The sequence below is a fragment of the Ligilactobacillus salivarius DSM 20555 = ATCC 11741 genome, from assembly GCF_001435955.1.
In the GTDB taxonomy this organism is placed as follows: Bacteria; Bacillota; Bacilli; order Lactobacillales; family Lactobacillaceae; genus Ligilactobacillus; species Ligilactobacillus salivarius.
The window spans coordinates 1-57671 of the sequence record NZ_AYYT01000012.1; the positions used below are offsets into that span (position 1 = coordinate 1).

The 57671-nt window shown below is 32.8% G+C and carries 51 protein-coding genes and 1 pseudogene; 30 read left to right on the forward strand and 22 right to left on the reverse strand.

All coding sequences use genetic code 11. The annotated features are described in order from the left end of the window. The 22 genes from FC55_RS06215 to FC55_RS06325 all read left to right on the forward strand — a co-directional run. On the forward strand, positions 1 to 4875 hold a 4875-nt coding region (locus FC55_RS06215), incomplete at its 5' end, for an SspB-related isopeptide-forming adhesin (RefSeq protein ID WP_235803286.1). Positions 4876 to 5371: 496 nt separating this feature from the next. Beyond that, complete coding sequence (locus FC55_RS06220; RefSeq protein WP_003699135.1) at positions 5372 to 5563, forward strand: hypothetical protein; 192 nt, start codon at positions 5372 to 5374, stop codon at positions 5561 to 5563. 333 nt (positions 5564 to 5896) lie between these two features. Then, a complete protein-coding gene (locus FC55_RS10030) occupies positions 5897 to 6073 on the forward strand; it encodes a hypothetical protein (RefSeq protein WP_003699134.1) in 177 nt (58 codons plus the stop codon). After that, complete coding sequence (locus FC55_RS06230) at positions 6073 to 10083, forward strand: ArdC-like ssDNA-binding domain-containing protein (protein WP_003699133.1); 4011 nt, start codon at positions 6073 to 6075, stop codon at positions 10081 to 10083. The genes FC55_RS10030 and FC55_RS06230 overlap by 1 nt, the downstream gene beginning before the upstream one ends. A gap of 204 nt (positions 10084 to 10287) precedes the next feature. Then, positions 10288 to 11460, forward strand: coding sequence for a toprim domain-containing protein (locus FC55_RS06235; protein ID WP_003699126.1), 1173 nt, complete (start codon positions 10288 to 10290; stop codon positions 11458 to 11460). Positions 11461 to 11473: 13 nt separating this feature from the next. Next, positions 11474 to 13714, forward strand: coding sequence for a DNA topoisomerase (locus FC55_RS06240; protein WP_003699124.1), 2241 nt, complete (start codon positions 11474 to 11476; stop codon positions 13712 to 13714). 17 nt (positions 13715 to 13731) lie between these two features. Continuing rightward, positions 13732 to 14442, forward strand: coding sequence for a hypothetical protein (locus tag FC55_RS06245; RefSeq protein WP_034982207.1), 711 nt, complete (start codon positions 13732 to 13734; stop codon positions 14440 to 14442). An 18-nt stretch (positions 14443 to 14460) separates the two neighbouring features. Continuing rightward, positions 14461 to 14880 (forward strand): hypothetical protein, encoded by a 420-nt coding sequence (locus FC55_RS06250; RefSeq protein WP_003699121.1) that lies wholly within the window; start codon positions 14461 to 14463, stop codon positions 14878 to 14880. Between the two features lie 10 nt (positions 14881 to 14890). Further along, on the forward strand, positions 14891 to 16711 hold the full coding sequence (locus tag FC55_RS06255; protein ID WP_081036614.1) for an AAA family ATPase: 1821 nt from the start codon (positions 14891 to 14893) through the stop codon (positions 16709 to 16711). An 11-nt stretch (positions 16712 to 16722) separates the two neighbouring features. Then, positions 16723 to 17010 (forward strand): hypothetical protein, encoded by a 288-nt coding sequence (locus FC55_RS06260; RefSeq protein ID WP_035149248.1) that lies wholly within the window; start codon positions 16723 to 16725, stop codon positions 17008 to 17010. Positions 17011 to 17084: 74 nt separating this feature from the next. After that, complete coding sequence (locus FC55_RS06265) at positions 17085 to 17423, forward strand: hypothetical protein (RefSeq protein WP_003699116.1); 339 nt, start codon at positions 17085 to 17087, stop codon at positions 17421 to 17423. A 135-nt stretch (positions 17424 to 17558) separates the two neighbouring features. After that, on the forward strand, positions 17559 to 19964 hold the full coding sequence (locus tag FC55_RS06270) for a hypothetical protein (RefSeq protein ID WP_003699114.1): 2406 nt from the start codon (positions 17559 to 17561) through the stop codon (positions 19962 to 19964). Positions 19965 to 20038: 74 nt separating this feature from the next. Next, entirely contained in the window at positions 20039 to 22903 is a 2865-nt protein-coding gene (locus FC55_RS06275) for a VirD4-like conjugal transfer protein, CD1115 family (protein ID WP_003699113.1), read from the forward strand. A 1-nt stretch (position 22904) separates the two neighbouring features. Then, positions 22905 to 25217, forward strand: coding sequence for a pLS20_p028 family conjugation system transmembrane protein (locus FC55_RS06280; protein ID WP_003699112.1), 2313 nt, complete (start codon positions 22905 to 22907; stop codon positions 25215 to 25217). Between the two features lie 114 nt (positions 25218 to 25331). Next, positions 25332 to 25643, forward strand: a complete 312-nt coding sequence (locus FC55_RS06285; protein WP_003699111.1) for a DUF5592 family protein — start codon at positions 25332 to 25334, stop codon at positions 25641 to 25643. A gap of 5 nt (positions 25644 to 25648) precedes the next feature. Next, the gene (locus tag FC55_RS06290) at positions 25649 to 26314 is read left to right on the forward strand and encodes a hypothetical protein (RefSeq protein ID WP_034982213.1); all 666 of its coding nucleotides are present in this window, start codon (positions 25649 to 25651) and stop codon (positions 26312 to 26314) included. A gap of 18 nt (positions 26315 to 26332) precedes the next feature. Next, positions 26333 to 28261 carry a hypothetical protein gene (locus FC55_RS06295; RefSeq protein ID WP_003699109.1) on the forward strand — a complete coding sequence of 643 codons (1929 nt, stop codon included), beginning with the start codon at positions 26333 to 26335 and terminating at the stop codon, positions 28259 to 28261. A 209-nt stretch (positions 28262 to 28470) separates the two neighbouring features. Then, complete coding sequence (locus FC55_RS06305) at positions 28471 to 29751, forward strand: phage tail tip lysozyme (protein WP_003699107.1); 1281 nt, start codon at positions 28471 to 28473, stop codon at positions 29749 to 29751. A gap of 11 nt (positions 29752 to 29762) precedes the next feature. After that, positions 29763 to 30317 (forward strand): hypothetical protein, encoded by a 555-nt coding sequence (locus tag FC55_RS06310; RefSeq protein WP_003699105.1) that lies wholly within the window; start codon positions 29763 to 29765, stop codon positions 30315 to 30317. A gap of 11 nt (positions 30318 to 30328) precedes the next feature. After that, positions 30329 to 30982, forward strand: coding sequence for a hypothetical protein (locus tag FC55_RS06315; RefSeq protein WP_003699104.1), 654 nt, complete (start codon positions 30329 to 30331; stop codon positions 30980 to 30982). A gap of 108 nt (positions 30983 to 31090) precedes the next feature. Further along, positions 31091 to 31372, forward strand: a complete 282-nt coding sequence (locus FC55_RS06320; RefSeq protein WP_035149242.1) for a hypothetical protein — start codon at positions 31091 to 31093, stop codon at positions 31370 to 31372. A gap of 66 nt (positions 31373 to 31438) precedes the next feature. Continuing rightward, positions 31439 to 32551, forward strand: a complete 1113-nt coding sequence (locus tag FC55_RS06325) for a site-specific integrase (protein WP_003699101.1) — start codon at positions 31439 to 31441, stop codon at positions 32549 to 32551. Between the two features lie 341 nt (positions 32552 to 32892). On the opposite strand, the gene FC55_RS06330 is transcribed toward FC55_RS06325, so the two are convergent. The 3 genes from FC55_RS06330 to rpiA form a co-directional block, all read right to left on the reverse strand. Beyond that, positions 32893 to 33417, reverse strand: coding sequence for a hypothetical protein (locus FC55_RS06330; RefSeq protein ID WP_034982250.1), 525 nt, complete (start codon positions 33415 to 33417; stop codon positions 32893 to 32895). Positions 33418 to 33486: 69 nt separating this feature from the next. Beyond that, positions 33487 to 34134 carry a ribulose-phosphate 3-epimerase gene (gene rpe, locus FC55_RS06335; RefSeq protein WP_003699099.1) on the reverse strand — a complete coding sequence of 216 codons (648 nt, stop codon included), beginning with the start codon at positions 34132 to 34134 and terminating at the stop codon, positions 33487 to 33489. A 16-nt stretch (positions 34135 to 34150) separates the two neighbouring features. Next, positions 34151 to 34834, reverse strand: a complete 684-nt coding sequence (gene rpiA, locus FC55_RS06340; RefSeq protein ID WP_003699098.1) for a ribose-5-phosphate isomerase RpiA — start codon at positions 34832 to 34834, stop codon at positions 34151 to 34153. Positions 34835 to 35070: 236 nt separating this feature from the next. Between rpiA and FC55_RS06345 the strand changes: the two genes are divergently transcribed. The 5 genes from FC55_RS06345 to FC55_RS06365 all read left to right on the forward strand — a co-directional run bounded on the left by FC55_RS06345 (position 35071) and on the right by FC55_RS06365 (position 39285). Beyond that, positions 35071 to 35946 (forward strand): ABC transporter ATP-binding protein, encoded by an 876-nt coding sequence (locus FC55_RS06345; protein ID WP_003699097.1) that lies wholly within the window; start codon positions 35071 to 35073, stop codon positions 35944 to 35946. A 2-nt stretch (positions 35947 to 35948) separates the two neighbouring features. Then, positions 35949 to 36689, forward strand: a complete 741-nt coding sequence (locus tag FC55_RS06350) for an ABC transporter permease (protein ID WP_003699096.1) — start codon at positions 35949 to 35951, stop codon at positions 36687 to 36689. Between the two features lie 8 nt (positions 36690 to 36697). After that, positions 36698 to 37807: a sensor histidine kinase gene (locus tag FC55_RS06355; RefSeq protein WP_003699095.1), complete on the forward strand. Its 1110-nt coding sequence runs from the start codon at positions 36698 to 36700 to the stop codon at positions 37805 to 37807. A 2-nt stretch (positions 37808 to 37809) separates the two neighbouring features. After that, positions 37810 to 38415: a response regulator transcription factor gene (locus FC55_RS06360; protein ID WP_003699094.1), complete on the forward strand. Its 606-nt coding sequence runs from the start codon at positions 37810 to 37812 to the stop codon at positions 38413 to 38415. A gap of 72 nt (positions 38416 to 38487) precedes the next feature. Further along, positions 38488 to 39285 (forward strand): tyrosine-protein phosphatase, encoded by a 798-nt coding sequence (locus FC55_RS06365; RefSeq protein WP_003699093.1) that lies wholly within the window; start codon positions 38488 to 38490, stop codon positions 39283 to 39285. 121 nt (positions 39286 to 39406) lie between these two features. Here the strand turns inward: FC55_RS06365 and bsh are convergent, their stop codons facing one another. The 8 genes from bsh to FC55_RS06400 form a co-directional block, all read right to left on the reverse strand. Continuing rightward, positions 39407 to 40381 carry a choloylglycine hydrolase gene (gene bsh / locus FC55_RS06370; RefSeq protein WP_003699092.1) on the reverse strand — a complete coding sequence of 325 codons (975 nt, stop codon included), beginning with the start codon at positions 40379 to 40381 and terminating at the stop codon, positions 39407 to 39409. Positions 40382 to 40472: 91 nt separating this feature from the next. Then, a complete protein-coding gene (locus FC55_RS06375) occupies positions 40473 to 40697 on the reverse strand; it encodes a hypothetical protein (RefSeq protein ID WP_003699091.1) in 225 nt (74 codons plus the stop codon). A 45-nt stretch (positions 40698 to 40742) separates the two neighbouring features. Beyond that, on the reverse strand, positions 40743 to 40982 hold the full coding sequence (locus FC55_RS06380) for a hypothetical protein (RefSeq protein ID WP_003699090.1): 240 nt from the start codon (positions 40980 to 40982) through the stop codon (positions 40743 to 40745). 216 nt (positions 40983 to 41198) lie between these two features. Beyond that, on the reverse strand, positions 41199 to 41384 hold the full coding sequence (locus tag FC55_RS10090) for a YjcQ family protein (RefSeq protein ID WP_308738492.1): 186 nt from the start codon (positions 41382 to 41384) through the stop codon (positions 41199 to 41201). After that, positions 41368 to 41511: a YjcQ family protein gene (locus tag FC55_RS10095; RefSeq protein ID WP_003699087.1), complete on the reverse strand. Its 144-nt coding sequence runs from the start codon at positions 41509 to 41511 to the stop codon at positions 41368 to 41370. Before FC55_RS10095 ends, FC55_RS10090 begins: the two co-directional genes overlap by 17 nt. 45 nt (positions 41512 to 41556) lie before the next feature. Further along, positions 41557 to 41775 (reverse strand): hypothetical protein, encoded by a 219-nt coding sequence (locus tag FC55_RS06390; RefSeq protein ID WP_003699086.1) that lies wholly within the window; start codon positions 41773 to 41775, stop codon positions 41557 to 41559. Further along, positions 41768 to 42424, reverse strand: a complete 657-nt coding sequence (locus FC55_RS06395; RefSeq protein WP_003699084.1) for a hypothetical protein — start codon at positions 42422 to 42424, stop codon at positions 41768 to 41770. The genes FC55_RS06390 and FC55_RS06395 overlap by 8 nt, the downstream gene beginning before the upstream one ends. A gap of 44 nt (positions 42425 to 42468) precedes the next feature. After that, positions 42469 to 42735 carry a hypothetical protein gene (locus FC55_RS06400; protein WP_003699083.1) on the reverse strand — a complete coding sequence of 89 codons (267 nt, stop codon included), beginning with the start codon at positions 42733 to 42735 and terminating at the stop codon, positions 42469 to 42471. Between the two features lie 492 nt (positions 42736 to 43227). On the opposite strand from FC55_RS06400, the gene xerS reads away from it, so the two are divergent. Continuing rightward, positions 43228 to 44325, forward strand: coding sequence for a tyrosine recombinase XerS (gene xerS, locus FC55_RS06405; RefSeq protein ID WP_003699082.1), 1098 nt, complete (start codon positions 43228 to 43230; stop codon positions 44323 to 44325). A gap of 47 nt (positions 44326 to 44372) precedes the next feature. Here xerS and aroD read toward each other — a convergent pair whose 3' ends face one another. Genes aroD through FC55_RS06430 form a run of 5 tightly spaced genes read right to left on the reverse strand, consistent with a single transcriptional unit; the run spans position 44373 to position 49466 of the window. Then, the gene (aroD, locus tag FC55_RS06410; protein WP_003699081.1) at positions 44373 to 45131 is read right to left on the reverse strand and encodes a type I 3-dehydroquinate dehydratase; all 759 of its coding nucleotides are present in this window, start codon (positions 45129 to 45131) and stop codon (positions 44373 to 44375) included. Positions 45132 to 45143: 12 nt separating this feature from the next. Then, positions 45144 to 46019 (reverse strand): shikimate dehydrogenase, encoded by an 876-nt coding sequence (locus FC55_RS06415; RefSeq protein WP_003699080.1) that lies wholly within the window; start codon positions 46017 to 46019, stop codon positions 45144 to 45146. A gap of 20 nt (positions 46020 to 46039) precedes the next feature. Continuing rightward, complete coding sequence (locus tag FC55_RS06420; protein ID WP_003699079.1) at positions 46040 to 47755, reverse strand: FAD-binding protein; 1716 nt, start codon at positions 47753 to 47755, stop codon at positions 46040 to 46042. A gap of 18 nt (positions 47756 to 47773) precedes the next feature. Then, positions 47774 to 48601, reverse strand: a complete 828-nt coding sequence (locus FC55_RS06425) for an SDR family NAD(P)-dependent oxidoreductase (RefSeq protein ID WP_003699078.1) — start codon at positions 48599 to 48601, stop codon at positions 47774 to 47776. A 28-nt stretch (positions 48602 to 48629) separates the two neighbouring features. Beyond that, positions 48630 to 49466, reverse strand: a complete 837-nt coding sequence (locus tag FC55_RS06430; RefSeq protein WP_003699077.1) for a sugar phosphate isomerase/epimerase family protein — start codon at positions 49464 to 49466, stop codon at positions 48630 to 48632. 158 nt (positions 49467 to 49624) lie between these two features. On the opposite strand from FC55_RS06430, the gene FC55_RS06435 reads away from it, so the two are divergent. Further along, positions 49625 to 50521, forward strand: a complete 897-nt coding sequence (locus FC55_RS06435) for a LysR family transcriptional regulator (protein WP_003699076.1) — start codon at positions 49625 to 49627, stop codon at positions 50519 to 50521. Between the two features lie 51 nt (positions 50522 to 50572). On the opposite strand, the gene FC55_RS06440 is transcribed toward FC55_RS06435, so the two are convergent. Then, positions 50573 to 51793, reverse strand: a complete 1221-nt coding sequence (locus tag FC55_RS06440) for an MFS transporter (protein ID WP_003699075.1) — start codon at positions 51791 to 51793, stop codon at positions 50573 to 50575. A gap of 312 nt (positions 51794 to 52105) precedes the next feature. On the opposite strand from FC55_RS06440, the gene FC55_RS06445 reads away from it, so the two are divergent. Continuing rightward, on the forward strand, positions 52106 to 53305 hold the full coding sequence (locus tag FC55_RS06445; protein WP_003703280.1) for an MFS transporter: 1200 nt from the start codon (positions 52106 to 52108) through the stop codon (positions 53303 to 53305). Between the two features lie 438 nt (positions 53306 to 53743). On the opposite strand, the pseudogene FC55_RS06450 reads toward FC55_RS06445, so the two are convergent. The 5 genes and pseudogenes from FC55_RS06450 to FC55_RS06470 all read right to left on the reverse strand — a co-directional run. After that, positions 53744 to 54430: pseudogene (locus FC55_RS06450) on the reverse strand (IS3 family transposase); the annotation flags it as partial. Between the two features lie 215 nt (positions 54431 to 54645). After that, the gene (locus tag FC55_RS10215) at positions 54646 to 54774 is read right to left on the reverse strand and encodes a hypothetical protein (RefSeq protein ID WP_003699069.1); all 129 of its coding nucleotides are present in this window, start codon (positions 54772 to 54774) and stop codon (positions 54646 to 54648) included. A 36-nt stretch (positions 54775 to 54810) separates the two neighbouring features. Beyond that, positions 54811 to 54927 (reverse strand): transposase, encoded by a 117-nt coding sequence (locus FC55_RS10075; protein ID WP_003699068.1) that lies wholly within the window; start codon positions 54925 to 54927, stop codon positions 54811 to 54813. Positions 54928 to 55166: 239 nt separating this feature from the next. Next, on the reverse strand, positions 55167 to 57071 hold the full coding sequence (locus FC55_RS06460) for a heavy metal translocating P-type ATPase (RefSeq protein ID WP_003699067.1): 1905 nt from the start codon (positions 57069 to 57071) through the stop codon (positions 55167 to 55169). A 319-nt stretch (positions 57072 to 57390) separates the two neighbouring features. Continuing rightward, positions 57391 to 57624: a heavy-metal-associated domain-containing protein gene (locus FC55_RS06470; protein ID WP_035149228.1), complete on the reverse strand. Its 234-nt coding sequence runs from the start codon at positions 57622 to 57624 to the stop codon at positions 57391 to 57393. Positions 57625 to 57671: the final 47 nt, after the last annotated feature.

Below are 57671 nucleotides of genomic sequence, written 5' to 3' on the forward strand. Positions count from 1 at the left end.
AACGTTGCTTTGGAGAAACCAACTCCAATAGACGTAACTTATCACTATGATAGAATGAATCCAGCTTCTATAGAAGATAGGACAGATATTTCATACCATTACAACAAAATATCAGTTCCAATTCCTAATCCAACCAAGAAGGCAGATAAGGAAGGTAAGACATTAATTGCTGGTGACGAAAGTACTCAACACATCAGTCAGTATACTGGTGTAAATCAAAAACTAGACAAATTTGCTGTAGGTGACGCTATCCAATATACAAATGATGGCAGACTACCAGTTAGTTTTGACCTAAGTAAGTGGACTGTAACAACAAGCAATGGTACTAACGTTACTGCTCAAGGTAAATTTACTCAGTACGATAAGACTTTTGAAGGTAAGAAGTATCATGTTGTATCATGGTCACCAACAAATGTATCTAGCTTAAAAGATAATGAAACTTATACTTTAAATACAATTCTTAAAACCCTTAATGATGGTATTACAGATGGAGAAATTGACCGTGCTGTTGGCGGTGGAGACGGTGTAACATTTGGTGAAGCACATGGTTACGATGAATTTAATCCAACTACTGATAAAGCTTGGAAAGAGGGTAGTCAAACTGTTAATGGCAAGATTGAAATTAATGAAGATATTGCACATGCAAAGGTAACGATGACAATGCCCGATCCTGCTAAATTAGCGAATAAATTAAGTAATGTAGCAATTACAGATAATTATAGTAAATTTGCTAATTTAGTTACTGTAACAGGAGCTAATGTTTACGAGAATGAACGTAATGCTACTAGTGATTACACAATCGTAAATAATAATAAGGTAGTAACAGCTACACGTAAGAATCCTGCAACAGCTAATGGCGGTACTGTATCATTGGTAGTTGATTTTAAGGTTAACCCTGATGTACCTTCAGGAACTAAGTTGGTTAACTCAGGTTCAGGTACAATTAATACTCAAACTGTACCAACTCCTGATGCACAAATTGTTACTTTCACACAAACTCCAACTAAGCACTGGGTAGAAGGATCACAAGTTGTTGATGGCAAGACTTATATCAATGATGATATTGTCACAACTCAAGTAGATATGAATTTGCCTGATCCAAAAGCTTTAGCTAAGACTTTGTCCTATGTATCCGTTGGTGATAACTATCGTGATTTTGCCGATAAGACTGTACTTCAATCTTATAAGGTGTTAGAAAATGGTACTGACGTAACTAGTCAGTACACGATCACAAACCAAGGTGGTATCTTACAAGCCGTACGTAAAAACGCTGCAACAGCACCTGGTGGCAAGGTTTCTTTGATTGCTACTTTTGCAATTAATCATGATGTTAAATCTGGTACTAAATTAACTAACCGTGGATTTGGTCGCATCAACAACCATACAGTTGATACAAATACTCCACAAATTGTTACATTTAAGCAAGATACAAGTAAGCATTGGGTAGAAGGTTCACAAGTAGTTGATGACAAGACTTACATCAACGAAGACATGGTACACGGTCAAGTGACTATGACTTTGCCTAATAAGGACAGTTTGGCTAAATCTTTAACAGACGTTGCTTTAGTTGATGATTACAGTGATTATGCAAACAAAGTATCTTATGTGAATGCACAAGTCTTTGAAAATAATACAGATGTAACGAGTCAATACAATATCACTAATGCTGGTAACAAGATTACAGCTACAAGAAAGAACCCAGGTGCTACTCCTTCTGGTAGTGTTCGCTTAGTTGCTAACTTTAAGCTAAATAGTAACTTGCCTTCTGGTACTAAGTTAATCAACCGTGGTTCTGGTCGTATCAACAACAACACTGTTAATACAAATGAAGCTAAAATCCTAACTTATGTTCAATCTACAGACAAGCATTGGGTAGAAGGTTCACAAAAAGTTGATGGTAAGACTTACATTGACGGTGATACAATTCACGGTCAAGTAACCATGACATTGCCTGATAAGAACACTTTAGCTAAAGCATTGTCTACTGTTCAAGTTATTGATGATTACTCTAAGTTTGCTAAGATGGTTGACTACAAGTCAGCTCAGGTATTAGAGAATGGAAAGGATGTAACGTCTGAATACAATATTTCTAATGTATATGGACAAGTTGTTGCCACACGTAAAAATGCAACTGCTACACCTTCGGGTAATGTAACTTTGAATGTAACTTGGACAATTCATAAGGACGTTCCTTCTGGTACTCAACTTGTGAACTCAGGCTCTGGTCGTATCAATAGTCATACAGTACCAACTCCTGACCGTAACATTGTTACTTATAAACAAGACGGATTAAAGGATTGGATTAACGCTCAAGGTCAAATCGTTAACGGGAAGACTGTTATTGATAATGACACAGTTCATGCTAAGTTAGTTATGACTTTACCTGATCCAAAAACTTTAGCTACACCATTAACTAAAGTTCAATTGGACGACAATTATTCTAAGTTCGCAGGCTTAGTTGATTATGTAAGTTCACAAGTGCTTGAAAATGGAACTGACGTAACTAGCCAATATAACATTACTAACGCTAACGATCATGTAATTGCTACTCGTAAAGATGCAAGCAAGACCCCTGGTGGTAAAGTTGAGTTTAGAGTAAACTTCAAGATTCATACTGATGTGCCTTCTGGAACAACACTTATGAACTCTGGTGAAGTAACGTTGAACTCTGAAACAGTTCCAACACCAACTCCAAACATTGTTACTTACAAGCCTGATACAGATAAGCACTGGGTATTAGATAACAATGTAACAGATAACAAGATTTACTTCTCTGGTGATAAAGCAGTTGCTCAAGTTTCTGTCGATTTACCTGATGCAAGCAAGCTCGCAACTCCATTATCTAAGTTAGTCCTAGTTGATAACTACTCTGATTTTGCTGATAAAGTTAAGTTAGATAGTGCTAAGGTGCTTGAAAATGGAAAAGACGTAACGTCTGAATACGACTTGACTAATAAAGATGGCAAGGTTTTTGCTACTCGTAAAGATGCAGCAAAAACACCTTCTGGTAAGGCTGTTTTAGTAACAACATTTACTATTAATAACGGTATTGAAAATGCAACAGCACTACACAACAAGGGTTCTGTAACAGTTGATTCAATCACTGATGAAGTTCCTGATACACCAATCGTTGTCTTTACACCAAAAGCTCACAAGGACGTTGAGTTAGGCGGAGATGTTAAAGGCGATACTGAAAACAGTGTTGACGGTTCATTAATCCTAAATGGTTCGGTTGTAACATATCCAATCACAACTAGTGATTTACCAGCTGAACGTGCTGAGGATATTACTAAGCGTGTAGTTAAAGATACTTTAGACAAGAACGCTGAGTTTGTTGGATTCAAGGCTTGGATTGAAAACGATAAAGGTGAACTTGAAGACGTAACTAGCCACTACAAGCTAGATAAGAACGGTCAAGACTTAACCTTTACTGAAGATTCATACTTGCTAGGTCTTTACAACAAAGATAAGTCCAAACAAACTCATACACCTATCATTGACTTAGTTGTTAAGGTTAAAGGTGACGCTCAAAAGATTAATAATAAAGCTACGGTATTAACTAACGATAACGTAACTGAAACAAATGAAGTATCTGTTGACACACCTGCTAAACCAACACCAACTAAAGTTGATAAGAACGAAAAAGGTGTAAACATTGATGGTAAGAACGTCCTACCAGGTTCTGTAAACAATTACGAACTAACAATGGACTTAGCTAAGTTCAAAGGCATCAAGGTTACAGACCAAGATTTAGCTAAAGGTTTCTACTTCGTTGATGACTACCCAGAAGAAGCCCTAGACGTTGACCCTCAAACATTTACTTACAAGACAGTAGATGGAAAGACGGTCAAGGGCTTATCAGCTAAGGTATATCAATCCTTGTCTGAAGTTTCAGAAAACGTTGCTACAGCTTTAAAAGCTAATGGTATCACACCAAATGGTGCATTTGTCTTAATCTCAGCTGATGACCCAGCACAATTCTTCAAGGATTATGTTGAAACAGGAACAAACATTGTAGTTAATGCTCCAATGAAAGTTAAGGAAGGCTTTGCTGGCAAGTACCAAAACAAAGCATGGCAATTAACATTCGGTCAAGGCGAAGCAACAGACATTGTTTCTAACAACGTTCCTAAGATTGATCCTAAGAAGGATATTGTTATCTCAGCAGATAATCGTACAAGCCTAAACAACCATACAATTGAATTAGGTCAAAACTTCGATTACTTGCTTAAAGGTGGTATCTTAGATAAAGATCAAGGTCATGACATCTACGAATACAAGTGGGTTGATGATTATGATGAAAATCACGATCAATACAATGGTCAATTTATCGCTCCACTTACAGTTGATGTAACTCTTAAAGATGGCACAGTCTTAAAGGCTGGTACAGACATCTCTAACCACGTAAGTCAAAACATTGACACTAAGACTGGTTCAGTTGAGTTCTCTGTTGATAAAGATTTCTTGGATAAGGTTGACTTTGACAAGAGTGGTTTTGCAGCTGACATCTTGATGAGTGTTAAGAGAATTAAGGCTGGCGAAGTTGATAATACTTACACAAATATTATCAACGGTCAAAAATTTGGTTCAAATACAGTTCATTCAACAACTCCTGAACCAAAAGAACCTGAAACTCCTGCTACTCCTAAGACACATGAAACACCAAGTGTCCCAGTAGCTCAAACACAAACCCCAGCTACTCCACAACCAGTGAAGATGGTAACATCAACACCTGCTCCTAAAGCTCCTGAATCACCAGCATTACCACAAACTGGTGAAGCTAATGATACTTTAGCTGAAGAAGTAGTAGGATTTGCTGCAATTGTAGCTGCTTTGGGTATGGCAGGAACTAGTTTGAAGAAACGTGAAGATTAATATATTTTAAGGTATAAATCAAAAAACATCTCGTGTAAATTCATGAGATGTTTTTTAATTATAGAGGGGCAAAACTATTATGTACTGACTTAACATACATTCGTTTTATAGTATAATGTATTCAGGTCATGAAATAAGATTAGCTACCTTATGGATTGACTTAGTGAATTGTTGTAAGGCTGAACACCCCTCAAACATTAAACATTCAGCGAGGTGATGAGTCATGACAACACGTGAGAGGCTAGAGGTGTAAAGGCTTTGGCTTGGGTTATCCTTGCGCTAGGTGAGTTCGTAGTAGATCTTGCTGTTGCATATTGGATAATAAAAAAAGCTAATCACGATTTTAAATAATCGTAACTAGCTTATACACCACAATAGTCTTAAACATTCACGCTCGAGGGCAAGCAGGTCGCAACTGTTTGTCCTCTTTTCATATACAATAATACATGGCATAAACTTAAAAGTAAAGAAAAACTATTGAAAGAAGTACTGTAAAATGGCAAAAGAAACTACTAATAAAATGAAAAAGCAAGTAGCTTATAACAGAAAATGGAACGAGCAAAACCGAGAACATAAACGATATCTAAGCAAAAGAAGTACGGCAAAGAGTTTTTTTAGAGTTGCTACTAAAGAAGATATACAAGCTATTATAGAGTTTGCTAACGAGCAATTGAAAGAGAGATATTAACAATAAGATACCAACTAATAGCTATTTGTAGAGTAACTCAGTGATTTTTTGTGTAGAAGACACAAAAATAGCCCTAGACTGTGGAGGTCTGGGGCTTTTTTCATGCTTCACATGAAAATCTTTTCTCTATAGGAAATTATAGCATAGAAAAACGGAATTTTCCTTTACTATGCCTCCCATTTTCGACATAAATTTACTGTACATACATTATTTAGTTAAAAATATGTCAAAACTTTTATTTTTAACGAGAATTCAGAAATTTTGGCGAAAATTAAATAATTCAAACAGAAAGCATATCTTTTCTATATAAAGAGGAAAGGATGTGCTTTTATTATGGATACAAAAGAATTTAATGTAGAGAGATTCTCTGCTGAATTAAGTCGTATGAACAAAGAATACCAAAAGTTGGATAATACTCCCTATAATCAAGGAGCAAAAGACATTCTAGCTAAAGTTATCTATGAACTCCACTCAAATTTTGTACAGCCTGAAGAGGAGGTGCAAGATTAATGGAAAAAATTACAGATTTAATGAAGGAACGTTATGGAATTAAACAGACAGGGAAAAGTTTAAACGTTACCCCTAGCGATACTTTATATACAATTTTTAGAAAAACTGCAGATTATATCTATCGCAATGGCGAATGGACTGAAGAAGATGAGAAAACTGCAATTAAAGGAATGCTAAATCAAGATGACTATTTTGGTGGGGATATAAGTGATGTTAGTATCGAGAAAATTCAGTTTGATGATAATAATGTAGATAGGATCCGTGATAGACATAATACATTTAAAGCATATAATGAAGCAGGTGATTTATTTAAAACTGATGGATGGAAAGATCACGTCTATAAGATTTCGTATACCGATAGTAGAAGTAGAAATCCAGATTTGTGGAAGAAAAATAAAACTATTATTCTAGATCCAGATAATAAAGTAGGGACTTTACATAAGCATGAATATGCCATTTATGATAATAATGATAATCGTTCTGAAATGCAGATTGGTAATTTAAATAGGGCAATTGGTTATGATAAGTTATGTACAGATATCTTACGTGAGCTAAAAGATACAGATAATCGAGATCAAATAAATACTTTATTAGCACGTATCACTAATCCAGAAAATAGTGGCAAGAAGAAAGCGTATCTCTTTACCCACGATGCGTACTATGACAATGAAATAACGGCAGAAATGAGAAAAGAAGCTACTAATAATCCTGATTACATGATACAAGTTAATGATTGGCAACGAATGAACTTTAGGTACTATGAGCAGCGGCAATTAAGGAATCAAGCGGTTGATAGTATATCCGATTATCTAGAAGATACCTATAATTTAACTCTACAAATGCAATATGAAGTAGATATTGAAGCACAAACACATGCTAAAAGTTGGCAAACAAAGAAAAATATTAATAAAGCCACTTTAGACGCTATGGAAAAGTCATCTTTAAAACAGGATTTTAAAGACTTAGAGTTAGATAACGATGTTGATATAGATAAATTTAAAAAGTTAGAGCCTGAAATTAGAGAAACAGTTAAGTTCTTACCTCAATCAACAAATAGTGAAAAGCCAATTCTTCGATTTAGAAAATTAGGTAATCACCATGCTACAGGTCTATTTGTGCCTTTCAATAATACACTAGCCGTTGATTTTAGAAGTTACGAGTCTAAAAGTGAGTACCGTCCTTCAGGTGTAGGGATAGAATCTTTTATTCATGAATATGGACATTTTTTAGACTATAATGCTAATAATTCTGAACTCTCTAAAGATGGACGAACAAGACAATATGCTAATAGATTCAGACATATTTTATCAATGCAAGATGACTTTAAGGAAATACTGCATCAAACACAACATGAGATTCAAAATAGAGTGGCCAATGGACTTAAGATGTCTAGTCATTTCGTGAATTATTACACGACACCAACGGAAGTGTACGCTAGAGCTTTTGAAGTCTATAGTTCAGAGATAGGTTTACAAAATTCATTATTGAAAGACAAAAGCGAATACAAGAACAGTCTTATTTATTCGTTTTTCACTGATGATACTAGAAAAAAGATTGTAAACTATTTCGATAATAAATTTCCTAACTACCGTCAACGTGTACAGGAATATAATCAGACTTTAGAAGGACGTATCCAACATAAGCAAAAAGTAAAATCAGATAATAAATCTGTTGAAAATGCTGAACAACAGGATTTAAATTTAAGTTTAAATGAACCTGATAGTGATAAAAAGTTAGAAGCTCAAAAACAAGAACTTGATAATTCAGCTAAAAAGTTAGTTGATGAGCTAAAAAAAGATACAAATAAAAAACAAGATAACAATGAAAAAGAAGTGATTACCAAAAAAGGCAAAAAGTATCTAAAATTAGTGCTTAATTCGATAAATAGAGAGAATTTAGAATTATTGTCTCAAAAAATTAAAGATTATACTAAATCTACAGGACTTAGGCCAACAGAGTATTTCAGCTCAGAGGCATTAGCAGAATTTGCAACCAAAGTAGATTTACAGAATAAGTTAGAGAATAGTGATATTGGAGACAAATTAAATATTCTAGATACTAACTTTACTGTTGAAAAACAAGGAATGCAATCAATTATGAGTAGTTCAGGTCGTGCAGTTGGAGTTGAATTAAGCTACATTGATGCAAAAGGTAATAAACAAAATGTTGTTTTACCTAGTGATGATGGTAACTTAGCAGCACAATATTTAGTATCTGCAGTTTCTATTAATATCATTGAACCTAAAGTGAACAAGGAAATATCAGAAGATAATAAAAGTATTCAAAATAAGAAAGATAATAATTCAAAAAATAATGAGAAACAAGAATCGTCAAGTAAAGAAGACGCACCTGAAAAAAAGTATGAATCATATAAAACCAAACGTGCCAAGCAAAAATTAGCTCGCTTGGAAAAAGAATTTTCAGAAGCTACGAAAAACATATATGACCATTATAAACAGGCTAATGGTCAGCCTATGAATGATAAACGTGGTGGAAATGCATTTTTTAATAAAGCTAATAAATTAGATGAAAAGGCTACACAATTATCTACTGAAATAGAAAAACAAAAAGAACTTATTGAGAAGCTTGAGTGGCAAGATGAAAATAAAGCTCTTGGTCTTAATAAGCAAGGTGGACTAATAATGAGTGTAGATAATATTCCGCGAATTAAGGCTGAAATTGAAAAAGCAAAGCAAGGTGAGTCTCACTATAATCAAGCAACTATTAGGAAATATAAAAAAGAACTTGCCAAATTAGAGGAGATTGCTAGATTGGCTGAAACACCTTTATCCCCAGGTGCTAAAAAATTAGTTGATGATAATATCATAAAACAATGGAAAAAGAAGCCTAGTATTTATTTCGTAAATAATCTAAGAGGAGTTGCTTTGGAGCTAACTGAGAATGGTAATTTTCAAGTGAGTCAAAAGTATACACCAAAAGATGATGAATCAAAAGCAGCTGTAGAAGAAATACTGGAAAAACAAAATAAGATAGACAAAGCAAGTAATATTCAAAATAGTAAAGTTGAAAAAGAACATAAAAATCAAAAAGAAACACCTAAGCAAGGTAAACAATTACAGGTTATTAATAAACTAAAAACATTTATTGAAGAAAAAATAAATAATACACTATCAACTTCTCAAGAAACCTTACAATTGTTCTCAGATATGCAGAAATTTAATAATTACTCAGCAAGAAACCAACTTTTGATTCTAGCACAAAAACCAAATGCCACAGGGGTTAGAACTTTTGATCAATTTAAAAAAGATGGGTACCATGTTAAAAAAGGCGAGAAAGGAATAAAAATTCTTAAACCTGTAGAGCATGAAGTTTTTCAACGCGCGGACAAATCTGTTGTAGATGTTTTTAAAGCGACTGCTTCGGAAAAAGAGGCTATCAAGAACGGTAATATAAAAACTCAGAAGAAATTGTATTACAAGCTACAAACAGTTTTTGATGTTAGTCAAACTAACGTTCCTAAAGAAGAATATGGCAGATATACTAATCAAAAAGACAACGTACTAGAAAATACCGACTTGAAAACAATCAACCAAGGATTAAGAGAAGTTGCGACCGACTTGGGTATAAAAATTTATACTCATGGTAAAGATGACGCTGCAACCATTAGACGTGAACCTGATAGAGTAGGATATTATATTGAAGATGAATCAATAATTATTCAACCACAATCTATGACTGATAAAGAAGAGAATGAAACGCTACTAAGAGGTATTACTAGTAAGTTAGGAACAAAAATTTCAGATGACTTTAGTAAAGAATTGTGGGGAAAAGTTGTCTTAAAAGATTATGATCAAGTACAAGATAATTATCTGAACAACTTAAAACAGCTAGGTACTAAGGAACAAGTTTCTATTTTTGAAAAGGTTGCAAAATTAAATACAAGATTTAGTACAATGCTAGCCGATAAAGTTAGAGGAGTTTCTACAGGAACTATACCATTTAATCAAGGTAGAGGATTTATAACCCCTAGTGTAGCTAAGGAAAGATAGTGCTGTCAGACGCATTTTAAGCAAGCGTTCAGCGTTTAGATGTATAGTTGTCTTATTATTTTGCTTAGAATTAACCTAATATTAATTAATATTAATTAAAAAACTAAACCTAGTACAAATTTGTACTAGGTTTAAATTTTTATATTTTATTTTGGCGAAAGTTTTATTATCATCTCCATTTCTCTATGCTTAAGGAAATTGGAGGTGGAGAGCTTGGATAGAGATTTATTTGAAAAACTTAGCAACCAGTCTATTCAGAAATACTTAGACTTAAAAGGTATAGGTTATACTAGAAATGGAAACTACCTTAAATTAATGGATCACGATTCTTTGGTTATTGATACTAGAATCACAGATCAAAAGAAATGTGAAACATTTTTTTGGAACTCTAAAGGCGTTGGTGGCAATCTATATCAATTTATGAGAGAGTATTTAGGTATGGAGTCAACAGACATTCTAAAAGAATTAAAGGAATTATCTCCAGAATTATCAAAAGCTGTTGCAAATAGATATGAGGATAAAAAGTATGTCCCAGAAAAATGGAAAAATAAAGGTAATCATGAGCAGGTAAAAGACTATTTAATTAATAAGCGAAAGTTAAGTACACGTTTAGTAAACGGTCTCATAGATAGAGACTTACTTCGAGAACTAAAATATGGTGATGCACTGTTTGTTTGGAAAGAAAAAGGACAAGAAGTAGGATCAGATATTCAAGGTACTAGGATTGATCATGAAAAATATGGGGATAGAGGAACTAAAAAAATGGTTGTTCCTGGATCCAAGAAAAATTATGGTTTCAATTTTAGTGTTAGAACTAAGGCAGATAAACAAAAATTTTTTATTTTTGAAAGTCCAATTGATGCGTTAAGTTTTTATCAAACATACATGCCCAAAAATTATCAGAAGAAAGATGAAGGTTATAGGTTCATATCATTAAACGGGGCAGGGACTAAGTTAGAAACAATTGGTGAATTTTTTAAAACAGTCGGAGTTCCTGATGAGTTACATTTAAATTTTGACACTGATAAAGCAGGAGTCAAAGCCTTCATGAAGTTTGTTATTGATGCAGATATAGGATTTGAATCTAAATTTGCAACAGATGAAAAACAAGTTAAGGTATATGCGGATATTCCTAAAAGTGTAGATGTTAAAGATTGGAATGAAGCCTTACAGAAAGGAGAAACAGAATTTACAACGCTAGATATGCCTCAGTATATCGAGTATGTTAAAGGAAAATTAGGAGATAATGTAGCTTTAGATATTGCAACTGAAGCTGCACATGAAAAGAAAAAATTTGATTTTGTTAAATATCCTAAAGAAAAAAATAATGTACAGTCTCCTAACGTGATTAATAAGCGTAAATCTAAAGAAAGATAGGGGTGTGATATATATGGTTGATTATTTAATTTTAACAGAAAAACCTAGTGCTGCTGAAAATTTCAGTACAGCACTTGGAGGAAAAAATGGTACTTTCGATGGTAAAACTTACAAAATTGTTCATGCTAGAGGTCACTTATTGACCTTAGCTGAACCTGAAAAACAAGTAGATGCTTCTCTAAAAGAAAAGTACAAGTCATGGGATCCAGAGACTATTCCTTGGAATCTATCTAACCTTTCATGGAGAAGAAGTCCTATTCGGAATGCTGGAAGTATTTTAAATTCAATTAAAGATGCAGCTCAAAATGCTAAAGCTATTGTGATTGCTACAGATAACGATCCAAGTGGTGAAGGTGAACTACTAGCATGGGAAATAATTGAGTACATAAGATGGAACGGAATTGTATTACGTGAATACCATGATGATGAAACTCCTAAATCTATACGTAAGGCTATGTCAAATTTAAAAGATGTTTCAGATAAAAATCAAGATGGTGAATATCTAAAAGGACTGGTCAGAAATAAATGGGATTTTTCTTCAATGCAATTAACTAGATTAGCGACTAGTTATGCTAGAGAAGCAGGTTTTAATGTTAAAGTAGCAAATCAAGGTAGATTAAAATCAGTAATAATTTCTTTAGTAAAAGAACGACTTGACGAAATTAAAAACTATATTAAAAAGCCATATTATGAAGCTAAGTTTAAGGACGAAAATGGTCATATATATGCTAGAAAAATTAAAAAAGATGATGAAGAACAGTTAAATTTAGTTCGTCATAAGTCAAAAGAAGATGCTCAAACTGAATTGTCTATGTACTCTAGTAGTCCAATTGGTGATGTAGTTAGAAAGCCCACTACACAAGCACCACCAGCATTATTAGATTTAGCAAGTTTGGATGCAATTTTATCAAAAAGAAATTATCCGTCTAATCAAGTTAAAACTGTTTATCAAAAACTATATGAGAAAGGTTATGTCTCATATCCTAGGACTGAGGATAAATTTATAACTCAAGAACAGTTTAGAGAATTTTCAGAAAATGCCGATAAAATCGCTGCATTAGTAGGTGTGAATACAAACTTATTGACACATAGAGAAGCACGTTCTAGCCATGTGAAATCTAGTGCAACACATGGGGCTAATCGTCCTGGTAGTAATATTCCTGAAAATTTAGATGAATTTAACCAAATTTTTGATAAAAAGCGAGATCGTGAATGCGCAAAAGATATCTATACAGTGCTGGCTAGATGTACTTTGGCTATACTAGCAGAAGATTATGTTTATGAAGAGGTCAAAGCATCTTTATTAGAATATCCTGCATTTGAGACTAAATTTAATATCCCTAAAAAATTGAATTACCGTAAAATATATAATCCTACAGCGATTAAGAAAGAGAAAGATGTTGGTACAAATGCTGTTCCGTTTGTGTTTGAGGGAGCTAATTCTAAGCCAAAAGCACCTACAAAGAAATGGCTTTATGCCAAATTAAGAAATTATGGTAAATATGGTGTTGGTACAGGTGCAACACAGCAAAATACCATGTCAGAGATTACTAATTCTAAGGCTAATGCTTATCTTTTAACTGATAAGCAGGGGAAATTAGATCTAACTGATCAAGGTATGATCGCAGCTGTTTTGTGTGAAAAAACATACATTGCTTCACCAAATATCACAATTAGATTGTTTGAGATGATGGATGAGGTAGGTAATTTTAAACGAGAACCACAAGATACTATTGATACTGTAACCAAAGTTATTATACACGATAAGCCAATCTTTAAAGAGAATGCTACAAAGTTAGTAGATGTATTAGGCAAACCTAAAAAGAGTAATAGTTATGTTACAGCTAAATTTAATGATGAAGATATTAAGTTTAAAAATAGTTGGGGCAAATATATTTTTACCAAAGAAGAGATAGATTTATTGAGTAAGGGTGAACCAATTTCTTTTACTTACAAAGGAGCTACTATAACAGGTAGGTTAAAAAAGCAAACATATGAAGGACATGAGTATTGGGGTTTCTCACCTGATGAGAGAAAATCTATTAACGAGAACAATTATACATTTGCTGAAATTAATGGAGAAAAAATTAAGTTTAAAAATAAATGGGGAAGTCATATTTTCTCAGAACCAGAAATTCAAGCCTTAATTCGTGGTGAAACAATTACCTTTGATTATAATGGTACTGAGAAAAGTGGTAAATTGGAGAAACAAAACTATCAAGGACATGAATATTGGGGCTTCAAATCAAAATAGTAAAGGAGAGTACTTTTATGAAAATTCGAGGTAGATTAGTTGAAAAAATAAATTTGAGAGATTCAGATAATCATTATCTTTTTGTCGTTCAAGGAGAATACGGCCTTTTTAAAGCCGTAACTAATGAGCGTAAGTTCATTGATAAGTTACTAGACGAGGATAATGCCGATAAATCTTGGGAACTTAGTGTTTCACAAGTAGTAATTAGAGAAAATGGAGAAACTAAGGTTAAAGAATACCTAGACAATGTAACAATTGTAGAAAATTTCAAAGTAAAAAAGGTGGAACAACATAAGGTAGAAGACGAAATCAAAAAAGTTGACCAAGTAGATGCTGAAGACAATGAAATTATAGATAAAACGTTGGTTGTTGATAAAGTTCAACCTACCGAAACTAAGAAAATATCAGATGATGAGATACTAACTGAATTTCAGAATAAAAAGAATAATTTAAAAGATATAACAATAGATGATACTGAAGAAGATGATGATCTAGATGAGGTAACTGATAACTATGTTAGTTTTTCCGAGTCACATCAAAATAAAGATGACGATAAGGAAGAAAAAAATACTGAAGTAGATTTATCTGAAATTGATAAAAAAGAAGTTCCAATAGATCAAAACAAGGATAATGATAAAGAAGAAAAAACAGATACCACTAATTCTGCTGATGAAGACGATTTTGATGATGACGATGACGGAACTGAAATTCCTGCTGATTGGTGGTAATAAGATGAGGTGTTTAGAATGGAAGAAGTGTTAAAGAGGGATAATTACTATTATGGAATAAAGTTATCAGAGTTGTCCTTACAAAATGCTGCTAAATGGCGGAAACAGGAATTACTAAATTTAACTAAATTATCAATGATTCAGATTGATAACTTTTCTATGTATGATCCAAACTCTGATTTAATTAAAATTCGACTTTTTTCATTGAAAAAAATTTTAGAGAATGAAGGACTTGATACCAAGTTTTGGTTTGTATCAAAAGAATTGAAAAGAACTATCAATTATTCTGATGTTTGGGAAATATCAAATCCTTTTATTTCAAGGACGTTTTTAGTGAACTTTAAAAATAATAAAATAACTAATTTTAGCTACCGTTTAGAAGGGAAACAAATTAAAACAGAAAGTCTATTTGAAGCAATTAAACTAGATCAAGGGTGAGGTGAGTTATTTGGCAAGGAAAATACAAACTCCGTCATTATCTAAATATACAATAAATTTAACTGCAAATGCTCGCAATAGTCCTGATGACTATAAAGTGATTGGTCGTGATAAAGAGATCGCTCAAGTTATTTTCAATTTATCTAGAAAAACAAAAAACAACCCTATTTTGCTAGGTGAAGCTGGTGTAGGTAAAACAGCTATCGTTGATGGATTAGCTAGATTGATTGCCTTAAATCAAGTCGGAGAAAAACTAAAGAATAAACAAATCAGAGTTCTACAAATTGCAGCATTGGGTCAACAAGATGTTGTTAGAAAAATGCTAAATATCATTAAAGAATGTAAACAAACTAAGGGTAGAAACATTTTATTTATTGATGAAATTCATACTATTATGGGTGCAGACACTAGTAATGGTGCTATGGATTTAGGTGATGTTTTAAAACCAGCAATGGCAAGAGGTGAAATTCAATTAATTGGTGCAACTACCTTTGATGAATATGACAAATTTATTGAGAAAGATCCAGCCTTAGAGCGACGCTTTCAACAAATTGTAGTGAATGAACCTTCTAGAGACGATGCAGTTAAAGTTCTATTTGGAATAAGAGACAATTATGAGAAGTTTCATCGTTTAGTATATACAGATGAAGCAGTTGAAGCTTGTGTTGATCTATCACTTAGATATATAGGTGATAGGCAATTACCAGATAAAGCAATTGATTTATTGGATCAAGCTGGATCTATAGCTGCTACTAAAGGCCAAGAAATCATAGATATAAAAGATATAGCTTTAGTTCTTCAGGACATGAAAGGTATCCCAGTGACTAATATTTTAAAGAATGATAATAGTCGACTTAAAAATTTGGATAAAAAACTTGCGAAAGTCGTTAAAGGCCAAGCCGAAGCAATAAAAACTGTAACTGATGCTGTAACGATTGCTAAAGCTGGGTTACAGGATCCCACTAAACCAATTAGTTCATTTTTATTTTTAGGCACAACTGGTGTTGGTAAAACAGCCTTAACCTTAGTTATGACAGAAGTTATGTTTGATTCTACTGATAATTTGATAAGAATAGATATGTCAGAATTCTCTGAGAGAGAGTCTTTAGATAGATTTCAAGATCTATTAACAATGCAGGTTAAACGAAAACCATATTGTATAATTTTGCTTGATGAAATTGAAAAAGCCTGTACAGCTGTTCATGACAGATTGTTGCAAGTATTAGATGCTGGTATCTTACGTGATAAAAGAGGTCGTTCTACTAGTTTTAAGAATACAATTATCATTATGACTACTAACTTAGGTGCAGAACTAATAGTAGATAACCAAATTTACGAAGCAAACACTGCCGAAAAATTTCTGAATTTAACACCTAACGAAATTGCTAGAAAGCAAGACGCTTTTAAAAAAGAAGTTAATATGGAACTAACCAATATTTTTAGGCCAGAATTTGTTAACAGAATTGAACATAAAGTTATCTTCAATATGCTAACTAGAGATATTATTAAGCAAATTGCATATAATAATTTAGCAACTTTATCGCAAAGAATGGCAGTACATGGATTTAAGTTGGTTTATGAAGATGACCTAATTGATTACTTGGCGGATATAGGTACTGATGTTCTAAATGGTGCTAGACCTTTAGCTCGATGTATTGAAGAAGAAGTTTCAGCACCTGTTGCTATGTATATTATGAAATTGTCTGACGACCCTGCCAATAATATCCATACCTTAAAAGCTACTGTTGTGGGTGAGAAATTGGGTGGTCAGTTACAGTCTCACTTAAAAGGATCTAGAAAAGTAAAATTTACAGGAATTATTGATGATTAGAGGTGAAAATAGTGGTTAATAGTATAAAAACTAAAAAAATTCTAACAGCAGAAGAGAAAGTTGCTGCACTTAAAGCTAAATTGGCTGTCGAAGAAAAGAAATTACAAAAAATTCGGAGACAAGAAAAAGAGAATTTTATCAAAAAAGTAGGTCAGAAGATAGTTGATGAATTTAATATAACTGATGAAGAGGAACTAGAGACGTTCATTGAACTTGCCCAATCTTTAAATGTAGAAAAAACTATCATACCTTTTGATAAAGATAACGAAGCAGAATCTGCAAATTATGGCGAAAGTTAATTTTATTTGAAATCTCCTTGATAATTCAAACAGTGTTAAAGCACTAATTGAATTTTCTAAGGAGGTTTTTTACTATGCTAAGTATGGTAAGTGCAGCTGCTAGTAATGCAAAATTTCTAGCATTGAAGGGAATTGCAGGTGCTAATTTGTATATGCTAGATGCTAATGTAGGTCAAAATACCGCAAACACAATCAAAAGTGTTGCTAACAACTTACAAATTGCAGCACTAGTAGGTTTCGGTGCCTCAATTATGTGGGGAGCAGGTCTATTTGGTCTCGGTGGTGAAGAAGGAGCTAGATCCGCTAAAAAAAGATGGACACGTGCAGCCGTTGGTATTGTTGTCTGTATAGCCGCTTGGTTCTTATTATCATGGCTTAAAGGTTATGCTACAACAAACTTCCCTGATCAATAGAAATACAAAAATATCTCACTATAATGTGGGATATTTTTTTGTCTTTCTATTTTTAATATTATTGGCGAAAGTTGTGTAAAAAACGATTAAGTTTAATCTTCTAGGTGTAGAAATTAATTAAAGGAGTGCAGTAATATGAAAATTTTTGATCGCTTCAAAAAGAATAAAACAGAAAGACTAGAAGATAATTTTCAAGTTAGATATATTTTTTCATCTGATTTTGATTTAGAAAATAATAAGGAAATAGAAAAATTATATGGCAAAGTAGTAGATGCGCAAGATCAAAGAGGAGAGCTAACTTTAGCGGATACTGCTCCATTTGCAACATTTGCTATGATTGAAGAACTTTTCAGTGAACTTCGTACATATATTACTGAAACAGGAACATCTATTCAATTTGAAGATTTTGCAATATGGGCATATGACAAAAATAAGAAATATAAGTTAGGTAAATCAGGTGATGATGGTAATCCATTTGAATTCCTAACTTTATCAGATTTTGAATTGGATTATGAATATCAAAATCTATCTAAAGTTATTTTTGAATCAATCTTCAACGATCCTGAAAATGAAGATTTTGATTATGACGAAAAACTTAAGATTTGTAATGAAATTAAAGAGACATATATGCTGTCTACCAAGAAAACAGAGCGGGAGATTGCTAGGCTTCCTAGCATGGATGAGGCTGAGAAAGGAACTGTTATCTTAAATGTTCCAATGTTCAGTATGCAACAATCTGTTAAAGAGCAAGTTCCACAATATGATCCACTAACACATACATTTTCGCAAACTCAAACTCCACAAGTTGAAAAGGCAGTAGAAACAGTATCAAAAAAAGATAATTTAGAACAACTAGACAAAAATGTAACGAAAAAAGAAACTACTAATGTAAACAAAAAGGAAAATATCACTCCACCTAGAAATATAAATAATACTAGAAAAAGTAACAATAAACTAGGAAAAAGAACACAGCATCAACAGGTTCAACAAAGAGCAGATTCTGAAGAACTTTATGCTAGGAAACAAGGCAGTATCGCTATCCCACAATTTGAGATTCAAAATGTTGATACTGTAGAAGTTGGTCAGAAAGGCTATGTTGAGTACAAAGAGAATGAATTTAAGAAAAATTTGAATCAGAGACTCAAAACTATTGGTAGCAGAATTAATAATGAGAACGCTAAAACTATTTTGGAGAGAAGAAATTCCTATCAAAATTTAACAAAAAAAGCTGCTAATAAATATATATCGGAACATAAATCAATTCTTGATACTTTGGAACAAAAAGTTCGAGAAGAAATGTTGGCCAAGAGTAATTCTGAAATTGAAACTATGAAAGCTAGACTTCTTGAGAAACAAGAGACAGATTTAGCTATTGCTGAACAAAATTATAATCAAAAAGTTGCAGCAATTAAAGCAGATTATCAAGACAAAATTAAAGCACAAAGTGCAGAGATAAGATCAACCTATGAAGATAAGGCATATCAAAAATACAATATAGAATACAAGCAAAAGAAAAATGAATTAAATAGAGCTTCACAAAAAATTTGGCAAGAAAATTCCAAAAAATTTGATATTAAATTAAGAGAAGACATTGCTCAATTGAAGATGGATTCAGCAGATACTCTAAGCAAACTTTTTAAATCTTATCAAGATGAGTTAGAGGAATATCACAATCGAATTTTAACAGAAAATCTGAACGCAAAGAAAATCATGATTGCTGAACAACAAGCAGATAATGAGAGTAAAAAAGTTGCGGCTCCTTATGATGAAATTCAACAAAAAAATAAAGCTCTAGCTACTTTAAATGCTGATTATCAAGCTGTTTTGGCCGAAAGAGATTCTTTGTTAAAGAGCAATCAAGATTTAAAGACTGATAATGAAACTCTCAGACGCAGAAATGATCAACTCGCAGATGCCCAAAGCAAGCAAGTAGATCTAGTATCTAAAAAAGTAGATAGCATGGATACAAAACAACCTGACTATTTCCAACAATGGATGCAGATACAGATGGCTCAACAAGTACAAGCTCAATCTTCTAAAAAAGATGAAAAGAAAGAAGTTGTTGAAAATAAAGACGAAAATATTAATTTAAAGAATAGTGTGAAATCGGCTCGTAGATTAGCTGCAAGTGCTTTTGTTTTATTAATTTTACTTGGAAGTGGTGCAGGTTATTTTACCTACCATACTGTTCAAACGAATAATGCTAAGTTAGCCTCTCTTGACAGTCAATTAAGTGCAGCAAAAAAAGTATCTAATAAGAAGAGTAATGTTTTAACTCAAGATCAGGTTAATAAAAAGGCAATTCAAGCTTTGCACGATAATAATTTAACAGAATTAAATAAATATTCGTCCGAAACATTCTATAGCTTGGATAAAGCAATTATTGAAGGAAAGAAAGATGAAGTTGTAAAAGCTATTAAATCAATGGATGAAAATAATTTAAACCTTCAGGATAGATATCGTGCATCTTTAACAGAGAGTCTTCTAAGACAAGCTGATCAAACAAGCTTAGCAGATAAAGTACAAGAGCAGAATAGATAGTTAAAAAGTTAAACCTAGTACAAATTTGTACTACGTTTAACTTTTTACATAATTAATTAGAAGGAGTTGATTAGATGAGATTTGGAAAAAATTATGATAAAGAGCGAGCAAATAAAGTAGATAATCGGACTCATATCATTGGTAATCCTGTTACTTTATTCTTACTTTGGTTAATCTGGTCGTACTTTGTCTCTTGGATTTCGGCCTACTTCACAATAGGTTTCTCCACATTATTAGCGTGGCTGAATTCACCAAATAGTCAACAAGCACTACATGACGGACAATTGATAAATTTTGATCCAGTAATGGGAGTTTGGAAAAATACGACTAACTTTGGAAACTATCAACTAGCTATAACTACCAATAAACTATTATTTTTTGGACTAACGATAATATTCTCACTAGTGATGATACCTATTTTTGGAAAACTTTACTATAAACATCGTAGCACCAACTTTAATCAGTATGGTAATGATAGATTTGCCACAGTTGCTGAAGTTTTACGACAATATCCTCAAATTCCTGATAAAGGTTATGAATTCTCAGGAACAGGTGGAATTCCAGTCATGCACATAAAACCAACTAATCCTACTTTTATCAGAATACATCCAATTTTATTTCTCAAATATTGGTTACTACCAATAATCCCATGGACTATTGCTAAAATTCCTCTATTTTCAATCAACCAAAAAGATTGGCTACAAACATTTGAACCAGCGAAGGGATTTTACAGTATTGATTCGACTAAAACTTCATCTATGATTGTTGGTATTTCTCGTTCTGGTAAAGGTGAAACATTAGTTATGCCACTAATAGACATCTTAAGTCGTGCTAAGAATAAAGTTTCAATGGTAGTTAATGATTTAAAGGGTGAACTTAACCGTATGTCTTACTACACGTTAAAAGAACGGGGATATGATGTAAAGGTTATAAATCTTGATGAGTTAAACTTCTCTGATTCGTATAATCCATTAGAGATAATTATTAAATACGCTAAAGAGGGGTACTACGACAAGGCACAAAAGGCTGCTAATGTGTTTTCAAGTTCGATTTATACAGATCCTAATGCCAAGGACAAATTTTGGCAAAATAGTTCGATTAACCTTTTAAATGCTTTGATTTTAGCGGTCTTAGATTACGCCGATAGAAATAATAGATGGGATCAAGTAACAATGGATAATGTGCTGCATATGATGACCGATTTAGGTGGAAAGGAAGTTATGGTTGATCAAGATAATAATATCGTTTCTAATCCTCAGCGTGGGCAGCAAGTATCCATGAAAAGTAAATTGACAGTTTATTTCTCAAAATTACGAGATTTAAATGACGTTGAGTATAGTGAGTTTAGGCAAATGGCACTGGATTCCTTTGCTCAATCTAAATTTGCTGGTGAAGAAACCTCTGGTAACATTTACTCCTCTGCTATGGAAGGAATCAAATTGTATCAGCAATCAGATATTGCAAAAATGACATCGTTAAATTCATTAAATTTAGAGAGCATAGGCTTTCCTAGAGTTTTTAAAGCCAAATTCTCTGATAAATTTAAATTTTCAACAGCGATTATCAGTTTTAGTAATGATAAATCCGTTATAGAAGAGAAGACCGTTATCGTTGACGAATTAGGCAATATTAGTTGTCCGATAAAAAGCAAATTACCTGATAGTTTTGAGATTAAAATAAGTTTTGCTTTTCGTAAAAATAAAGAAGAACTAAAAGATAAATATGTAGTGATGAAGGCCAAGAAAATCTATAGGAAGAAAGCAATTGGTAAAGGATCATATGTCTTAGATCCTTATACTAAGAAACCTATCTTAAAAACTGTAAGATTAAAAGTCACTAAACTAGCCTTGGGTAAAGAAGGCAAGGAAAAGTCTAAAGTATTAGGAAGCAGCCTAGCGTATTCAGAGAAACCTGTAGCATTGTTTTTTGTCACACCTCCAAATAATCCTGCGTATAATCAATTAGCCACATTTGCAATTGATCAAGTCTTCAACGTAAATTACGAACTAGCTTCAGCTAATGAAGGGGAAACAGTTATTCCTATTCACTATATTCTAGATGAATTTGGTAATTTAAATACTATTCCTAATTTAGATACAAAAGTAACAATGGGTTTAGGCTCCAGGATTCATTTCCATTTTGTTGTTCAGAACCTAGAGCAGTTAGAACTTCATTATAGCAAACAACAAGCGGCTACTATTCAAAGTAACTGTGCTAATCTACTTTATATCTTAACTAATTCGGAAACAACAGCTAAATTCATTTCAGGTCAAATTGGTAAAAGAACTGTTGAGGTCAACACTAAAAATGGCAAAGCCTTGAATCCACATGCGGTTAATTATTCTGGTAGTTTAGTTGGTCAAGATTTGTTATCTCCTACTGAACTAACACGTCTCATGGGTGGTGAGATGGTTGTATTGAGATCTGTTTACAGACAAGACACCAAAGGTAGATCAGTATCTGCATATCCTATTTTTGATCACGCTGCAACTAAGATGCCTTATCGTTATACATTCTTGAATCAAGAATTCAATAGTTCAACTAAGCTCTCTGATGTAGCTATCAAATCAAGACATAGGAGTCTAGATTTAAAAGCACAAAGGATAAACTATGATACTGCTTATACAGAAATTATCAAAATGATAGGTAAAAATCTAAGATCTAAATCAGCAACTGGTCAGACAGCTATTCAAGAAATTTTAAATAATCAGATATTTAGTGATACTGAATTAGAAAATCGAGTTCTAATATCAAAAATCACAAACTATCTGTATTCATTAGCTAGTAGAATCGCACCTCAAAAAATAGAATCTTTTAAAGATGCTGATTTTTGGAGAAAAAATAATAACTGGAATGCTATTCAGGGTATTTTAAAAGATACTATTGCTTTTGAAAACTTTAAAAATTTTGTAATTAATACTAAAAAGGAGGTTAGATAAAATGTTGTTATCAAATTTGTTTCTTCTAGCAGTTGATGTACCAACCCTAGATCATTCTTTATCAGATGTTGCTGGGAAAGATAATTTTGCCCCTGGAGATTATACAGATGTCGTCCATTTTTATCATCAGTGGGCTACTCATTTACACGGCAACTTAGGCATATGGCATTCAGTTTATGGGACTTTTGCTAACCCTATGATTAAGCTATTCTATGCAATAGTTTCTGGCTTGGATAAAGTCTTTAATTCAGTTTTTTCTATCCTAGGATGGGATGGAACTTTGAGTGCTAAAGGTTCTCCTTTACACGCATTATATATGGTTATTTCAACAATTGGATGGGCATTGTTAGGTGCTTCAATTATTATTCTAGCCTTACAATCGTTAACTCATACGGTGAGATGGGGGAAGGTTCTACCTAATATCTTTATGGTTTCTCTAACTCTAACTGTATTGCCGTTACTTATGAGAACAGTTAATGGTCAATCTAGAACAGTTGGTAATATTGTTGTGACAGCTAAAAATGATATTAATAAAGCAGCTGGTAACGATAATGGAGCAAGTGCTGCAGATTTAGCAATTCAACCAATTAAAAATAATGTGATTGATATGGCCAGAATTGCGAATAAAGGTTGGAAGTACGATCCTAACAATATTAATCCATCTTCTACAAATTCGATTAGAACGAAGACAGATGTAAATAATTTAGATCTAGGTGCTAGTATGGATCCTAAATCTTTGAAACAATTCAAAGGTTTTGATAAGAAGATTGCTGGCAAAGGCGATAATAAGGTATCTGAACCATTTAAATATCATTTAATTACTAACAAAGGTGCAGATGCCAGTCAAGAAACATCTTATTCTCTTGTAAAAAATGAAAATGGGACAGGTATGGGAAATCTGAATGACTATTCATATACACGATATGATGTTGAATGGTTACCTTTAACTGCACAGTCTATAATTTTAGGTATCATTTATGTCGTAGCAGCTTTTAGAGTTGTTAAAGATATCTTTGAGTTAACATTGATGAATTTAATAGCACCACTGTTAGCATATAAATCGACTCGGTCGACAAAAACACTAAGAGACTTAATTAGCAGCATTATTGGACTATATTTATCTATAGACATAATGTTTCTAGTAATTAAAGTCTTCATGATCTTTTTAGGTAGTTTTCCTGATAAGTTAAGTAGTCTTGGTCTTAACTTCTTCCAAAAAGGCATGGTTATAGCTATCATCTATGCAGCTGCAGGTTACGCTATGTTTGCTGGTGTTTCTTATTTTGAGAGAGTTACTGGTGTTTCACAAGGATTCTCTGCCTCTACAGGACAAATCATGGCTGCTGGAGCAGCAGGTGTTGCAGCAGGTACTGCTGGTGTTAAATTAGCTAAAGCAGCAGGATCAATGTTAAATAATGGGGTTACTAGATTAGGAAATTCTAGCGTTTTTTCTGGAATTAGTAATAGTAACAAAGATTCTAAGGCACATGCACCAAGTAGTAGCAATTTAAGTAATGATAATAAGAATGAGAGTAATCCAGTAAATAGTTCAGACGTTGATTTAAACAGTGATCATCACAACAATTCTGACAATAAAAATGATTTAAATCATCAAGATGGCTCTAAAGATACCACTCAAAATTCTGAAAATAACAGTGATAATCATAATAATTCTGATAGTCAAAACGTAGAGGAAAATAGTGGCAATTCTAATCTTGATGAAAATAATGCTGCAACGTCTGAACAAGATAGTTCTACTCATTTAGGAGATGAAAATACAGATGCTACTAATGATGAAGATCAAGATATTGCTAATGGATATAATGATCCAATAATACAAAATCCTGATGATGGTTATACTGATATCTATAATGGATACACTGACTATCCTTATGATAATCAAGGAGGATATGATCCAAACCAGATTAGTGATACAGTTGATAGTTATGAAAATCCAATGAATCAAGATTTAAGTAATGGTCATACAGATTTTCCTGATAATCAAGTAGAAAGTAGCTCAAATCAAATAGATGGAACACAAGTAGATAATGCTAATTCAGGTGCTGATAATTATCCACCTGCAATTCCAGATAGTCCTCAACCTAATTTTGATTTCAGTAAAGATGTTAAGAATCCAGTTGATCCAAGTAGTAATACAAGTAATATTGTTAATAATTCAGTTGATAAAACTAATCAAAGCTTTACAGATAAGATGGGGGATATCAGTAAGAATTATCTAAGAAATCGCAATTTCAATCTAAGTCCTAAAGGTAATGTTCATGGTGTAGATTCCGAGAAATTTGAAGATGAATAAGTTAATAAAAGTTCAAGTTCATGTAACTTGGACTTTTTTTATTGGCGAAAATTGTTTTTTATTACAAATCTAGCATAATTCTTACATACAAATAGCTAGAAGGGATTGATAAACTTGAAAGAATTTGTAATCGTTCCAGACATTAAAGCTGAAATTAAGTTCTTTTGGAACATATTTCTAAAAGATGTAGCAGTTTTAGGATTAGTAATTTTTGCGACGATGCTTCTGTCACAACTCTTTCCAGAAGAGCAAAGTAAGCAACAATATATTTTTATGGCATTAGGTTTTGTTTTAGCAATCTATCTAGACTTACGTCCTAGAACTAATCCTGGAAAACGAAATTACGAAGTCATTTGGATGCTATTACTTAATCGACAACCAAAATTATTTAAATCATATGGATACTATGAATTTGATAGGAAGTGATTATTGTGGCAATTAAGGTAAAGAAAGATATATCAAGCTCACCTCAACCTAAAAGAAGGTTGTTTTTTAGGAAAAAAGAAAAAGATTTATCAAAAAGGGAGCAAGTATTTACTTCTGCACCCATTATAGATCTGATTGGGTATAAAGGTTTTACTCAAAATAGTGATCATTTTTTAATACTAAAAGATAGTGACGACGGATATGCAGAATTTCTAACAATTCGTGGACAAGGACTGGGAACCTTGTCTTTTAATCAACAGAAAGCAGTAATAGAAGGATACCATCAATTTCTATCAATGTATTTAGAGGATTTTCAAATCATGATTAGTCCATTTCCAACAAATACCTCTGTACAGCGTGTAAATGTTTTGCACAGATATAACAAGGTCACTTCACTGATTGCAAATGAATCCAAGCCACGAAGAAAACACCAACTTTTAATGCAACAACGTTATATCAAGGATCAATTATCTACCTTAAAAAGAGTGGAGAAAGAATTATTCAATCAAGATTTCATTTTAATTTTATTTGCTAAAAATCAAAGAGAATTAAGAATCAATCGAGATAATGCGATTAATTGGGGGGGAAATTCTGTAATTTTAGAAAAAATGGATTTAGAAAAGAAAAAATTAGTTCTATACAGAATGAATAATCTAAACACTAGAATTTAAAGATTAGGAGGCCGTTACATGAAGAAAAAAGAGTTATTAGAGTTTGAATCTGCTGGTTATCAACTTGAAATGATATCTAAAACGCAACCACAAGGTAATGTTAAACAGCATAGCCAGTATTTGCAATTTGGAGATGGCTATGTTGCTTGTTTACGTGTATATCATTATCCACCACATGGACTACCGATGTTTTGGGGAATCACATTAACAAATACGGATTCAACTATGACTATGCTGTCAATTGGTACTGAAGATAAGGATAAAATTAAAGACCAATTATCACGATCAGCAGGTGAAAAACACTCTCAAATTTCTGGTAAAGCTAAAGCTGCTGATAATGTTGAGTCGGCTAACACGTATAACGATCAAATGAATTTACTTAAAGATATTATTCAACGTAATGAGATTATTAAGAAAGTTTATTTTAGAATTTTCATTTATGCTCAAACAAAGGAAGAATTGGAAAAAAAGATTAAGCTTTTTGTGAGAAAAAATGGCCAATTTCGTATGGCTAGATATGCTGATGAGCAATTGTTGGATTTTGAAACAAATCTTGTGCCAACAAGCAATCAAGAAAACATGATTAATAGACCAAGTTCAACACCTATGTCTGCTTACTCTTTGAGTGGATCGTATCCTTTTAATCACGTCAAACTAGAGGATCCTCGTGGTTCGTATTATGGTTATACCTCTACACAAGGAGAAATGATCTGGGATCCGTTTCATCGTGATGAAAAACGAACGAGATCGTTCTTTTTTGTTACTGGAAATGCTGGTATGGGTAAATCTACTTTACTTAAAAAGATTAATGACGATGTTTTTGCTAGAGGCGCAATTATACGTAATTTTGACATCTCCAATGAATACAAAGAACAAACTAGATCTCAAGGTGGAGTCGTTATTAGACTTGATAAACCTGACTATCTAATAAACCCTTTTGAAGTTTTTGCAACAGTTATTGATGATCAAGGTCAAGTTGATGAGATATCAAGCTTTGGCCAACATAAAGAGAAACTCAAGAACTTCTTTAAATTTTTGAATCCAGATGTAAATTCTGATGATTTAACCATGTTTGATACTTGGCTAACTGACTTTTATATTACTCAGAATTTATGGATTAAAAACCCACAATCATATTCTGAACCACTTAAGATTACAGGATTACCACATGATATGTATCCAACTTTACGTGAGTTTGTAGTCTACGCAAATGAACGAAAACGTCAAGCCGAAAGAGATCCTAGAATTAAGCTAACAGACGTAGATACTACTTCCATGAATCGTATAACTTCAACGTTTATGAATGCAGAAGCTGCACAAGGGGATATGCTTGATGGGATTACTCGTTTTCCTGACCTTTCAGGCGAACAAGTAGTAACATTTGATATTCAAGGTTTACACGCTCAAGGTGAAGCAATATTTAATGCACAGTTATATTCTGTACTAACTCTGTTATCTGCCGACATCATCAAGAATGGACAAAAATTAAGAAAACAACTAGCTAATGGTATTTTAGATGAAAACTTAATCAGTTGGTATTATCTAAACATTGATGAAGTTGAGAATATTATTAATCCTAAGTTCTCCTTTGGCGTTGAGTTCCTAGCATCAATGATGGAACAGATGCGTAAGAACTTTTGTGCAATTACTATGGCAGCTCCAACAATTAAGGATTTAATCATGGCTGGATCTACACATGATCCATATATTCTAGCCGTTCAAAAGATATTCTCGCTCTTCCAAATACGTTTCTTTTTTCAAATCTCAGATGACGATATTCCTAGATTGGCTACAGCCTTAGGTGGATCTACAACGGCTGATGAGTTACAGTCTCTAACCAAACTACAAAGAGGTCACTGCTTGATGAATATTAACGGTGACAGGAATATTCAATTTAAAGTGGACTTAACTGCTGATGAAGAACGTCGTTATGGTGGAGGTATGTAGAATGGCCTTAAAAAAGAAAGTTAGTAAAAGAATATACAACTACAGAGGCATTAAAAACGTACGTAATCAAGTTAATCAGAGAAAAAAAGATCTAATTAAAGGTAGAGATATACCTAATTATGATATAGCTAAATTAAAGTTCATGTTAGTTTCTCTAGTCATCATGGGTATACTGCTGATTATTCTAAAAATATTGTGAGGTGAATTAGATGAAAAATTGGATCAAAACTCACAGTAAGTTACTTGTATTATGTAGCATAGGTGGCCTAGGTGGTTTCTTAATAATCTTAGTTGCTATCTTCACGGTATTATTCTTTAGTAATAATCGTTGTAGCGATAATGCTGGTACATCAGATACAGACATTTCATCAGGTTTTACAGGATCTTGGACAACACAAGGGACTGAAGCGTATAAAAATGCTAAAGCAACTTTTGATTTCTGGGTAAGCAAGGGCATGTCCGGTGCGCAAGCTGCTGGTATTGTTGGTAATATTGGTGGTGCAGAGGATACAGGATTTGTTCTAAATCAAAAAGAAATTGGAGGCGGTTCTGGTGGTGGATTGTATCAATTCACACCATACACAAAATACTTAAATGATCCTAAGTCTGATAAATCTTGGTCTGTAGTTAACCAAGGTGAAGTAGTTATGTCTCTAGAGCCACAAACTGTAAGTAGTTTCTTTTCAAAAACTAAAAATAGTTCCCCTGGTGACGCAGCAACTGATTGGATGAATATGTATGAAAGACCTTCAGAAAGAGCAAAGGCGACAACTAATAGTATGAGACGATCTGCTGCAGAAAAAGCATATGAACTTTTTGGTGGAGCTAATATCTCCGCTAAGGATTCCTTACTTGGTGACGTTACAGAAACTTCAGATGTAGGTGTTACTTCAGATTTGCAAAATGATTCTAAAACTTGTTCTGTCTCTTCTGATTCCGCTAGTGATGGAACTGGTGAGGTTCCTAAAGGTGTTAGGGATAAAATATATGCTGCCAATGAGATTCCTGATAGTTTAAAACCATATCTTTTACCAATTAATGTATCAGATGCACGTGGTGTTTCAGGAAAAGGATGGTCACATCCTGGAGGTCAATGTGTTGACTATGTTGTATCAGAAGCAACAGTATTATGGAACAATACGCAATCCTGGTCTTTAGGTAATGGGGTTGATCAAGTTAATTCTGCAATAAAATTTGGCTATGCAGTCAAAGATGATAAGCCACATAAAGGAGATTTAGTTTCATGCGACGGTACAGATCCAAGTATTGGTCATACCTGGATGGTGGGTCATGTATTTGCAGACGGTTCGGTTTTACTTCAAGAACAAAATTATCCTGGAAAATCAGGAGATGATATGGGAGCGCCTCTAACTTGGGATGTAGCTGTATTACCACCTTATAAAGATGGTGCTTGGGCTAACTTACCAAATTATGGAGCAACCTTAAATCACCCAGTATTTGCCAAACCAGCACACGGTATGAAGAAATAGGAGGTTATGCTATGAATAAGTATGCAGGTTTATTTCTATGGAGTCTAGTTGCAGTATTAGCACTAATCGTAATTGCATTTAAACCAGATAATTCAGAAGTAATGGATTTAAAAAATCAAATTGTAAAATTAAATAGTGAGATTGAATATAAGAAAGATCAAACCGAGTTAGAATCACCATTAAAGAATAACTTTAACCTAGAGAAATCTAAGCAAGAAACAACTAATAAATTAACCTATGCTTTTACTCAGCTATTAGGTGGAATTCATGATAATTCAAGTTATGAGAAACAAAAGAAAGAATTACAAAATATTTTAGGTACAGATTTAGAAAACGTAGTATATATGCACGGATACAACACTGAATCTAAAAAATGGGTAGTTAATAAGAATGATAGTACAATTGTAGGATTTGATGATATTACTAACAAGTCTGATAGTGTTCTATATGTAACGACCACCTATGAACAAGGTACTACAAATCAAAAGATAAAATACATGTATAAAATACATTATGACTTGGAAAACTATAAAGTTTTATCATACAAAGAACTTAGTCTTAATTAGGAGGTTTTAGCATGAATAGTCGATTAAGTATCATTAGTTCACTTATTTGTATTATCATATTATCGTGCTTGTTAGTAATCTTCAAGGTCGATCAATCTAAGATTAATAGGCAGGCAAATGAGCTAACTTTAGAATTAAATAAAAAGAAAAAAGAACTCCAACAAGTAAAAGAGACTCAGCAAAGAAAGTTTTTAAAACAAGCTAGAAAAAGCAATAATGTTAATGAAAGAACTAGTGCTGAGCAAATTTTAGCCAGTCAAGAATTATCTACTCAAGCAAATAAATTTTTTGAAATTGTAACTACGTTTGATTCACAAAAAGATTGGTTGAATCGAGAGAAGAAAGTACAAAGCCTTGTCACACCTAATGTATTGTTAAACAAATCTATCTTTAACAATGGATTAGATAATACTGGAAGAAGTATTATTGAAACTACTAAGAGTCATGCTAGTTTTAAAACAGTAACTACACAGTCCGCAATGGTTAAGGATAATCAAATAGAAGGAATTGTTCATGTTGTTTATGAAGCATGGCAGGATAACCATACTTCAGGTATACGTACTGAAGTTTACCAAGTTAAATATTCTTTATTAGAACATAAATTTACAGATATACAAGATTTAGGTATGGAAAATCAAGAAGCCGATATTTCATATCAAAAATAATTAGCAAGCACCTCAAAATCTAAATTCTAGACTTTGGGGTGTTTATTTTGGCGAAAGTTCTACTTTAAATCAAATTCTTTTATTCTTAAGAAAATTGGAGGTGAGATTATGGCATTAGAGATGGAGCTTTCACCAGTGACTGAAGAAGCGTTTAAAAAATACTTTCGAGAGTTGTTATTAGAACAAGTTAACGAAATACGACAAGATGAAATTAAAAGTCGTCCTTATTTGAATAAGAAAGATATGGCTGCCTGGTTAGGTGTCTCTAAAAACACCTTAGACAAATTTATCAAAGCTGGGTTAAAGGTATCAGACATAAATGGTTCCCAACTAATAGGAAAACAGACCGCTTTAGAGTTTCTAAAAGATCACGAAACTTATATGCTTTAGGCTTTATAGAATTGAAAATTTTTATTATTATAAGAAGGAAAGGTTCCTTCTAGTAGGAGGGATTACATGAGTGATATTAAAGCATACACAAATAAAAAAGGCGATAAATTATATAAATTCAGAATTTATGTAGGATTTGTCGATGGTAAAAGTAAATATGTTAATCGAGCAGGATTTAAAACCAAAACTGAAGTTAAAAAAGCTTACCAAGAAGTGAAATTTGCTGCATATCAAGGTGAGTATAGACAAGAAAGTAATCTAGATGTAAGTCTAAGAACATTTGGAGATTTATATGATTTTTGGTTTGAACAGTATAAAAATACTGTTCGAGGATCAAGTTATTATGTTATTAAGAAAGGATTAGACAAGAATGTTTATCCATATTTAAAAAATAAACAACTAAAAAATATTACTTTAATAGATTGTCAAAATTTGTTTAATAAATTATTGAAAACTAATCCTGGAAATTATGTCATATTATCAATATATACGAAAAAAATTCTACAGTATGCTGTTACTTTAAAATTGATACCTGAGAATCCAATGAATAACGTTATTAAGCCTCGTGAAAAAAAGACATATGGTAGTAACAATTATTATAGCAAAGAAGAGTTAAAAACTTTTCTAGCTTACAGTAAAAAAGAAAAGTTTCATGTATATGTTCTTTTCAGATTACTAGCCTATTCAGGTATGAGAATTGGTGAATTATTAGCATTGAAGGTAGCTGACATAGATTTTAATACTTCACAAATATCTATAACTAAAACTATATCTAGTGATGCTGATAGTAGATTTGAACTACACAAACCTAAAACTACCACAGGAAATAGAATCATAAGTGTAGATCCTGATACAATCAATTTGGTATCAACTTTAATTAAAGATAAAAAAAAGGATGATTTTATTTTTAGGTTCTATGGTTGCTCCAAGCCTTATTCTCCTAGAACAGTTGCATTATGGAAAAATAAAATTATAAAAAAAGCTAACCTTAGAAAAATATCATTGCATGGGTTTAGACATACTTATACGAGTTTATTATTTGAATCTGGTGTAAACATCAAGAAAATTCAAAAACAACTAGGGCATTCTAAAGTTGAGATGACCTTAAATGTTTATACACATCTGAGTAGAAATAATAATGATATTGGATCTAAATTCGATAATTATCTCAATAATTAAAATAAAAATAATATTATAATATTGTGACTCAGAACTTTTATAAGAACTTGAAAAAAATATAAGGATCTAAAATATTCTAAATCCCCATGAAACTTATTATTTTGCATATATAAACAGTTAAAATGAAAAAGTTATTTTAACTTTCTGAAAAAATATGATTTTTGATAAACATCAAAATTAATCAATAAAGCTATAATGAGATTATATTACACTGTTTGGTTTTCTCTCTATCCATCTTTATGAAAAACGTACATTTTTTAGAAAGATGAATTAAAAATTAATCATGACAAAAAGCCCCCTAATCTTTATAGTAAATTGGAGACTTTAAAGTGTATCTATTATTAAACAGTGTTAGAAGATCTTTGATCTAAGAATTTTTTATACTTTTCAACATACCATGGGTAATATGGACGATTATTTTCTTGATAAAATTTTTTATTCTCTAGCATAATGTATCCCAACAACTCATTTTTACCTTTTGTAGTGTTAGGTATAGGCAAAGTATCTTTACCATTTTTATGGGGAACTAATTTAACTTTTGTTGGACGTTCTAATTTATAATCTATTTTATGTCCTAATTTCTCATAGCTAGCAACTCTTGCATTAAAACTAATAACATCCCCAACAATTAGTTTTCCCAACTCAGCAAAGCCTTTTGTGTAGTTGAACCACAGATGGTCTGTAACTAGATTGTTATTTATCTTAACATTTTTGAACATAATTGTTGGAGCTAATTTATCTCTATCTAATCCACGTCTATATGTAACTTTGTATCCACACCTTGCATATTCAGCTGTAAAATTGTACCGTTTTTGACTTCCTAATTGAAGTAATTTTTCCCGAACATTCGAATCATGTATAGTCATTTTTCCCCACGCTTTCATCAATATATAAAAATAGAAGATACCACTAACCACAGTAGTATCTTCTATATATTAATTACGTAATTTATTTATTCTTTCAGCATGAGTTTCATTACCAGAATTAAAAACATATGACCCGGCAACTGCAACTGTTGCGCCAGTTTCTCGACATAACTTAACAGTTTCTTCGTTAATTCCACCATCAACTTCTATATCAAAATTAAGATTTCGTTCTTCTTTTATTTGATGTAGTTGGCGAATCTTTTCTAATGTTTCTGGTATGAATTTTTGTCCACCAAATCCAGGATCAACTGTCATAACAAGTACTTGATCAACAATTGATAGAACACTTTCAATCGCACTAACTGGTGTTCCTGGATTAATTACTACTTCAGCTTTAGCATTGTTTTTCTTGATTAAATCTAATGCACGATGAAGGTGTGGTGTAGCTTCATAATGAACACCTACAATGTCTGCACCGGCTTTTATGAAGTCTTCTACCCAATTTTCAGGGTTATTCACCATCAAATGAACGTCAAAAACCATTTTGCTTTGTGGTCTTAATGCTTTAACTACATTAGCACCAAAAGATAGATTAGGAACAAAATTTCCATCCATAATATCAATATGGAGATATTCAGCACCGGCATCTTCTACCTTTTGTACATCAGCACCTAGATTTAACATATCAGCGCTAAGAATAGAAGGAGCTATTTTCATATAAATTCACCTCGAATTATCTGGCTTCAAGAACCTCAGGGCCATCTTGACGCCCAACAATAACAGTATTTACGATGTCTAAGAATAATCCGTGTTCGACAACTCCTACTTGATTAATTAGGTAATCTCCAAGTTCTTTAGGATTTTCAATTTTACCTAAGTGAAGATCGATAATATAGTTATCAGAGTCTGTATGAAGTAAGCTGCCATCTTCATTTTTTCTAAATTTTGGATTTAATCCTTTTTCTTCAAAACGTTTAAAGACAGTACCACTACCATAAGGGATAACTTCAACTGGTAATGGGAATTGACCTAGATCATCGACCATTTTACTTTCATCGACAATCCACATATTCTTATTAGATTTAGTTGCAACAATCTTTTCATATAGTAAAGCTGCGCCGCCACCTTTAATTCCTTGGAAATCAGAAGAAATTTCGTCAGCACCATCGATTGTTAAATCAATATGATCAACTTCATCAATATCTTTGATAACAATACCCAAAGACTTAGCTTGTTCAGCTGTTCTAATAGAAGTTGTAACACCAACAATGTCTAGACCTTCTTCGTTTACACGTTTTCCAAGTGCATCAACCATGTATTTAACAGTTGAACCTGTTCCTAGACCGACAATCATGCCATCTTTAATCCATTCAACTGCCTTTGTACCTACTAATTGCTTTAATTCATCTTGGTTCATTAATTATACCCCTTTCAAACATCGCATACCTAAATTATACAACAATTAGTATAGTTCCGGCACCATGAATAGTAAGTATTTTCAAAATTATTCTAATTATTTACTTAATAGTATTAATCCCATGCATCTTAATAGTTCTTATGACAATTGTCATGAAGAGTAATGACTTTCAATTCTACTAACCTTAACTGATTTTGTTTATATTGAAGATGTAATACAGGGAAGGATGATAAATTATGACCACCGCACTTGAAGTAAAAAATATCAATAAAAAATATAAAAATAAAGTTGTTTTAAATGATATTAATTTTTCAATTCAATCTGGAGAAATTGTTGCCTTAATCGGTAAAAATGGTGCTGGGAAATCTACTTTGATCAATATTATTACGAAGTTAATTCAACAAGATAGTGGGCAAAGTAAGATTTTTGAGAAAGAAAAATTTGATAGAAATTTAATTGGAGTAATGATGCAAGAAAATATCTCTTTAGATCGAATAACAGTGAAAGAAATAATTAAATTAACTAGAACATATTATCGTAATCCTGTGTCTTATCAAGCAATATTAGCTTTATCAGAGTTACAAAATTATATAAACCACCCTATGGATAAATTATCTGGAGGTCAAAAAAGAAAGCTACAGTTCGCTCTTACTTTAGCCGGAAATCCAGATCTAATTTTCTTAGACGAACCTACTGTAGGAATGGATGCAGAAAGTCGCACTAAATTTTGGGAGCGTATCGATGAGTTAAAGAAACAAGGGAAAACATTTTTAATTACTAGTCATTATCTAGAAGAATTAGAAAAAGTTGCTAATAGGTTTATTTTTCTGCATAATCAAAGAATTATTTTTGATGGTAGTTTAGCTGAGATGGGAAAACAGTTAAAAAAGGTTCAAGTAACCTTCAATAGTGAGTTGATAAAAGATATTTTTAATAAATTACCAGCTGTACTTAGAGTAAGTGAATTGAACCACCATTATACACTTATTACAAGTGATGTTAATAGCTTAATAACTCAGTTAGTCCCCTATTTATCAGCAATTGATAATTTAGAAATTAGACAACAAAACTTAGATACATTAATGGACTCTTTAATTAGAAACGAGGAATAATCATGACTAATTTTTTATATCAACTTGAAATTGATTTTAAACGCATAATCTTAAGAAATCCGGCATTCTTTATGTTTGATTTAGCAATGCCCTTGACTTTCTATTTACTTTTTACAAAAGCTTTACCGCAATATAGTAATACAATGCAATGGAAGGTAGATTATTTAGTAAGTATGGCGATTTACGGAATTCTACTTGGATCTATTATGACAGTTGCACATACACTAAGTTCCGATATAGACCGTAAATTTACACTATTTATAGATTTAAGTCCTTTTCCTAAATTAATGTATTATATTGAAATGATCATTATTTTTGAAGTATTGAACTTACTTTGTCTTATAGGAATTGGTTTAGCCGGTATTTTAGTTAATAATCTCATACTACCGACAAAGGTCTGGATACTTTTATTAATTCTAATTCCTATTATGAGCTTGCCTCTCGTTTTATTAGGAATTTTGATTTCATCATTTAAAGATAGCAATGTTATCAATGCCTTAGCCAACATCTTAGTTTTTCCTATGGCAATTTGTAGTGGCTTATGGTGGCCACTTAGTGTACTTCCACAATGGCTACAAAAAATTGGTAAAGTAACACCAACATACTACATTTCAAATTTGTCTAATAACATTTTACATGGAAATAGCATCAACTATAATTCGCTTGTAGGTTTAATAATTTGGTTTGTTGTGTTAGTCTTAGCTCTAGGAATTAGTTATATATTTACTTCAAAAAAGGATTGAAAAAACTGATGAAGAAGTTTTTAAAAAAGCACGTATTATTTCCAAGTTACGTAGGACTAGCCCCTTATTTCTGGTTACTATGGTTATTTCCAGCAGTAAGTGTGTTACTTACATTGCCCACTATTATGCGTAATATAACGTTAATTTTACTAATTATTTTTGTCAAAGTTTATAGAGATTGTTTTTTAGCCAGAGATAAAGGAGTAGTTATTAATATTTTTTGTCAATTAATTTTGGCAGCTACACTCTCTTTCTTTGCAAGATATCCATTTTTATATATTTATACGGGCTTCATTATTGGAACTTTTAGTATTAATATGAAAAACGCAAAATTAGTGATTGTTCCTTATTATATTTTATCTACGATAAGTTTATATCTAGCTTATCCATTACCTAGTATGGCAGTGGGAGATGTACCAGCGGCTATTATCAATTATTTATTCATTTTTGGAACAATTCCAGCTTCAAATTCGTTGTCAAAGAGCTATCGTTTAGGAAAACAAAATAATCGTTTAGAATTAATAGCTAGACATAGTGAACGTGACAGAATAGCTCAACAATTACATGATAATTTAGGGCAATCCTTTTCCATGTTAGCTCTAAAAGCTGAATTAGCTGAGAAGTTATTAGAGAAAGATCCAGCATTGGCTAAACAACAATTAAAAGACATTGCAGCGGCTTCTCGTCAAAATTTAGACTTGGTTAGAGAAATTGTAGCGGATATGAAACACTCTACAATACTACAAACTTTGGATATACAACAATCTAATCTGGATAAATCTGGTATAATGCTACATGCAAAAAACGAAGAGATTACAGTAGATTGGAATAAGGATATTCAAAATACAATAAGTCAAATTATTACTGAGTTGGTTACTAACGCTATTCGGTACAGTCATGGGAATCTCTTTAGTGTTACTTTTAGTCAGAAGAAAAATCAATATTTAATAACTGTACATGATAATGGGATTGGTTTTGATAAAAATATATCTTACAAAAAATCATTTGGTTTATCTGGGATAAAAAAGAGAATTGATTATCTAGATGGTAATGTTAGTTTTGATAATGATAATGGTGCTAAAATAGATGTAAGTATTCCTATTGTAAAGGGTGATTAAGAATGGTCAGTATATTTTTGGCTGAAGATCAGCAAATGTTAAATAGTGCTTTGGCGATGTTACTTGATTTAGAAGATGATTTTTCAGTAGTTGGAACTGAAACAGATGGTCAGGCAGCATTGGAAAAAGTTATTACGCTAAAGCCAGATGTTGCTATTCTGGATATTGAAATGCCAGGACTTTCTGGGCTAGAAATTGCCAAGCAACTTCGCCTAATGAAATTGGATATAAAAATCATAATTTTAACTACATTTGCACGTAGCAAATATTTCAAAGACGCCCTTGCTGCAAGGGTTAATGGATATTTATTAAAAGATAGCCCAAGTGATTCTTTGGTTAATGCAATAAAGACAATAATGAATGGTGATACAGTATTTGATCCTAAACTTGTTACTAGTGTTTTGAATACTGTTGATAATCCCCTAACAGATCGCGAGCAAGAAATTCTGGCAGCTTTAAAAACTTGTGCTTCAACTAAAGAATTGGCACAAAAATTTTTCTTGTCTGAAGGTACTATTAGAAATTATATCTCCTCTATTCTCAGTAAGACAGGAACACGTTCGCGTTTAGAAGCTGTAAATTTAGCTGAAAAACGAAACTGGATCTAATAACTTATGTTTGGTAATAGGCTTATTTTTTGTTAAAATCATATTTAAAGCCACACTCCATGGAGGGATTATATGGAACAAAAACCACTATTACTAGATATAAAACATGGATTTAATTTTCGTGATTTAGGCAGTTATAAAACATTAGATGGACGTAAGATTAAAAAGCATAAAATTCTGCGTTCTGCTAATTTGGCATATTTGTCTGAACGAGACGTTAACTATTTAGAGGACTATGGTCTTAGATATGACGTAGATTTTCGTTCAATATCTGAAAAGGAAGTTGAACCTGATCGAATTAGCAATAATGTTCATTATCATTTTAATCCAGTTTTTTCAGAGGATGAGACTCGTAGTACTAAGAAAGATCAAGAGACTAGATATAAGACCTACAGCAAGATTAAAAATGCTGGTTTTGAGGATATGTTGAAAGCCTATAAAGATATTGTACTTACAGATGGAGCTAAAAAAGCATATCGCCAATTCTTCGATTTATTGTTAGCTAATGACAAAGAAAATGAAGCCCTATTGTTTCATTGTACAGCTGGTAAAGATAGAACTGGTATGGGAGCTGTTTATTTGTTAACTGCACTAGGTGTAGATAATAAAATAATTCATCAAGATTACTTAGCATCTAATATTTATACAGAAACTGTTCGAGCAAAGAAAATAGCTGATGTAAGTGGAATGGGTCCAGTGATGTCTGCGAATATTAAGGCTCTATTTGAAGTTAATGAAGCTTATTTAAATCATGCTCTGCAATTAATGAAAGATAACTTTGGTGGGATAAATAATTATTTACATACAGAATTGAAGTTGAATGAACAAGAAGTTTCAGATTTAAGAAAGATATATTTGACAGACAAGTAAAGACTTAATGGCTGAATTAAATTCAGCTTTTTTTGTTTTAAATCACTTATAGTTGCAATGTAATTTTATATTTATTATAATAAATAAAACTGGTACCTTACTATGATACCAGTTATTTTGCTTAATTCAACTTATTTATTACTTGTTTTCTTTCAAATGGATATGCAATTAACCTATTACCATTCTTATCTTCATTTAAAGTAACAGCTACTATTTGTCTATTTTCATAGGTTGTATAATATAACGTTTTGTTGTCCAAATCATAGCAATTCGAATATACAGTATATTCTTCTTTTCCTGATTCTGTCTTATTAACGCCCTTTATCTGTTCTACTGTCCCTAGTATATGGAAAAACTGAGTAATATCTTCTTCTACGGTCGTCCCTTTACTTGAATTTAACTTGCTAAAAGCAGCTCTCACAAAACGAGATTCGGGAGATACATCGCCTGGTAAGCCAATACCACCAAAACCGGTACCGTCTACCTTTAAATCCACGCTATCTGAGAATGTATTTTGTGGTGTACTGATAGATAAGTTGCGATATTTATTCAGATTGTACATCTGATAATTAAATTCCGGATTATTAGTCAATACTCCAATTGGATTATCATAAATATGTACGCCAGATTTAGTTACTTCTACTACGATGGATTTTTCTCTATCTGCAATTAACCAATGTAACCCTGCTAAAGGTAATTGTTCGCTAAAACTAAGATTAATGAGATTTATTCTTTCAACTAAATTTCTTGCTTCATTAACATCGCTACACTGTCCCAGAATCCATGGAATAAACTCGAACGGCGTAATATTATCTTTATCATTCTCTAAAGCATCGCTATAATATGCATTTCCAGGAAAATTCAATCCTGCCATTCCTAGTCCATCCTCATTAATAGCATCAAAATACAGTGGATAATCATTAGCGACAATTCCAACACCTATTAATGATTTATGATTCTTTATAGCTTTTTCCTTTCTAAATTTAAACTCATATTCAGCCGGAGTAATGATTACCTGCTCGCCATATGAAAAATCCAAATCTAAATTTCTTCCAAAATAATTACTATTACCATTTAAAGTAATTGCTGTACACATTTTTATCACTTCCTATAAAAGTATCAATACCTTTTTAAACTAATAATTGCTAGTAGTTTTTAATTGTAAAAAGCAGTTTAATAGCTATTATCTATTCTTTATCTACTAAATTTACAATATCACCTTCAAACTTTCCATGGACTAATAATCTAGTAATGCCTCTAAGTAAGGCGCGGCCATCAACAACAAGACTATCCACTTCAAATACTGTGCCGTTTTTATCAACTATCTTTCGTCCTGCCTCAATATCTGTTCTCTGTATAGAAATACACGAAATATTTTCACTTTCTAAGTAAAAAACATCTATAGCTTTCATTAGTATCTCTCCAATCTCTTGAGACTACTTAAATCTAGATCAATATTATTCCGTATGCTTATATAACTCTATTCTATTCATATCTTTTAAATAAATGGCATCTCCATAATCTAAACTACCAGTTGTATTATATATAATAGCATCTCCAACATCATTGTCTTCAAGAAAATCTATATCCAGGAGAAAAACTTTTACTATCTTTCCATTCTTTAACCACACATTAACCCATTTACATTGGAATTTATCCAAAATATCATACAAATTAGATTTAATGCTGATTTTCATTTTATAACTAACATCTCCCTTTACTTTGTTGGGACAAATATTATAACTATCTTTTGCCCTTATCTAGATATACCAAATTATATATAACTTCATTCACATCTATTATACTACTTTTCAATTTATGCAATCGATCTCTAGCGTAATAGAGACTTTCCTCTTTGCTAAATATAAGTCTGTATTTTTTATTGTATACAAAAAAAGCACCCATTACGAGTGCTACATCAACGGCAACCAATCTTTAGTTTCTTTAAGCGTATTGTATGCCTTTCTTATCAAAGAATTTTCTTCTAAGTACTGAATGATATACCAACTTCTAGGATGGTTAATTTGACTCATCTCTGGTGGTATTACATCTAGAAACTCAATGCCTTTAATATAACCATCATCATAGTGTTTGATAATACTGTCTGTCTGAAATACCTAATCTATTAGCATTAAGTGATTCAATGTTTGGCTCCAAACCATTCTCGTAACAATCGTTCAAGTACTTTAGAATTTTAGTTGCTACTTTTGCATAACTAATATTCATCAATAAAATGCTCTCCTATTGTCTTATCTCCTATTTTAAAGGATACTATTTTTCAGGATTTGTATATGGAATATATATCTCATAACTCAAATCATATGGATAAAGTACCCATCCTTCCTTATCTTCATAGCTCTTATTATTAAAGGCTGGACCTAAATAGCATGTTTTACCACCAATAACGGTCTCTAATTCATCATTTATAGACAATTCAAACTTAAGCCAATCTAGTCTTTCTTTTATAACATCACTCTTTACTCTAATCATCTTTCCAGCCTCCTTTTTTAAGAATTGTAAATTCTGATTTAGTTGGTTTTCTCCAACTCTTTCTTTCCTTCAACTTTCCATCATTATCAAAGATTCTATAAGTTTTTATTTCACCTTCTCTATCTCTTAACTTCATTACTACATTAGGTTTATTATATATTTTACTATCATTTTTATCACCTTCAGTATATGTATACTGAATATCCTCCTCAGTATTTTCTTCTTTATTATCACGTTTACCAATACCAGATACAATCCCTGCAGCTAATGCTTTCTTCAAGCTATCTGCTTTTTCATCAGCTTCTACTTCAGTAGGAATTCTACGATAACGGCAATTAGGATGTGAACTTCCTGGAATTCTTGGACTAGCTTCATCATCAACTTTGTATGGTCCCAAAGCTCCAATGACTAAGCATTTCTTACAAGCTCCAGGTTCTGTTACCCAATCAAAATACTTTATTTTGTTTTCTTTGAAGAAGATGTCTGTTAATTCATCTTCACGAGCTGCAGCTTCTGTTCTTGCTAACCTTTTAGCTGATACAGTAGCATCTATCAAAGCTTTAGGTATGTTATCATTTCTCATGCTTTTAGCATTTCCTGGAAATAACTTCTCAGCTATATCTTGAGCTCTCATACCTTGCCTAAACATAGAATTTAAATTTCTATCAATTCGATTTAGTATTTGATCATGATCTAACCATAAACGTTCTGTCCATAAAACAAAATTATTATCTTGATTAGAGAATACATAATTATCTTTAGATATTGGATTAATCTTGCTTTTTTAGGAGATTGCAAATTTTTCTTTTGATAATAATATTCTTCATCAACAGCAGTTTTATTATTTTTTCTAATCACTTTCGCAACTTTATGAGTCATTCTAATTAAAGCTATGCCTAAAGTAGCTGTAATTAACTTTCCTAGCGACATTTGACTAATTGCAAGGTAATAGTCCAACATTAAAAGCACCCAATTTCTTGGATGCAAAAATGAATATAACGAAAGTGGACAGGATTTGAACCTGCAACTGTCCGACTATCCTACATGCTTTTCCTTATAAGAACGACAAGTTAATTCCACTAGATAAACCTGCCTCTACAGGAGCGGGATCTTGAATACCATGCTAGTGGGCATATAGTACCAAGCTAATACGCAAATCTTATCAAGTACTGGGTCATTTTTCTTGGTAAGTAGCCGTTGTTTTCCCCTTTAAAACTACTTCACTCTCATTATTTATTTTTCCATATTTTTTTCGCATATCCAATATGAAATCTTTGCATTTTTCTTTTCCAAACTAAAGAACAATCTAACTAACTTAGTTTATTTCATACCATTTACCACTTAACATATATATTTACATTATGAATTAACACAAAGTATAAGTTATATTTAACACGAAACTTAAATTTCATGGTATAATACTATTATCAAATGAATGTTCGGAGGATAACTATGCAAAAAGAAGTTGCAAATAAAAAAATCGATGAGTTGCTACATAAGCTCCCTTATTATATGAATGATTTTGTTATTGTAAAAACCGCTGATGAATATTCTCCTAATACTATTCTTGAATACTTGAAGAATTTCCATCAATTTTTGATTTGGTTGATTGAAAATCATTATGTTAACGAAAATAAAACTAGTGATATCGCCCCAGAATCGCTTGATAAGCTTACAGTTCGTACTGCTACTGAATACAAATCTTATCTTTTACGCCGAAAAAAGCAAAATAAAAAAGCTCTTGATAAAAATGGTCATAAAGAAGAATCTACTGAGACTCTATCTAAAGTAACTATTCAGCGCAATATCACTGCTTTAAAGGTGATCTTTAAGTTCTTAAGCAGAAGTGCTAATAACTCTCAAGAAAAACCTTTTTTAACACACGACGTTATGCAAAGTATTGATAATGTGGCTGATAAGCAAACTCTACAAGCTAGAGCTGATGCCTTAGAAGAAAAGTTATTTTTGGATGATGAAACTGATGAATATCTGCAATATATCAAAGAAGTTTATCCTCAGTCATTATCTACTCAAGCTAAGAAATTCTACAATCGCGATGTTGAAAGAGATTTAGCTATTAACGCTTTAATGTTAGGATCCGGTCTCCGCTTATCTGAAGTTGTCAATATCAATATTGAAGATTTAGATTTCGAAAACAATCGAGTTGCTGTACTTAGAAAAGGAAATAAAAAAGACTCTGTTAGGATTGCCGCTTTTGCAATGGAATATTTAGCTAATTATCGTGATATTCGTGCTAGCCGTTATCGTGCAGACAAATATGAAAAAGCATTCTTCTTAGCTATTAGTCGTGGTGGTTCCAAACGCATTACTGGCTCTGCTATTGAAAAAATGGTTTCCAAATACTCTAAAGGGTTTAAAGTTAGAGTTACTCCTCATAAGTTGAGACACACTTTGGCTACTAGATTGTATAAACAGACTAATAATCTTGTCTTAACTGCACAACAATTGGGACATAGCTCAACTGCTACAACTACTCTTTATACTCATATTGATAATGATGAAACTACGGATGCGTTAAATTCTTTATAATACACAAAAAAGAAGTTGAACCAAAAGTTGATTCAACTTCTTTTTGTTTATTCAATCTTTAATGTATCTAAAATTCCTTTTAAATTGGTACTTTCAATCTGCCCCGGTGCGGAAGCATCACCTACCGTACCGAATGTTAGACAAGAGCCAAAGACTTCACCACTTATTCTGGTTACCTTACCTAAGTCTCCCATCGCCATTGTAATTAATGGACAATTTAATTTGTACTTCATATTATCTGTGGCTAGCAATAGATTTAAAACATCACGTGCACTATTAGGCATTACTGCAATTTTAGCAATATCAGCACCAAAAGTCTTCATCAAAGTTAGGCGTCTTTCTAATTCAGAAGTTGCAGGAGTTTTATCGAAGTCATGATTACTCATGATAATATAGATATTATTTTCATGAGCTTCAGCAATAAGTTCCTTTAGCTTACTTGTTTTTCTGAACAATTCTAAGTCCAACAAATCTGTTGCCTTTTCTTTAATCAATACGCGACAAATATCAAAATATTCTTCTTCTGATAATTTTTTAACTCCACCTTCGAAATGAGTTCTAAATGTAGTTAATAAAGGCATTTCACTCATAACTTGGCGTAGTTTTTTGGCTGTTTCAACCAACTTTTCAGCATCTTCAACTTGATCAAAGAAATCTATTCTCCATTCAATTAAATCAGCGTTATTACTAGACATAATTGTTTCAGCTTGTTTTATGATATCATCACTTGATTTTCCGGTAATTGGAACAGCTATTTTAGGACGACCCGTACCGAATTCAACATTTCTTACTTTGACTATCCTCATCAAATTCACCGCCTAGTTATCTTCACTAAATAATAGTTCTCTGATGTAGTCTACAGGCATATCTTCACCTGTCCATAACTTGAATGCTTCTGCACCTTGTTCTAACATCATACCTAAGCCATTAAGAACGTGATCTACGCCAGCTTCTTTAGCAACTTTCATTAATTTTGTTTCTCTTGGTGCATAAACTGTATCGAAAACAATCATATCTTTGTGGAACCAACTAGGATCTTCAACTAATGTCATGTCTTCTAATGGTTTCATACCTACACCTGTAGCATCGCAATAGATGTAACTTGAAGCAATTTCCTTCTTAAAGTCTTCTTTATCTTCTAGATAATGTAGTGTTGCTTTACAATCTGTTTCACGATTGATGATTTCAACGTTCTTTTCAGCTTGTGCCCATTGAGCATCATCTAAATTGAAGATAGAAATTTCCTTTACTCCATCAAGTGCTGCTTGAATTGCGATTGGAGTACCAGCACCACCAGCACCTGCTAATGTCATCTTCTTACCACGAATGTCTAAGCCTTCATCAGCTAAAGACTTCATGAAACCTGTTCCGTCAGTTGTATATCCAGTTAATACACCATTATCGTTTACAACTGTATTTACAGCACCAGCCATTTTAGCTGCTGGATCTAATTTATCCAAATAAGGAATAATCTTTTGCTTATTTGGCATAGATACGTTAGATCCACGCATATCTAAAGTTCTAATTGCATCTACAGCTTTTTCTAGTTTATCATTATCAATTTCAAATGCTAAATATGCATAGTTTAAACCTAATTTAGCAAAAGCATTGTTATGCATTGTTGGTGACATAGAATGTCTAATAGGATATGCCATCAAACCAATTAATAAAGTATGTCCATCGATACGTTCCATTTTAATTATCCCCTTTAAAGTTAATTTTCACTTATTTCAGCTGCTTCTTTTCCTGCTACAAATCCGGAAGAAATGCCCCATGAGTTCATCATACTTGGCATAGAATCGTGTCCATTTGCTCCACCGATTACTTCACCTGCAGCAACTACATTAGCCAATTTATTACCATTTTCAAATTGTAGATGTAGATCTGCATCTGTTACAAATCCACCTAATGTGGTTGCAAAACGATCACGTTGTTCAATGATGTAAAATTCATCGCCTTCATATTCATGTAAGAATTTACTATCTCGGCCAAATTCTTCATCTTTTCCATGTTTAGCATAGTCATTGTATTTTTGAACAGTTTCACTTAAACCAGCTACATCAATACCTGCTTTTTGTGCAACTTCTTGTAAACTACCCTTCACAAGAATTGGATTACTCTTTCCGTCTTTTGCAAAGTAATCAGCGATTTCACTTTCACTAAAGTCATGTAAGACTAACAACTTGTAGAATTCATCCCATGTTCGCTTATCCATTACTAAGAATGCCACTCTGTCTTTTTGTTTTAAGACTGCATCTCTCAATTCAGCATATACATCAGATTCATTAACGATTCGTTTACCATCTGTATTAACATAAATTGCTCCCATATCAGTAGCAAGTTTAGATGCATATGTTGTTAACTTAGCAATTCCTGGTTCAGTTTCTACCCCATGAGGATATACTTTATACCAGCCTAAGTTTCTTGTCTTCAATTGTAATGGAGCTAAGAATTGATAAGCATCGCCAGTTGATGTCATTGGGCCATAATAGTATAAACCTTGACTTTCTGGTCCACGCATCTTTGTATTAGCACCATAACCACCGGAAGCTAGAACTACTGCCGAAGCAAAAATCTTGGTTGTTTTATGCTTTCCTTCAGTCACAATACCAGTAATTTTATCACCGTCAGTTATAACTTCTTCTACTCGACTATCAAGTAAGATTTGGCCACCTTTTTCTTCAAAAGCTTTAGCAACTTTAGTGATAAATTCATAACTACTTGATGTTGGTAATTCAACTTGACGTTCAACTGAATGTTCTGGTGTTTGAGTTTGAGCTTTTCGATATTCTAAACCAGCAAATTCAGAAATAAAATCAATTGCATCACCAATGTTATTTGCCATTAAATTAGTTAACTCAGGAACATTAGTGTCTTTTGATTCACGTCTAACATCATCTGCTAATTTTTCTGGTGTATCATTATCTGCTCCATCACCAAAAATATTCTTAGCAACTTTAGAGCCTGTTGCAGTTACATTAGAACCATTTAGGATTGTAGCTCCACCTAGGTAACCATTTTTTTCTACTAAAATTACTTTCTTTCCTAATTTTAAGGCGCGACATCCAGCAACTAAGCCAGCTTCTCCACCACCAATAACAACAACATCTGTATGCAATTCTTCAGTTATATGAGGAATATCTTTTTTCTTAGAATCAATCTTTACTTCTGCTTCTTCCACCGCATCTTTAGCTGATTTCAAAATTGCATCACTCATGACAGTAGCGCCACTAATTGCATCAATATCAAAACTTTGATTATCAAGAATATCATCTCTTAATTTTGAGAAAACTTGATTAAAGATACCTTTTGTTTCAGAATGTTTCTTTACATCAACATTTACAATTTCTTGATTTTCAACTCCAATTTCCAAATCAATTGGTCCGTTATGCCCTTGAGCTTGAGCAGTAATTACTTTCTTTTCAGTCATATTTTTCACTCCACTAAATTACTTCTTGTGGTGGTCAATTGCATATTGACGACGTCCACCTGGCTTTGGAATCATATCTTGCATCATAATACCGATACCACCATCAACATTGATCTCATCACCATTTGTATAATCTGAACGATCACTTGCTAAGAATAGTACAGTATTAGAAATATCCTTCAATTCACCAATACGCTTGCTTGCTACTAAACGACTACGTCCATCTTCAACTTCCTTATCTTTGTAGAAGTCTTTTGATAATGGAGTTTTAACTAAGCAAGGAAGTACACAGTTACTACGTACACCAAATTGTCCCCATTCAGCTGCTATTTGTTTGGAAATCATGTTTACAGCAGCTTTGGTTGTACTATATGCACCAGAGTATGTTTCTGGGAAATGAGAAGCAACTGTTGAAATATGAACCATTGTACCTTTCTTTTGTTTAATCATTTGACGACCAAATCGTTGAGAAGTTAAGAAATAACCATTAATGTTAATATTAATTTGTTGTTTCCATTCATCAAATGTTAAATCTTCTAATGGTGAGAAACGAAGAATTGCTGCTGTGTTAACCAATACGTCAACACGACCAAATTTATCAACTACCTTCTTTACAGCTTCATCTACATCATGTTCATCTGTAGAATTACATACAACTGCAAGTGTTTCTACTTTAAATTCATCAGCTAATTCTTTACTTAATTTTTCAACACGTTCTTCAGCGATATCCATCAATACTAATTTAGCGCCTTGTTCAGCAAAGTCATGAGAAAACTTTGTTCCCATACCACCAGCAGCACCTGTAATTACAACAACTTTATCTCTTAATCCTAACCATTCAGTCATAAATATTAACCTCTTTTCTTCAATTCAATTAGTCTAAAATTTCTGGCCAAGCTTCTTTCAAAACTTTTTCTGTATTCTTATAAGTATAATCAGCTACCCAATCAATACCTTTGGACATATAGTTATCAGAAATAACTTCAACCCCAACAACTTTTGGATCGATACCTGCTTCCTTGATCATCTTTAAGAATGCTACTGTGTCAGCTTGTCCCACACCTGGAGCTAAACGATCATGCATTGATTCGTCTCTCAAGATTGAATCTGCATATGGTCTTTCATAAGCATCATCAATTTGGATAGAAATAACTTTCTTAGCTTGTTCTTTTGTCAATAAATCATAAGGTTGGTTAGCACGAACCCAGTGCCATGTATCCAATAGCATCATTGCGTTATCACAATCAGCTTTTTGCAATACTTTCCATGTCTTATCTAAGTTTGGTAAGCCACTATATGGCATTGGTTCAAGGGCAATGATTAAATCTCCAGCTCTATCACATAACTCTCTAAGTTTTTGTGCAGTATAGTCTACAGGATAATCTTCCATTAAACCTGTATTAATATGCTTTACACCAAATAGTTCACACATATGGAAGCACATTTGTTCCTTATACTTTTGTTCATATGAGCGAGGTTCTTCACACCATTGAACGATGTATTCTACTTCTGTACAAGTGATATTGTATTTATTTAAAATATCTATAATATCTTTATCTGTAAGCCCTTCATTTAAAGCATCTACGTATGTTTCGGTTCTTAAACCGATACCATCATAGCCAGCTTCAGCAGCAGCTTTACAGCGTTGTTCAAATGTACACTTGTCTCCCAATGTCCAAGAACTTATAGTAATAGGATTTTTCTTACTCATAATAAAACCCTCCTCAGAGTTTGTGATTTATTTAATTAATTTTTACACTTTTAATATATATCAATAATTTCTATACGTCTAATTGATATTTTTTCTATAATTGATATAATATTTCTATACGTTGCAATCGTTATCAAAAATTGAAAAGAGGGCCTTTTATGAATTTACAACAATTACAATATCTTCACGTCTTAGCTCAGACTGAGAATTATACACAGGCTGCTGAAATGTTACATATTACACAACCTTCTTTAAGTTACGCAATTAGTTCCTTAGAGAGTCAAGTTAATATCAAATTATTCGAAAAATCTGGTCGAAACATTAAGTTAACTCGTAGTGGGAAAATCTTTGTTGAAGAAAGCTTAGCTGCTATTGAATCACTCAATCGCGCTATTGAAAGAGCCAAGAAATCCGAAAATAACAAAGAAGTTATTAAAATTTCAATGCTACGTTCTATTAGTTCTCACTGGTTACCAGCTACTATTCGAAAATTTTTAGATGATATTCCTGAAGAAAAACAACCTTCCTTTGAATTTGAAAGTGGTATCGGTTTTTCACACTCAATCTTAGACGAATTAAGAGAAGAAAAAGTAGACGTTGCATTCTGTTCAAAGATTGATAACTTGGATGATGTTGATTATTTCCCTGTATATGAACAAAAATTAAAATTCATAACCCCACTTGATCATCCTCTAGCTAATAAAACCAAAATTAATTTGAAAGACACTTTAGACTTTAAATATATTACTTATTCTTCTAATACTGGTTTACGTGCAGAAACTGAACAACTATTTTCAATTTGCGGTGGCACCCCTGATAGTGTCTTCGAAGTTGACGAAGATGAAACTGTAGCTGGTATGGTTGCGGCTAACTTTGGTGTAGGAATTGTCCCAGAAATGCCAATTCTTAGAACATTAGATGTTAAACAAATCCCAATTGAATTTCCTAAGTGGCATCGCTTCATCTACATGGCCACTCTCAAGCGTCATTACCAATCTCCAGCTGCTTTAGATTTCATCAATTTTATTAAGCAAAATTCCGATGCTGGAAAATAATAAGAATCACTAGAATTGAATTCCAATTAATTCATTCTAGTGATTCTTTTTTTAGATGAATTTATACTTGAAGCAACGTACTGCTAAAATTATCATTACGATTATTCCTAACACTGAGACAGCTACATCTAAAACAAATACATGAACTAAACTGGCTGCTGTATCATCTAGGATAAAAGTAGACACAATCGGACCCACAAAATATGTTAAAGCAGCCGCAAAACTATAGTATCCTGTAACTCTCCCTTTTTCTCGTGGAAAATAACGAGATAAAATTGTTAGACCAACTTGCCATATACCACCTGCTGCAAAAAAACCAATTGCGATACTTGTCAAACGTGCAATTGTTGGAGTTGGATGAACAACCATCACAGCTAACATCGCTGCAGCAACAATTGAATATGTCAATAACACTTTAAATGGATGTACCTTTCTAACTACAGTCGATGTAATAAATACCGAAATTAGAGAAGAAATAGCATACCATGAAATCAACGTTTTAGAAAAAACAGGTGTTGATCCAATAACTTTTTCTGCAAATACTGGTGCATATTGTGAGTACATATAAAATATAAATGATAAAGTAAATCCTAATATTACCATTCCTACCCCATCAATTAAAACAGAAGGCTTGTTTGTAGAAGTTTCCAAGATTTCTTTTTGTTCACTAACTGTTTCTTTAACTATTGTTTCATTTTTACCAAAATTAGTTACACTCACTTTCAATAGAAGTAATCCTAGCATCACTGCCATAGCTGGAATAATGATGTATGCACTGTGTACTGCTGCAATTACTAACGGTAAGATCGTTTGCGATAATGACATTGAAGCTTTTACTAGGGCATTCATACTAGCAGGTTTCTCTGGAAATTTCTCCGTTAATAAAGGATAGCTACCAGAATCATTAAATGAATTGGCATTGCCTAAAAATAAACTACAAATTGAAGCCATCCAAATATTTCTACTTATTAATAAACCTATCAAAAATATGATGTTGGAAATTGTTCCGATAATTATAGTATTTTTTCTACCAAATTTATCCGAAAACCAACCCGCTAATAAAACAGTAATCAAATGTCCCAAACCTAACATCGAAATAACAATTGAAATTCCTTTTAGATCTGTATGCCATAATTCCATGAACCAACTATGGAATTGAGAAACCAGAATGATTGATGATCCCCAGACGAAATAATTAAAGTATACATAGAAGGCTAATACTGATCTTTTAGCTTTAGGTTGATTTTTCTTACACACAATAGGGAATTCCATTCCGTCCCCTCCTAACTTGTTATCTTTTTCACATTTATTACACGTTAATTTTATCTATTATTTTCGAAAAATTCCAATAGACTTTATTTATTTTAATTTTCAATTTTATCTATATGTATAATTATTTTATATTTTATATGCTATAAAATTAATATTGGTTACGGTTACTAAAACATTTATAAATAATTAGATCCTATAGAATATTTATATAATTAACTTAAAATATATCAATTAGACAATACTCAATAGATGACTTATATTAAAAATGTAAATAGATTGATAAAAAAATCACAATTAGGTGGGTGGAAAGTCATGAAAAAACAAAATTATGCTGGCGTCGCTGCCAGTGTTTATATCAACTTTGCTTTAGTTGGTATGGCAACAATCATCATTTCACAATACAGTTCTTATTTCCAAAAGGCGTGGAATACTGATGTTAAAGGTATCTCAACTGTACTTTCAGTTGTTGGTATCGGCCGTATCTTAACAATCTTATTTGCCGGTGTTATTTCAGATAAAATTGGTCGTAAAAAAACCATGATTATCGCAATCACTTCCGATATTATTTTCTTATTAGGTGCTGCATTTGCTCACAATCTCTTTATGGCTTGTGTTGCTGCTTTATTCTTTGGTGTTACTAACTCCTTTGGTGATTCAGCTTGTTACCCAGCCCTAACAGATGCTTTCCCAGAAAAATCAGCTACAATGAACTCATTGGTTAAAGCTGCGATGTCATTATGTCAATTCTTGTTCCCATTCTGGGTAGCTTCTGTTTCAAATGCTAGGTTAACTGCAATTATTTTAGCTGTCGCATTATTCTTAGATATTTTACTTGTTATGTGGACACCATTTGCTCCTCATGATGAAAGCAAAAAGACTGAACCAAAGGCTGAAGTTAAGCAAGAAACAACAACTGTTTCATCAGCTAACCAACCAAAAATGGCAATTGATGGTTCCCTAATCATCGCTCTAGGTTTTACAATTTGTTTCACTTTCTACGTATTCTCACAATATATTCCAAACTTTGGAATCAACGTATTAGGTGTTGCACCTGCAACTGCTAAAACTCTATTATCTTGGTACGCAATGTCATCTATGATTTCTGTTTTTGTGACTGCTATTGTTGTTACAAAAGTTAAGCGTTTAACTTTAATCTTACTTTACTCAACATTATCAGCACTTGGCTTATTATTGATGGTACTTTCACCATCTCTAATGACTGCACGTATCGGTAGTATCGCAGTTGGTTTCTTCGGTGCTGGTGGTATCTGGCAAGTTGGTCTATCTGTATTAACAAGTTACTTCCCTACTGGTCATGGTAAGTTGACAAGTTACTATAGTTTCATGGCTTCCTTGACATACTTCTTAGGACCTTTGTTATCCAGTTTCGTAATTAGTGACACTGCAGCAAGTGTACTAAGTGTATTCTGGATTACAGCAGTCGATACTATCATCACTGTTGTTGTAACACTTCTACTTATTCAACGTAGTCGTAAATTTGATGTTAAATAATTGAATTATTAGTACAAAAATACCACTAAATCATAGTTATCAAAACTATTGATCTAGTGGTATTCTTTAGCCTTTTTTATTACAAATGGATGTAAGTCCTAGAGGATGGGACAAAATACCTATCTTCCTGAAAAACAATAAGTGATTTTCAATATTCGAAAATTGCTTATTGTTTTTTTATTTTATCGAAGGTAAGTTAAGCGTGAAGTAGCCATTATATAATTTTTCCAAATTTTGCATTATCAATTCCATACCTATTTCGCCATGGTACTATGTCAAGAAAATAGATAAGTTAAATAGAACAAAGATAATTTTCCTTGTAAAAATCTTATTAGAATCATTATTTCTATCAAGGGCAAGCCCATACGGGAAACCCTTGACAAAAATAATGATTCTAATCCTTTGTTGGCAAGGAAAATAATCTTAAATCATCATCTTTTAAGCTGCTTTATTTACTTTTTGTACTTTATCAAAGTATGTCTGTTCAAATTCTAATGGTGATATGTAGCCACAATGGCTATGAATTCTCACCGTATTATAAAAACCATCTATATATAAAAATACTAATCGTCTATCTTCATTATATGAACTGATATTATATTCATTTAAGCATTCACGCTTAATTATAGCGTGAAAAGACTCAATACAAGCATTATCCCACGGATAAGCTTTCTTTGAATAACTTCTTGTTATTCCAGCTGTTATTTCGCAATACTCTTTAGAGGTGAATTGACTACCTCTATCACTATGAATAATTTTTGGATTACTCTTACGAGTAGCTTTCACTTTATTTATAAGAGATATTATATTTGTGGTCTCCAATGTAGTTGATAAATCCCAAGAAATTATACGCCGTGAAAACAAATCCATGATACTAGTTAGATATACAAATCCTTCTTTAGTTGGAATATAAGTTGTATCAATGCACCAAATCGTATCAGGTACTTCAGGATTAAATTGTTCATCTAGGATGTTTTTCAATTTATTATTAAGGTTGGAATCTCTAGTAGTTACAGTAAAGGGTTTACAGTACTTTGCACGTATTTTTAGTTCTTTCATATATTTTCCAACAGTACGTTCAGAAATTTGTATGCCCATTTTTCTTAGTTTAGCTGTAATTTTGGGTGCACCATAAAGGTGCTAACTTTCTTCCCATATTTCCATGATAAGATCCTTGATTTTTAGCTGACGTTCTTTTGATTTACTCAATCCTTTAGACTTATGTCTATAATATCCTGATTTTGATAATCCTATACGTTTAAGCATTCCAGCTACAGTAGGCTTTTGTTTAGAATTTTCACTTACTTCTTTTATATTCTTATAAATTTCTTCCGTTGTTACTATCCCAGAATGCTTATTGCTTTTTTTAGTACTTCAATCGCTCCTTCTGCGTCTCTTAATTGTCTTTTTAATCTTACAATCTCTTTATCTTTATCGCTAGAATAATTTCCACTTCCTCTAGTTATCACTGATCCATCTTTTTTTGATAATTTAATCCATTTTCTTTATGCACTGACGCTTACTCCTAGTTTTTTAGCAGTGGTATTAATAGAAAGTCCACTATCATAATAATAGTTTACGGCATCTGTTTTAAATTCATCAGTATATGTTTTCTTGGGCATGTAATGTCCTCCTCAATAAAATTATTTAATTATTATACATGATTCTATCACATTTAACTTGTCCCAATTTTATTCTACCTTCAAATATCCAAGGTTAAACCATCTGCATCGATGGCTCGATACAAATAATGCCATTTTCCTTTAAGTTTCTGACCCCATTAAAGACTTTTCCCAATACGCAAAAAACTATTTTTTGAATAAGGGACAATCAGTGCCTATGTTCATCCTCTAATTTATTCTTAAGATATTTTTACTTTCTCTGTAGGTGTTGATACTTCTTTTTGTTCTTTTCGACCTTTCAACTTATACTTCGTTAATCTCATGCCATTGAAAATTACCACCAAGATACTACCTTCATGAACCAACATTCCGATAGACATATTCATCCATTCGCTGAAGAAGACGCTGGTCAACAAGACCAACACTACTCCAATTGAAATCACGATATTTTGTTTCATATTATTTACGGTGGCTTTTACTAATCCTAATGCGTGAGGCAAGTTGCTGAAGTTCGAGTTCATTAAAACGACATCGGATGTTTCAATCGCTACGTCCGTTCCGCTTCCCATTGCGATTCCAATGTCTGCTAAAGCTAAGGACGGACTATCGTTAACGCCATCTCCAACAAAGGCTACAATTTGACCACGTTGTTGTAGTTTTCCGATATAAGCCGCTTTGTCTTCCGGCAACATGTGGCCGTGAGCTTCGGTCAAACCAAGTTCGCCGGCGACCACATCAACGGTTCCTTGGTTATCTCCTGAAAGAACGACTAGATTTTTCACGCCCAAGTCTTTTAATTCCTGCAAATTAGCTTTCACACCCGGACGGACTTGATCGCGAATGCCCATCAGTACTTTTAATTCACCGTCGACCGCGGTCAAAACGAGAGAGTTCCCTTGTTGTTCAAACCGTTTGACATCTTTTTGCACTTTTTTGCTGAGAGTGACATTTTCTTTTTCCATCAAGGCCACATTCCCAACAGCCACTCTATGTCCAGCTACGCTTGAAACGATTCCGCCGCCTTTCACGACTTCAGTTCCTTCAACAGGATAAAAATTTGTTTCTCCAATTTGGTTTAAGACCGCTTTTGCTAATGGATGATCTGATTCCCGTTCCACACTGGCCAGATAGCCAAGCGTTTCAGCAGAATCTTTTTCATACAGTTCAGTCGCTGCAACGGTTGGGTTTCCGACAGTTAAAGTACCTGTCTTATCAAATACAATTGTATCCACATTGCTGAAGTCTTGAATGACTTCACTCCCTTTTAAAAGAACACCGTTACGAGCACCATTCCCGATACCGGCAACGTTTGAGACAGGCACTCCGATAACTAATGCACCTGGGCAACCTAGAACCAAGATGGTGATTGCTAACTCAATATTTTGACTGAACGCCCATACAACAATTGCCAGAACCAAGACAGCTGGTGTGTAGTATTTAGAAAAGCGATCAATGAACCGTTCTGCTTCGGATTTAGAATCTTGTGCTTCTTCCACGAGTTCAATAATTTTTCCAAATGTAGTATCCTCACCAACTCGGTCAGCTCTGATTTGAATCGTTCCGTTTTCTAAAATGGTTCCTGCAAAAACTTCTGCATCAGGTAGCTTGTTGACCGGAACAGCTTCCCCTGTAATGCTAGCTTCATTGATATGCCCTTCGCCCGTAAGGACTGTGCCATCCACTGGAACTTTCGCACCCGTTTTAACGAGCAAGATATCCCCTTCATCTACATCATCCACTTCTACTTCTTCAAATTTGCCATTATCCATTTGTTTCAAGGCGCTTTCGGGTGCCATTTCAGTCAATTCTTTAATAGCAGATCGCGTTTGGTTCAATGTTCGTTGTTCCAAGTAGTGTCCGAATAAGAATAAGAACGTGACAATAGCCGATTCTTCATAATCTTGAATAAAAAGCGCACCAATCGCTGCAATACTGACTAAGACATCAATACTGATAACTTTGACTTTCATTGCTTGAAACGCTTGAATGGCAATTGGCGTAATCCCAAAGACAGAGGCAATGATCAAAGACCACTCTGAAAGTCCTACGTTTTCTAAAACAAAGTGACTGAAGAAACCGAGTGCGATTAACAATCCACTGATAACGGCGATAACATTTTTCTTGCTTAATATATATTGTTGCATGCTTTTTCCCTCCAAATTTAATTTCTCTTTTATTGATAAATACAATATAAGATAATTGCCTAAGTAATTAATTGACTGACATCAAGTTTTGAAAAAATACGTGTCCCTTCTCACTATTTTTTTGATCTAACAGCCTCAATGACACTTATTCCTCTTTACAGTTATAACGATACCCTCTTTTTATCGAATAAAAATTTACGGCTATCAAGTTTAGAAAGTTATCTTTTATCGTTTCTAAGCACCTCGAATCGGATTGCAACAAAAAAGCAATCCCGGAAAAATAGCTTTTCTTCCAGAATTGCCTAGTTCATTTAATCTGTTAAGCTGCCTTGACTTTTACTTTGAGGACCGGATAGCCTACGTTTTCAATAGCTTTTTGAATCTCTTCAATCGAAGTGACAGCTGAATCAAAATTGATTTTGACTTTGCTAGAGTTGAATAATACTTTAATGCTGTCTTTATCAATACCGTTAACTGATTTCAAGGCACCTTCAATTTTTTGCATACAACTTGGACAAGACAACGTTTCTAATTGTAATATAGCTTTTTCCATAATTCCTATCTCCTTTATGTGTTTTTATTTTATCCGCAGCAGATTGC

Coding starts and splice junctions, on each gene's coding strand:
- FC55_RS06220 (WP_003699135.1), top strand. CDS start 5,372: ATGGCAAAAGAAACTACTAATAAAATGAAAAAGCAAGTAGCTTATAAC.
- FC55_RS10030 (WP_003699134.1), top strand. CDS start 5,897: ATGGATACAAAAGAATTTAATGTAGAGAGATTCTCTGCTGAATTAAGT.
- FC55_RS06230 (WP_003699133.1), top strand. CDS start 6,073: ATGGAAAAAATTACAGATTTAATGAAGGAACGTTATGGAATTAAACAG.
- FC55_RS06240 (WP_003699124.1), top strand. CDS start 11,474: ATGGTTGATTATTTAATTTTAACAGAAAAACCTAGTGCTGCTGAAAAT.
- FC55_RS06245 (WP_034982207.1), top strand. CDS start 13,732: ATGAAAATTCGAGGTAGATTAGTTGAAAAAATAAATTTGAGAGATTCA.
- FC55_RS06250 (WP_003699121.1), top strand. CDS start 14,461: ATGGAAGAAGTGTTAAAGAGGGATAATTACTATTATGGAATAAAGTTA.
- FC55_RS06265 (WP_003699116.1), top strand. CDS start 17,085: ATGCTAAGTATGGTAAGTGCAGCTGCTAGTAATGCAAAATTTCTAGCA.
- FC55_RS06270 (WP_003699114.1), top strand. CDS start 17,559: ATGAAAATTTTTGATCGCTTCAAAAAGAATAAAACAGAAAGACTAGAA.
- FC55_RS06275 (WP_003699113.1), top strand. CDS start 20,039: ATGAGATTTGGAAAAAATTATGATAAAGAGCGAGCAAATAAAGTAGAT.
- FC55_RS06280 (WP_003699112.1), top strand. CDS start 22,905: ATGTTGTTATCAAATTTGTTTCTTCTAGCAGTTGATGTACCAACCCTA.
- FC55_RS06295 (WP_003699109.1), top strand. CDS start 26,333: ATGAAGAAAAAAGAGTTATTAGAGTTTGAATCTGCTGGTTATCAACTT.
- FC55_RS06305 (WP_003699107.1), top strand. CDS start 28,471: ATGAAAAATTGGATCAAAACTCACAGTAAGTTACTTGTATTATGTAGC.
- FC55_RS06310 (WP_003699105.1), top strand. CDS start 29,763: ATGAATAAGTATGCAGGTTTATTTCTATGGAGTCTAGTTGCAGTATTA.
- FC55_RS06315 (WP_003699104.1), top strand. CDS start 30,329: ATGAATAGTCGATTAAGTATCATTAGTTCACTTATTTGTATTATCATA.
- FC55_RS06320 (WP_035149242.1), top strand. CDS start 31,091: ATGGCATTAGAGATGGAGCTTTCACCAGTGACTGAAGAAGCGTTTAAA.
- FC55_RS06325 (WP_003699101.1), top strand. CDS start 31,439: ATGAGTGATATTAAAGCATACACAAATAAAAAAGGCGATAAATTATAT.
- FC55_RS06330 (WP_034982250.1), bottom strand. CDS start 33,417: ATGACTATACATGATTCGAATGTTCGGGAAAAATTACTTCAATTAGGA.
- rpe (WP_003699099.1), bottom strand. CDS start 34,134: ATGAAAATAGCTCCTTCTATTCTTAGCGCTGATATGTTAAATCTAGGT.
- rpiA (WP_003699098.1), bottom strand. CDS start 34,834: ATGAACCAAGATGAATTAAAGCAATTAGTAGGTACAAAGGCAGTTGAA.
- FC55_RS06345 (WP_003699097.1), top strand. CDS start 35,071: ATGACCACCGCACTTGAAGTAAAAAATATCAATAAAAAATATAAAAAT.
- FC55_RS06350 (WP_003699096.1), top strand. CDS start 35,949: ATGACTAATTTTTTATATCAACTTGAAATTGATTTTAAACGCATAATC.
- FC55_RS06355 (WP_003699095.1), top strand. CDS start 36,698: ATGAAGAAGTTTTTAAAAAAGCACGTATTATTTCCAAGTTACGTAGGA.
- FC55_RS06360 (WP_003699094.1), top strand. CDS start 37,810: ATGGTCAGTATATTTTTGGCTGAAGATCAGCAAATGTTAAATAGTGCT.
- FC55_RS06365 (WP_003699093.1), top strand. CDS start 38,488: ATGGAACAAAAACCACTATTACTAGATATAAAACATGGATTTAATTTT.
- bsh (WP_003699092.1), bottom strand. CDS start 40,381: ATGTGTACAGCAATTACTTTAAATGGTAATAGTAATTATTTTGGAAGA.
- FC55_RS06375 (WP_003699091.1), bottom strand. CDS start 40,697: ATGAAAGCTATAGATGTTTTTTACTTAGAAAGTGAAAATATTTCGTGT.
- FC55_RS06380 (WP_003699090.1), bottom strand. CDS start 40,982: ATGAAAATCAGCATTAAATCTAATTTGTATGATATTTTGGATAAATTC.
- FC55_RS10095 (WP_003699087.1), bottom strand. CDS start 41,511: ATGAATATTAGTTATGCAAAAGTAGCAACTAAAATTCTAAAGTACTTG.
- FC55_RS06390 (WP_003699086.1), bottom strand. CDS start 41,775: ATGATTAGAGTAAAGAGTGATGTTATAAAAGAAAGACTAGATTGGCTT.
- FC55_RS06395 (WP_003699084.1), bottom strand. CDS start 42,424: ATGTTTAGGCAAGGTATGAGAGCTCAAGATATAGCTGAGAAGTTATTT.
- FC55_RS06400 (WP_003699083.1), bottom strand. CDS start 42,735: ATGTTGGACTATTACCTTGCAATTAGTCAAATGTCGCTAGGAAAGTTA.
- xerS (WP_003699082.1), top strand. CDS start 43,228: ATGCAAAAAGAAGTTGCAAATAAAAAAATCGATGAGTTGCTACATAAG.
- aroD (WP_003699081.1), bottom strand. CDS start 45,131: ATGAGGATAGTCAAAGTAAGAAATGTTGAATTCGGTACGGGTCGTCCT.
- FC55_RS06415 (WP_003699080.1), bottom strand. CDS start 46,019: ATGGAACGTATCGATGGACATACTTTATTAATTGGTTTGATGGCATAT.
- FC55_RS06420 (WP_003699079.1), bottom strand. CDS start 47,755: ATGACTGAAAAGAAAGTAATTACTGCTCAAGCTCAAGGGCATAACGGA.
- FC55_RS06425 (WP_003699078.1), bottom strand. CDS start 48,601: ATGACTGAATGGTTAGGATTAAGAGATAAAGTTGTTGTAATTACAGGT.
- FC55_RS06430 (WP_003699077.1), bottom strand. CDS start 49,466: ATGAGTAAGAAAAATCCTATTACTATAAGTTCTTGGACATTGGGAGAC.
- FC55_RS06435 (WP_003699076.1), top strand. CDS start 49,625: ATGAATTTACAACAATTACAATATCTTCACGTCTTAGCTCAGACTGAG.
- FC55_RS06440 (WP_003699075.1), bottom strand. CDS start 51,793: ATGGAATTCCCTATTGTGTGTAAGAAAAATCAACCTAAAGCTAAAAGA.
- FC55_RS06445 (WP_003703280.1), top strand. CDS start 52,106: ATGAAAAAACAAAATTATGCTGGCGTCGCTGCCAGTGTTTATATCAAC.
- FC55_RS10075 (WP_003699068.1), bottom strand. CDS start 54,927: ATGCCCAAGAAAACATATACTGATGAATTTAAAACAGATGCCGTAAAC.
- FC55_RS06460 (WP_003699067.1), bottom strand. CDS start 57,071: ATGCAACAATATATATTAAGCAAGAAAAATGTTATCGCCGTTATCAGT.
- FC55_RS06470 (WP_035149228.1), bottom strand. CDS start 57,624: ATGGAAAAAGCTATATTACAATTAGAAACGTTGTCTTGTCCAAGTTGT.